The organism is Kitasatospora sp. NPDC042419 (assembly GCF_056437345.1).
Genome location: NZ_JBWKAW010000029.1, coordinates 1 through 57671, shown reverse-complemented (window position 1 = coordinate 57671; position 57671 = coordinate 1). Strand labels below are relative to the sequence as shown.

The window sequence follows — 57671 nt, the reverse complement described above, 5'->3', positions numbered from 1 at the left end:
GGCAGCCTCCGCAAGGCCGCGCTGCAGCTCGGCATGACCCAGCCGTCGCTCACCACCCAGCTGCACCGCATCGAACGGGCCGTCGGCGGAACGCTGTTCACCCGGGAGCAGACCGGCAGCCGGCCCACCGCGCTCGGCCACTCGGTGCTGTCCCGGGCCAGGCCGGTGATCGCCGAGATGGCCGCGCTGGTCGCCGCCGCCCGCCAGGAGGCCCGGGAGACGGCCGGCAGCGAGCGCGCCCGGCGGCTGCGGATCGGCAGCGTCGGCAGCCGGGCGGTGGCCGCCTGGCTGCGCCGGGTGCACGAACGGCTGCCGGAGACCGACACCACCATCCAGATCGACATCTCCGCCAACGCGCTGCTCCGGATGATCGCCGCCGACCAGCTGGACGTCGCCTTCGTGCACGAGAGCGAGGGCTTCCCGCTGCGGCTGCCGCCGGACGCCGAACACCGCGTGCTGATGGCCCGTGAGCCCCAGTTCGTCGCGCTCGCCGCCGGCCACCCGGCGGCAGCCCGGCCGGTGGTCCGGCTGGCCGACCTCGCCGAGGACACCTGGATGGTGGACCCGACGGCGGACCACGAGTACGCGGCGATGCGCCGGGTGTTCCGCGGCGCCGGACTCAACCCGCGGGTGGTCCAGGTCCGCGACAACACCACCGCCGCCGAGCTGGTCGCCTCCGGAGAGGCCGTCCGCCCCTGCCAGCCGACCTCCGTCCCCGGGCCCGGCACCGTCGTGCGACGGCTGCACGGCGACCCGCTGGCCGTCCGGCTGCTGCTCGTCTGGCGGCCGCGCGCACTCGGCGTGCCGGCCCGCGAGGCGCTGTTCGGGGAGCTGCGGGCGGTCTACCTCGACCTGGCGCAGGCCAGTCCGGCGTACCGGACCTGGCTCGCCGGGCACGACGGGATCCACCGCGGCCTGCTGGGCCTGCCCTCCGACCAGGTGCCCGCCGACCCGTCCTCCGCCGACCCGTCCTCCGCAGACCTGCCGACCGCCGACCCGTCTCCCGCCGACCTGCCGTCCACCGGCCCCCTTCCCGCCGCGGGGCGCGAGGTGCACCCCCGCGACGGGCGGCCGCGGGAGTCCCCCCGGGAGTCCCCCCGACCGCCCCGCGACCCGTCACCCCCGCCGACCGAGGCGCCTCCCCCGCGCCGTCCGGCAACCGCTCAGCCCTCCCGGGCGTGCATCGCCACCCCGACCGCCACGGTGGCCGCGCTCACCAGACCGGCCGCCAGGACCCCGGCCGAGCCCGCCGCCGTGCAGGCGAGCACCGCGACCGAGGCGACCGGCAGCAGCAACAGCTGAGCCGCCCCGGTCTTGACGTGCCGGGAGTGCAGCAGCCAGACGGTGAACAGGTAGACCGCGGTCGGCACGGTCACCGTCGCGGTGGCGGCCGTCTCGGAGATGTGCGCCTTGTGCACGGCCGATTCGACCGCCACCTCCAGACCGGCGCCGATCGCGGCCGCCGAGCCGAACACCAGGTAGTGGCCGTACCCCCAGAGGAAGGCCTGCCGGTTGCTGCGCAGGTGCTCGTGCACCGACCGGGCGAAGTAGATCCACCAGGCCGAGAAGCAGATCAGCAGTCCGCCGGCGGCGACCGGCAGCAGCCGGGCCAGCCCCTCGTGCTCGTCCACGGCGGACTGCACCGCGATGGTCGCCGCGGCCACCGTCTCGCCGAGCACGATCAGGGTGAACAGGCCGTACCGCTCGGCGATGTGGTGCGGGTGCCAGGTCGTCTGCATCCGCAGTTCGGCGACCACCGGCACGGACAGCTCGGCCACGATGCCGAGCGGGATCAGCACCGCGCGGGCCCCGTCCGGCAGCACCAGCATCACGACCCAGGCGACCTGGCAGAGCGTGATCCCGGCGGCGTACCGCAGCGCCACGCCGCGTGCCGGGCCCTCCTCGCTGGCCGCCGCACGCAGCCACTGGGTCACCATGGCCAGCCGCATCACCACGTACCCGATGACCGAGAGCGTCAGGTCCTGGTCGGCGAACATCCGGGGCACGCCGGCCGCGAGGATCAGCACGCCGGCGATCTGGACCAGCGTGGTGATCCGGTACGGGACGTCGTCGCAGTCGTAGGCGGAGGCGAACCAGGTGAAGTTCATCCAGGCCCACCAGATCGCGAAGAAGGCGAAGACGTAGCCGGTCAGGCCGTCGCCCCAGTGGCCCGCGGCGAGGTCGTGGGCGAGCTCCCGGCCGGCCTGGCCGACCGCGACCACGAAACAGAGGTCGAAGAAGAGCTCCAGCGGGGTGGCGACCCGGTGCGGTTCGTCCCGGCTGCGCGGGACCATCCGGCGCACCGGGTGCCGGTCGACGTGGTGCGGGCGGGGTGCTGCGGCGGAATCGCTGGTCATCGGCGGTCTCCGGGCTCCGGACGGGCGGGCGGGGCTGTACCCGCCGCATCCTGGCAGCGGCCCGGGCGGCACGCACGCACCGGCGCGGCCGCCGTACGGCGGTCGGCGGCACCGCCGTCCGTCCCGGGAGCCCGCTCCGGAACCCCGTCCGCCGGGGCCCGCGATTGCGCCGGATAGGTCCGATTTGCCGTGTCGTCAGCGAGAGTTGACGCTCCGGTGCGCGAACCGGGTGACAGCACGGCGGGTTTCCGGGCGCGCCCGCGCCGTACGGCACGGCGGCCCGGATCGCCCCGCTAGATTCTTCCCCGGTTGGAAGCGGGCGGGTCCGGGCGGACCCACGACAGGGGCGGCCTGCGGGCATCGCGGAAGGTCAAGGCCGGTGGCGGGACAGCGGGGGCGGCACAGCCGGTCCTCCCGTGTCCGCACCACCGGCCTCGTGATCACCGCGCTGCTCGCCAGTGCCCGCCGTGCGGTACGCGCCTTCCGGGCGGCACGCGCGCGCCGCGCCCTCCGCACCGCCTGCGCCGCCCGTGCCGACCGCGGCCGACCGACGGCGGCCCCGACCGCGGCCCCGGGGACTACTTCTCCCAGCCGACCTTGCTGTAGTCCAGGCTCGCCAGCCCGAAGGCGCCGTAGTTGGCCAGGCCCTTGCGGGTCGCCAGCACGGTCGGCCGCTGGTACAGCTCGACGGTGTGGCCGAGCTCCCAGATCCTGGCGTCCGCCTGGTTGTAGAGCTTCGCGGCCTCCACCGGGTCGATCGTGCCGGCCGCCTTCTTCAGCAGCCCGTCGATCTCCTCGGTGCCGAGCTTGGAGTAGTTCCCGAAGACGTTGTCCCCCTGCGGCAGCCGGAAGTTCAGCAGGCTGCTGGAGAGCGGGAACGAGTCGGTGTTGCGCCAGCTGGCGATGTCGAACTTGCCCGGGTTGACGTACTTGGTGAAGAAGTCGTTCGACGCGACCTTGTCCAGCTCCACCTTGACGCCGGCCGCCAGCCACATCGCCTGGGCGGCGGTGGCGAGGTCGAGCTGGGCCTGCGTGGTGGCCTCGTTGACCACCCAGTGGAGGGTCAGCGACTGGCCGTCCTTGGTGCGCGGCTGGCCGCTGCCGGCCTCCTTCCACCCCGCCTCGTCGAGCAGCTTCTTCGCCGCGGGCACGTCGAACTTGGCCCACTCGCCCGAGTTGTCCTGGTAGCCGGTCTGGTTGGGCATGAAGATGTGGTTGCCGAGCGGCTTGAACTCCACCGGGACGCCGTTGTTGGCGATCTTGATCAGCGAGCTGCGGTCCAGCGCCTTGCCGAGCGCCTGCCGGACCTTCACGTCCGCCAGCGGACCGCCGCCGCCGAAGGAGATGTGCACCTCGTCCCACGGGCTGGCCGCCCGGATCACCGTGTCCTTGGCGTCCTTGAGCTGCCCGTACGCGGTGGCGGTGCCGGCCGCGGCGCTGTCGATCTCGTTGTTGAGGAAGGACTGGGTGGTCGCCGACTGCGACATCACCCGGAAGGTGATCTTCTCCGCCTTGGGCTTGGCGCCCCACCAGGCCGGATCCGGGACCAGCGTGATGGTCTGCGCCGTCTTGTCCGCCGTGCCGATCTTCAACGCGCCGGCGGTGATCGGGATCTTGTCCACCCAGCCCTTGTTGAAGTCGTCCGCGGTGGCGATCCCGGCGGCCGGGATCAGCGGGCGGAAGAGGTTCTGCCAGTCCGCGTACGGCTCCGAGAAGGTCACCTTGACCTCGGACGGGTCCGCGCCCTGCTCGACGGCGGAGATCTGCTCGTAGCCCGAGGAGTCGGCGATGTTGTAGCCGTCCTTCTTGCCGTTGCTGGCCTCCCAGTCGGCCTTGAAGTCCAGGTGGCTCAGCGGCTTGCCGTCGGACCACTTCGCCTTCGGGTTGAGCTTGTAGGTGACCACCTGCGGGGAGGTCGAGGTGACCTTGGCGTCCAGCAGGTAGTCCGGCGAGGGCTTGAAGGTGCCGGACTCGTCCGTGGTGAACAGGTTCGGCTCCAGGGCCCGCATGATCTCGACCGCGTCGCCGTACCTGCCGTCCACCTGGAACGGGTTCCACTGGGTGATCCACTGGTAGAGCGGGAACCGGACCTCGCCGCCGTCGCGGACCTGGTCCACCGGCTTGGCGTTGATGTCGATGGAACCCTGTCCCGGCGCCTCGCTCTTGACCGCGGTGTCGGCCGAGCCGCCGCCCGAGCTGCACGCGGTGGCGGCGAGGGCGACGGCGAGGGCGAGTACGGCAACGCGGCCGAGTCGGCGTGCTGGCGTGGCGAGAGCGTCCATGAGGGTTCCCCCCGTGATGTCCGGCTAGTGGTGAGAGTTGAGCGTCGCGAGGTGTGGCGAGGCTTGAGCGTGGGCAGCCAAGTCGGTGCCGGCGGAGCGAACGTAACAGCCGATCAGAACCAGTACCAGGGGGCATCGTTCACACCTGACTCAAACGAAACACGACGCAACACCGCCGCAACACCCCGGCCGCGCGCCGGTGCAACACTCTGACCTGCGGTTTCCTGACCACCGTCAAGTCCCGCCCCGACGACCGCCCCCACCCCCACCCCCGGGCCGCACCCCGGCCCACCGACCGAAGGCCACCCACCGATGCCCACCAGACGCGTCGGCCCCGCCCCCACCCCGGGCGGCCGTTGATGCTCCGCTACCTGACGAAGCGGCTCGCCTACTACGCGCTCCTGCTGGCGGCCGCCGTCTTCCTGGCGTACGCGCTCTCCGCCACCGCGCTCCAGCCGCGCACCTACTTCGAGGCCCGGGTGCCGCGCCCGGCCGCCGCCTCGGTGGAACGCCAGCTCGACGACCTCAACCTGAACGACCACACCCCGGTCGTCGAGCGGTTCGGCCGGTGGGCCGGCGACCTGCTCCACGGCGACCTCGGGCGCACCATCCACGACACCCCGGTGATCGACGACTTCCGCCGCCGGGTCTGGGTCTCCCTGCGACTGCTGCTGATCGGCAGCCTGCTCGGCATGGTGCTCGGCGTCGCCGCCGGAGCCTGGAGCGCGGTCCGCCAGTACCGGATCTCCGACCGGCTGCTCACCCTCGTCTCCTTCGTGCTGCTCTCCACCCCGGTGTTCCTGGTCGCCCTCTTCCTCAAGAACGGGGCCATCGCCGCCAAGGACGCCGTCGGCCACGAGGTCGTCCCGTTCACCGGCTACGAGACCCCCGGACTCACCGGCGGGATCGGCGCCCACCTCGCCGACTGGGCGCTGCACCTGCTGCTGCCCACCCTCTCGCTGGCACTCGGCGGCCTCGCCACCTACAGCCGCTACCAGCGCGGCACCATGCTCGACGTGCTCGGCTCCGACTACCTGCGCACCGCCGAGGCCAAGGGCCTCACCCGCAACCGCGCGCTGCTCAGGCACGGGCTGCGGACCGCGGTCATCCCGATGTCGACGATGTTCGCCTACAGCTTCCTCGCCATCTTCACCGGCGCCGCCTTCACCGAGACCATCTTCGGCTGGCACGGCATGGGCGAGTGGTTCATCCAGTCCATCAACGAACAGGACGTCAACGCGGTCGTCGCGGTCAACCTGTTCGCCGCCGTCGTGGTGCTCGCCTCCGGCTTCCTCGCCGACACCCTGCACGCCGCCCTCGACCCGCGCGTGCGGTCCTGACCGGAGGAGAGCCCCTGTGACCGCCGCGACAGCCGAACCCGTCGAGCCCGCCCCGCCCGCCGGGCCCGTCCCACCCGCCACCGCCGCCGCACTCCCCGAGGTGACCGGCCGCGGCCGGCTCGTCCTCGCCCGCCTGCTCGCCGCCCGCTGGGCGGTGGCCGGCGCCGTCGTCGTCCTGCTGCTGTTCGCCCTCGCCTTCGGCGGCCAGTACCTCACCCCCTTTGACTACGCCGCCCCCGACTACACCGCGCTGCGCCAACCACCCTCCGGCACCCACTGGTTCGGCACCAACGGGGTCGGTCAGGACGTCTTCGCGCAGACCGTCCGCGGCCTGCAGAAGTCGCTCGTCATCGGCCTGCTGGTCGCGCTCTTCTCGACCGTGCTGGCCTCCCTGGTCGGTGCCTGCGCAGGCTACTTCGGGGGCTGGGCCGACCGGGTCCTGATGTTCCTGGTCGACCTGATGCTGGTCTTCCCGGCCTTCCTCGTCATCACGATCATCTCGCCCCGGCTGAAGGGCGCCGGCTGGCTCGCCTTCGTCCTGCTGCTCGCCCTGTTCAACTGGATGATCACCGCCCGGGTGATCCGCTCGATGACCATCTCCCTGCGCGAGCGGGAGTTCGTCCGCGCCGCGCAGTTCATGGGCGTCCAACCGCTGCGGATCATCACCCGGCACATCCTCCCGAACGTCGCCTCCTTCCTCATCATCGACGCCACCATCGCGGTCGGCGGCGCCGTGATGAGCGAGACGGCGCTCTCCTACTTCGGCTTCGGCGTCAAGGCGCCCGACGTCTCGCTCGGCACCCTGCTCGCCGCCGGCACCAGCGAGGCGCCCGTCTTCCCCTGGCTCTTCTACTTCGCGGCCGGGCTGCTGGTGCTCTTCGTCCTGGCCGTCAACCTGATCGGGGACGGACTGCGCGACGCCCTCGACCCGACCTCCGAGGCCGCCCGGCGCCCCCGGCGGCCCCGGCGCTCCGACCGCAGGAAGCAGGCCCGCACGTGACCACCACCGTCGAGACCCCGCCGTCCGGCGCGCCCGCGCCCGCGGCCGGCGAGCCGCTGCTGGCCGTCCGGGACCTCCACGTCGACTTCACCGGCCCGCGCGGCAGCGCCCCCGTCCCCGCCGTCCGCGGCGTCGACCTCACCCTGCGGCGCGGCGAGACCCTCGGCATCGTCGGCGAGTCCGGCTCCGGAAAGTCCGTCACCGCCCTGGCCGTGCTCGGCCTGCTGCCCGGCACCGCCCGCGTCCGGGGCTCGGTCCGGCTGGACGGACGCGAACTGGTCGGCCTGCCCGGACGGGAGCTCGCCGCCGTCCGCGGCCGGCGGATCGCCATGGTCTTCCAGGACCCGCTCTCCGCCTTCACCCCCGTCTACCGGATCGGCGACCAGATCGTCGAGGCGCTCCGCATCCACCAGCCCCTCGACCGGGCCGCCGCCCGCAGGCGGGCCGCCGAACTGCTCGACCTGGTCGGCATACCCGCGCCCGACCGCGCCCTCGACAGCTTCCCGCACGAGTTCTCCGGCGGCATGCGGCAGCGCGCGATGATCGCGATGGCCATCGCCAACGACCCCGACGTCCTGCTCGCCGACGAACCCACCACCGCCCTCGACGTCACCATCCAGGCCCAGGTCCTCGACGTGCTGCGCACCGCCCAGCGCGAGACCGGCGCCGCACTGGTCCTGGTCAGCCACGACCTCGGCGTGATCGCCGGGATGGCCGACCGGGTCGCGGTCATGTACGCGGGCCGGGTGGTCGAGACGGCCGGCGTCGACGAACTGTTCGCCGCACCCCGCCACCCGTACACGCTCGGCCTGATCGGTGCGGTGCCCCGGCTGGACGGGCGCGGCGGGCCGCTGGTGCCGATACCCGGCACGCCCGCGCCGATGGCCGAGCTGCCGGCCGGCTGCCCGTTCGCCGTGCGCTGCCCGCTGGCCGAGGACCGCTGCCGGACGGCGGAGCCGCCGCTGGCGGGGGCGGACGGGGCGGCGGGAGCGGACCGGGCGGCGGGGGTCGGCCGGGTCGCCTCGGCCGGGGGGACCGGCGGAGCCGACGGGGCCGGTGGTACCGAGGGGGCCATTGGTACCGAGGGGGCCAGTGGTGCTGAGGGGGCCGGTGGTGCTGAGGGGCACCTCGCCGCCTGTGTCCGCGCGGGCGAGCTGGCCGAGCGGCGACCCGCACCATCCGAGGTCTACCCGGTGCCCGCCTTCCCCCCGCCGGCGACCGGCGCGGAACCCCGGGAGGAACGCGCCCCGGTCCTCGACGTCGCCGGGCTCACCAAGATCTTCCCGCTGCTCAAGGGCTCCGTGTTCAAACGCCGGATCGGCTCGGTGCACGCGGTGGACGGCGTCGACCTGTCGATCCGGGAGGGCGAGACGCTCGGCCTGGTCGGCGAGTCCGGCTCGGGCAAGTCCACCACCCTGTTCGAGCTGCTGCGCCTCGCCGCCCCCGAGTCCGGCCGGATCGAGCTGCTCGGCCGCGACACCGCCGGGCTCTCCCGGGCCGAGGCCCAACGGATGCGCTCCCGGCTGCAGATCGTCTTCCAGGACCCGATGGCCAGCCTCGACCCGCGGATGCCGGTCGGCGACATCGTGGCCGAACCGCTGCGCGCCCAGCGGGCCGCCAAGGACGAGATCGCCCGCAGGGTCCCCGAACTGCTCCGCCAGGTGGGCCTCGACCCCGCCCACGCCGTCCGCTACCCGCACCAGTTCTCGGGCGGGCAGCGGCAGCGGATCTCGATCGCCCGCGCGCTGGCCGTCCGGCCGAAGCTGCTGGTGCTCGACGAGCCGGTCTCCGCCCTGGACGTCTCCATCCAGGCCGGCGTGCTCAACCTGCTCCAGGCGCTCAAGGCGGAGCTGGGCCTCTCCTACCTCTTCGTCTCGCACGACCTCTCGGTGATCCGGCACCTCGCCGACCGGGTCAGCGTCATGTACCTCGGGCGGACGGTCGAGGAGGGCGAGGTCACCGCCGTCTTCGACCGCCCGCGCCACCCCTACACCCGCGCACTGCTCTCCGCCGTACCGCTGCCGGACCCGGCCGCCGAACGGGCCCGGTCGCGCATCCTGCTCGCCGGCGACCCGCCCTCCCCCACCGCCCGGCGCACCGGCTGCCCGTTCCGCACCCGCTGCACCGTCCACGCCGCGCTCGGCGACGCGGCCGCGCGGGCCCGCTGCGAGACCGAGGCCCCTGCGCTGACCGGGCCCGCGCCGGGCGCCGACCACCGGGCGGCCTGCCACTTCCCGGAGGGGTAGGCCGGTTCGGCGGTCCGGGCCGGGGCGCCCCACCCCTCCCCGTCGATCACGGTGGGTGACAGGTCGGTGGCGATTCGGCGGATCGGGCCGACTGCGTGTAATGTCTTCCGGGTCAGCAGGCGCCGCTAGCTCAGTTGGTTAGAGCAGCTGACTCTTAATCAGCGGGTCCGGGGTTCGAGTCCCTGGCGGCGCACAGACAGCCGGAAGGCCCTTCGCGAGAGCGAAGGGCCTTCCGGCGTTTCCGGGCACCGCACCCCCCGGCTCCGGTGTCGTTCGGGCCGTGCCATTCGTCGTGTCGTTCGGTCGTGTCGTGTTCGGGCCGCGTTCGGATCACGGTGTCCGGATCCCGGTGTCCGAATTCCGGCACGCCCGCGCCGTCGCAGCGGATAGCTTGGGGACCGCTGTCCCCGCCGTGCGACACCCGTTCGCACGGCCCCACCGGAGGTGCTGTCGCCATGGCTCCGCTCGACTCCGGCCCGCGCGGCCTGCGCTCGACACCCGAGGAACTGGTGCTGCTCTGCACCGACCCGACGCAGGGCACGCTGCGGGTCTCGTCCGCCGCCTTCCACCGGGTCCTCGCGGGCGGCGTCCTCACCGACCTGCTGCTGGCCGGCGGGGTCACCGTCGAGGACCGGCGGATCACCGCCTTCCAGCCGCTGGGCGCGTCCGACGAGATCACCGCCGGAGTGCTGACCCGGCTGGGGGAGGCGGGCAAGCGGCGGCACCGGCTCGGGCTGGACCACGTCCTGCGCCAGGTGCCCCGCAAGGAGTCGGTCGAACACTTCCGCGCTCGGCTGGTCGCCGAGGGCGCGCTGACCGTCGAGCGCCGGAGGCTCCTCCTCGTCCCCTACCGCGCCCACCTGCCGGTGCCGGCCACCGCCGGGCAGGAGATCGCCGACCGGATCACCGCCGCCCTGGCCCGCCTGGAGACCGCTGGCGACAGCAGGGGCGGGGGCGGATCCGGCACAGGCACTGGCACCGGCGCGGCGGACGAACGGGACCGGCAGATCGCGGGGCTGATCGGGGCGGGCCGGCTGGACCGGCGGCTCTTCCCCGGGCCGGAGAACGCCCAGGTCCGCAAGACCGTGCGGCGGCTGGTCAAGGAGCTGCCGGTGGCCCGCGCCGTCCGTCGGCTCGTCGACGCGGACAACTCCAGCGGGGGCTGAGCACCCGCTGGAGCGGGGTTCGCGGCGCGGGCCGGGTCAGCGGGTCTCCAGGACGGCCGAGGCCACGGCGTCCGGGCGGTCGAACATCAGCAGGTGCCCGGCCGGGGCGGTGGTGCGGAAGTCGGCCCCGAGCAGCGCGGCCAGCTCGTGCTGGGCGGCCAGCCACTCCTCAGTCCGGCGGCTGCGGAGCCCGTCGTCGGCGGCGAGCACGGTGACCGGCAGACCGTCCGGCAGCGGTGCGGTGCGGCGCAGTCCGGCCAGCTCGGCGGCCATGTCCAGGTAGTGGGTGTTCTCCCGGAGCAGCGCGCGCAGGGAGCGTCCGGTCCGGTAGCAGTGCCGGACCAGTGACACCGGGGCGAGGTCCTCCCGGCGGACCGTCGAGGCCCTGGCCACCATCCGGCGCGCGGCCGGCCCGAACAGGTACGGCACCGCGACGGCGGTGGCCGCGCCGGCAGCCGTGCGCGCCGCCAGGTCCCGCAGCGCCGGAGCCGGACGCGGCCGCGGGTCCGGTTCGACGCTCGCGTCCAGCAGCACCAGCCCGGCGGTCCGTTCCGGGTACAGCCGGGCGAAGGCCTCGACGTGGAACCCGGCCAGCGAGTGGCCGGCCACCGTGCAGGGCCCGTCCAGCCCGAGCGCGTCCAGCACCGCACGGATCCGGCGCGCCTCCCGCCCGGCCGTCGGAAGCGGCCGGCTCGCGGGCTCGGGGGCGCTCAGGCCGTAGCCGGGGCGGTCGAAGCGGACCACGGTGCGGTACGGGGCGAGGAAGGGGACGACCAGGTCCCAGTCGAACCAGCTGCTGCCGAGCCCGCCGGTGAGCAGGCAGACCGGACCCCGGCCCTCGACGCGGACGTGCAGGGGGACGCCGTCGACGCGCAGGAAGGCCGCGGTGTCGCCGGCCCCCCGGGGTCGCCGGGCGCCGGGCCGCCCCTCGGGGTCGGTCATACCGGTTCCCTCCCCTCGCGCGGGGCCGGGCACCCGGCGTCGGCGCCCCGCCCGGACCGGGTACCGGTGCCGGTGGGGGCGGGGGTGGCGGTGCCGGTGGAGGCGGGGGTGGCGGTGGGGGCGGCGGACGGTGTGCCTGGCGGGGTCTCGGCCGGGGTCTCGGCCGGGGAGTCCGGCGGGCTGTCGGCCGGGGGGCCTGCCGGGAAGGCTGTCGGGGTGGGCTTGCGGGCGGCGAAGCTCGCGGCAGGCTCGCCGGCGGCGGGCCGGTCCGTGCGGAGCTCGCCGTCCGGGAGTGCGACCGAGACCGCGAGCAGCCCGAGCCAGACCGCGACCAGCAGCACCTGGAGCCGCTGGCCCGCACCCAGTGCCCAGGTGCCGTGGCCCGCCTCGAAGGCGGCGATCGCGGTCAGGCTCCAGCCGGTGGCGATCAGCTCGGCGCCCAGCACCCACAGCCCGAACCGGCGGACCGGCGGCCACCAGCGGTAGCGGTGGGCGGCGACGGTGAGGGCGGTCAGGCCGACGAGTGCGCCGACCATGGCCAGGCTGCTGGTCACGGCGTGCGCGGTGTGGGTGGCCGGGACCAGGCCGGCCGTCTCGCGGGCCGCGCACATCTCGTCGCTGGTCGGCGCGCAGCTGAGCGGCAGCCTGGAGTCGGCGGCGGTGGCGGCCCCGAAGAGGGCGAGCGCCGCCCAGCCGGTCGCCGCCCAGGGCCGGCGGGACGGCGCCGTACGGGCGGAGGGCTGCCGCGTGGACGGCGTCCGCCGGGAACGCGTCCCAGGGGACGGCGTCCGCGGGGAGCCGGTGCGGTGCGGCAACCCGTGGAAGGTGAACAGTGCGAGGACGGCGGCCGCCAGCACGGCGAGCCCGGCGACCAGGTCGGTGGCCCGGAACAGGCCGCCCAGCGGCTGGTCCTCGGCGGCGAGCTCGCTGATGTACGCCTGGACCGGGTCGAGGCCGGTGCTGACCACCACCTCCAGGACCCACGCGGTGTAGGCCACCGCGCTGAGCAGCAGCAGGGCCGCGACGGTGAGCCGAGCCTTCCGGCGGCCGGGGTGGGAGCTGGGCACGGTTCCACCCTAACCGGCGGCAAACTCCTCCCCAACCGGGCGGAAACGGACAGGTCCGGGCCGGCCGCCGCGCACGCGGTTCGAGACACCCCCCGGGACCGTGTATTGTTTTCTCCGTCAGCAGGCGCCGCTAGCTCAGTTGGTTAGAGCAGCTGACTCTTAATCAGCGGGTCCGGGGTTCGAGTCCCTGGCGGCGCACAGACACCGGGGAGCCTCTCGCCATCGCGAGGGGCTCTCCGGCTTTTCGCTGCCCATCGACGTCCGATTTGCGTGTGATGTCGGTCTCGCTTGCCGCCACAACGGATCCAACCGGCACGTTGGACGCGTTTTGGGCTGTACAACCGGAAAAGGGACAAAGGTCCCCGACCGCCGACGATCCCGTCTGAGCCGGCCGGCACGCGCCGCCCGCCCAGCCGCCCGCCCGCAGGAAAGGCCGCCGCTTTGTCCCGAAACGCCCAGAGCGGCACGCAGAGCACCATGAAACGGAACGCCGGGCCGGGCACCGGACGGAGCGGTCGCAAGGCCCGCCGCCCCAAGCGCACCGGCTGGCGCCGGCTGCTCCCCACCTGGCGGATGACGCTGGCGGGCCTCGCCACCGCCCTGCTGCTCGGCGTCGGCCTGTTCGCCCTCGGCATCACCCTGGTGAAGGTGCCGGACGCGCACGCCGCCGCGACCCTCCAGAGCAACACCTGGCTCTACCAGGACGGCTCGGTGATCGCCCGGACCGGCCAGACCAACCGGCAGAACGTCGGCCTCGACAAGGTCTCCCCCGCCGCGCAGCACGCCACCCTGGCCGCCGAGGACCGGAACTTCTACCACGAGGGCGCCGTCAACATACCCGGCCTGGTCCGCGCCGCCGTCAACACCGCCAAGGGCGAGGGCACCCAGGGCGGGTCCACCATCACCCAGCAGTACGTGAAGAACACGTACCTGAGCCAGAAGCAGTCGGTCACCCGCAAGGTGAAGGAACTCTTCATCGCGATCAAGGTGGACGCCACCGAGAGCAAGGACGAGATCCTCTCCAGCTACCTCAACACCTCGTACTACGGGCGCGGCGCGTACGGCATCCAGGCGGCCGCCCAGCAGTACTTCGGCGTCGACGCCTCCGCACTCGACGCGGCCCAGGGCGCCTACCTGGCCGCCCTGCTGAACGCCCCGAGCGCCTACGACGTCGCCACCGCCACCCCGGCGGGCAAGCAGAACGCCGTCAACCGCTGGAACTACGTGCTGGACGGCATGGTGAAGGAGGGCTGGCTCTCCCCCGAGGAGCGGGCCGCCACGACCTTCCCCGAGGTCAGGGACCCGCAGGCGCAGCTCGGCCTCTCCGGCCAGGCCGGCTACCTGGTCAACGCCGCGACCGAGTACCTCACCGCCAACCAGATCATCACCGAGTCCGAACTGGCCAGGGGCGGCTACACCGTCAAGCTGACCGTCGACCCGGCGCGCCAGCAGGCCCTCCAGGACGCGGTCCAGGCCCAGCTGCACGACACCCTCGACCCGGAGAAGCGGAAGAAGGACGCCGCCGTCCAGCCCGGCGCCGTCTCCGTCGACCCGAAGACCGGCGCCGTGGTCGCCCTGTACGGCGGCGTCGACTACACCAAGCACTACATCGACAACGCGACCCGGCGGGACTACCAGGCGGGCTCCACCTTCAAGGCCATCGCACTGGCCGCGGCGCTGGAGAACGACGCCAAGACGCAGTCCGGCCAGACCGTCACCCCGCGCACCGTCTACGACGGCACCAGCGGCCGAAAGGTCCGCGGCGGGAAGGGCACCGCGTACGCACCGCCGAACGAGGGCGACAAGAGCTACGGCCAGATCACCCTCCAGCAGGCCACCGACTGGTCGGTGAACTCGGCGTTCGCCCAGCTCGCCCAGGACACCGGGCTGTCGAAGGTCCGGGAGACCGCGATCGCGCTCGGCCTGCCCGCCAACACCCCGGAGCTCGACCCGGTGCCGTCCATCCCGCTCGGCACCGCCACCCCGAGCGTGCTCGACCTGGCCGGCGTGTACGCCACGCTGGACAACGACGGCAGGCAGATCACCCCCTGGCTGGTGCAGTCGGTCGACCACGAGGGCGAGGCGCTCCCGCTGCCGGCCCACAAGGCGACCCAGGCGGTCAGCGAGCAGACCGCGCGCGAGGTCACCTCGATGCTGGAGGGCGTCGTCAGCGACCAGGGCGGCACCGGCTGGCGGGCGAAGGCGCTCGGCCGGCCCGCCGCGGGCAAGACCGGCACCACCGACGAACACAAGTCGGTCTGGTTCGTCGGCTACACCCCGGAGCTGGTGACCTCGGTGGCGCTGTTCGGCCAGGACCCGGCCACCGGCGCGCAGGTCAGCCTCAACGGCACCGGCGGGATCGACGGCGCGGCGGGCGGCCAGTACCCCGCGCAGATCTGGACCAACTACATGAAGGCCGCGCTGAAGGGTCAGCCGGTCACCGACTTCGCGGCTCCGGCGGGCGCCGACGACTCCTCCTCGCGCAGCGGCTCCGCGGGCTCCCCCGCTCCCTCCGCCTCGCCGTCGGGCGGGCCGGACGGGTCGGCCAAGCCGTCCGGCACGCCGTCCCCGGCAGCGACCCCCAACGGCGGGTCGGGGACCTCGGGTGGCACCGGCTCGACGCCGAGCACCGAGCCCACCGGCGGGCCGACCACCGCGCCGCAGCCCTCGGGCGGCACCGGCGGGGCCGGGTCCGGCGGCGCGACCACGGCCCCCAGCCAGCCCGCGACTCCCCAGCCGACCGGCCGTCCGACCAGGACCCCGGCGCCGACCACCGCGCCGACGACGGGGCCGACCACCGCACCGACGCCCGCGCCGCAGCCCACGGGCGGCACCGGCGGGTCCGGGTCCGGGTCCGGCGGCGGCACGGGCAGCTCGGGCGGCTCGGGCAGCGGGGCGGGTGCGGACGCCGGCGCGAACGCCCTGGCGGGCGCCGGCGCGACGCAGTAGCCGTCCGAAGCCGTCCGAAGCCGTCCGAGCGGCCGCTCGGACGGTGCAGCGGCGGGTCCACCGTGCGTGCCGGTGGGCTCTCGGTGGACTCTCGGTGGACCTGCGTCGGCTTGCGGCGGGCCTGCGGCCACGTACGGTTCCGGCAGGACCGAATAACGGAATGACCCCTTACCGAATCGCCGGTACAACTGTCACAATTCGTCGGTGCACAGCTCAAAGCCCCGGCTCGGCGGCTCCCCCGCCAGGACCCTCGGCCTCACCCTCGCCCTCGTCTCCGCCATCGCCTTCGGCGGCTCCGGCACCGCTGCCAAGCCGCTGATCGAAGCCGGGCTATCACCGCTGCACGTGGTCTGGCTCCGGGCCACCGGCGCCGCCGTCGTCCTCCTGCCGCTCGCCTACCGCCACCGCGACGCCGTCCTCCGCCGGCCCGCCCTGCTCCTCGGCTTCGGCCTGCTCGCCGTCGCCGGCGTCCAGGCCTGCTACTTCGCGGCGATCTCCCGGATCCCGGTCGGCGTGGCGCTGCTGATCGAGTACCTCGGCCCGCCGCTGCTCATCGGCTACGTGCGGTTCGTCCAGCGCCGGCCGATCAGCCGGGGCGCGGCGATCGGCGCCGGCGTGGCCGTCGCCGGGCTGGCCTGCGTGGTCGAGGTGTGGAACGGCCTGAGCTTCGACGCGCTCGGCGTCCTGTTCGCCCTCGGGGCGGCCTGCTGCCAGGTGGGCTACTTCGTGCTGGCCGACGCCGGCAGCCGTGGCGACCGCCCGGTCGACCCGATCGCGGTCAGCGCGTACGGACTGCTCATCGGCTCGATCGTGCTCACCGCCCTCACCCGCCCCTGGGAGGCCGACTGGGGCCTGCTCGGCGGGGACGTGGTCATGAACGGGCACACCCTTCCCGCGCTGGTGCCGGCCGCCTGGATGGTCCTGGTCGCGACCGTGCTCGCGTACCTGACCGGGGTGATCGCCGTCCGGCACCTGTCGCCCCCGATCGCCGGGGTGGTGGCCAACCTGGAGGCCGTCGTCGCCACCGTGCTGGCCTGGATCCTGCTCGGCGAGCACCTCGGACTGCCGCAGGTGGCCGGCGGTCTGCTGGTGCTGGCCGGCGCCTTCGCCGCCCAGGCGAGCAAGCCGGCCGCCGCGCCGGAGACGGCTCCGGCCGCGGTCGCGGTCGCAGCCGCGAAGGGACCGGGTCCGGGTGGTGGTGATCCGGGGACGGGTGTTCCGGCGGGGGCGGGCGCGGTTCCGGCGGGGGCGACGGCACTCGGCGAGCGGCTGGCCAGGGCGGCCGGGGCCGAAAGGGCCGACGCGGGCGCGGACCCCGACCGGCCCGGGGTCAGCGACCGACCCAGCCGAACCAGTCGAGGTGGTTGAGCGGCCACACGACGGCCGACACCGGACCGACCACGTTCTCCACCGGCACGGCCCCTCCACCGGGGCCGCGCTGGTGGTAGCGCGAGTCGGCGGAGTCGCTGCGGTGGTCGCCCTCGACCCAGACGTAGCCCTGGGGCACCGTCACCGGGCCGAAGTCCAGTCCGGCGCAGGAGTCGTCCCCGGGGTGGAGGTACGGCTCGTCCACCTTCGCGCCGTTGACGGTCAGCGTGGTGCCCGAGCACTGGACGGTCTGCCCGCCCGTCGCGATGACCCGCTTGACCAGGTAGTTGTCGTCCTTGGGCGGGATCAGCCCGACGAAGCCGAGCGCGGAGCCCAGCGCGTTGCCGATCGGGTTCCCGCCGGTCGGCTGCGGCGGCAGCCAGTCGCCCGGGTCCTTGAACACCACCGGCTGGCCCGGCTCGGGCTCCCAGCCGGTCAGCGGGGCGAGCTTGTTCACCCCGACCCGGTCGCCGATCCGCAGCGTGTTCTCCATCGACCCGGAGGGGATGGTGAACACCTGGAACAGGCAGGTCTTGATCAGCAGCGCGACCACCAGGCCCACCGCCGCCATCGCCGGGATCTCGACCCACCACGGACGCTGCCGCCGGGCCTTCCGGGTCCTGCGCCCCTCGGCCGCCCGCCGTGCCCGGCGGGCCTCGGCCCGGCCGCCGACCGGGGCACCGGCAGCCTCGGGGGTGCCGGGCGTGCCGTGGGCTCCGTGCGTGCCGTCGCCGGAACCGACGGCCCCGGAGGGAGCGGCCCCGGCGTCGCCGTGCGTACCGGGCAGGTTCACCGCCATCGTCGCTGCTCCACTCTCCGGCTGCGGGGGAACCTGCACGCTACGCCACCCGCTGAGCGAGGCGAAATCGGGCGTTTACCCCCGCCCGACATCGATCGGGGCGGGATCGAGGCGGATCCGGGGCGGGATCGGGGCGGGCGCCCGCCCCGGGAACGGCATCCGCCGACACGCCGCGAAGTCTTCTGCGCGTCCCGTCCACGTCCGCTGCGCGTCCCCCGTGTGTCCCCTGTACGGTCCGCTGCCGGGCCGGGCCGGGCCTCAGTCGGAGTCGTTCCCGCTGGTCACGGTGTCGCTGGCGATGGCCTCGTGGTGGCGGATGACCTCGGCGATGATGAAGTTGAGGAACTTCTCCGCGAACACCGGGTCCAGGTGCGCGCCGGCGGCGAGCTCGCGCAGGCGCTTGATCTGGGTCCGCTCACGCGCCGGATCGGCCGGCGGGAGCTTGTGCTCGGCCTTGAGCCGGCCGACCCGCTGGGTCGCCTTGAAACGCTCGGCCAGCATGTGGACCACCGCGGCGTCGATGTTGTCGATGCTCTCGCGCAGGCTGGTCAGCTCGGCCCGCACGGCGTCGTCGATCCCCTCGTGCAGTCCGGCGTCGGGGGTCGTGAGGTGGTCCGTCATCGGGGCGGCTCCGCGGCTCTCTCGGAATGGCACCCGACCTTGCAGCGGCCGGGCTCGGGCCCGGGCAAATCTAACAGGGAGCCCAGCACGGGCCCGCACCATTTGGCCTATCCGTCCACGATATGGACGGCACACGGAACGATCGCCCGGCGGCGCTCCGAGCTGGCGGGGCACGCTCCCGCGTCGGCCCCGTCACCCGGACGGCCGAGGCATTTTCGGACGCGAGTGCCCGATGCGCCACTTGTGGCAAGCCCCCGACCAGCACGTAGGCTGGGGCGCGGCATGACCGGACGTGACGGATCAGCAGTTCCTCATTACTGGAGGTACCGATCGTGGCAACCACCCGCACCGCCCGCACCGCGTGGGAAGGCAACCTGCTCGACGGCAAGGGCCAGGTGACCTTCGCGTCGTCGGGCATCGGCGAGTACCCGGTGTCCTGGCCGGCCCGGGCCGAGGCGGCGAACGGCAAGACCAGCCCGGAGGAGCTCATCGCGGCCGCGCACTCCGCGTGCTTCTCGATGGCGCTCTCGCACGGCCTGGCCGGCGCGGGCAACCCGCCCGCCAAGCTCGACACCCAGGCCGATGTCACCTTCCAGCCGGGCACCGGCATCACGGGCATCCACCTCACCGTCGTCGGCGAGGTGCCCGGCCTGGACGAGGCCGGCTTCGTGAAGGCCGCCGAGGACGCCAAGGCGAACTGCCCGGTGAGCCAGGCCCTGACCGGCACCACCATCACCCTCACCGCCACGCTGGCGGGCTGACACACTCCGGTCGTCCCCGCCCCGGGGCCCGGCAGGGCGCGCGTGCCGCGCCCGACCGGCGCCCGAGGGCGCACCTTCGGAGCACACGCCCCCGGTGCACATCATGTGATGTGTACCGGGGGCGTCCGCATGTATCACCGCACTTGACCCCAAAGGCGACGAATCACCCTGCCGGCGGTCACCGCGCGTTGCCGACGCGTCCTATGATCGGCCGCAGCGCCCTGTTCCTCACGGTTCCTCACGCGGGCTTCCGCACGGCCGCTCCACCACGAGCGTTCCGCACCGGGGCCCGACTCCCGAGGACCCCGGCAGAGTGCGGAGTCGGCCGCCGCAGTCGGGTGACCGGCCGGACCAGCGTCAAGCGTCAAGCTGCAGCAGCGGACGGGAGCATGCCGTGCCGGGCCAGAACGAGGGGGCCGACGCACACCACCCAGGAGTGCGGCACGAGGAGCCACGACACCGACGCCGTCTCCCCCCACCCCCCGACCTCCGCCCCGCCGACGGCAGCACCCTCCACGGTCCCGCGATCAACGGCACCGCGATGAACGGGAGCGCGTCCGGCGGGAGCCCGGTCGACGGGCGCACGGCCGGCGGGCGCGCGGCCGGCGGGCGCGCGAACGACGGCACCGCCCGCGCGGTTCTGACCGATCCCCGTGTCCCTGCCGCCGACGGCACCCTCCTCTGTCCGACCTGTTCGGCACCGCTGGGCGACGGGACCCACCGGCCGGCAGACGACGGGGGCACCGGACCGGACACCCGGGAGGCGGACCGGCTCCCGGCCGCACTCCTGGCGAGCGAGTCCCGCTTCCGGGCGGCCTTCTGCGACGCCGGCATCGGCATGGCCCTGATCGACCCCGAGGACCGGATCATCGAGGTCAACCCCGCCTTCGCCGCCCTGACCGGCCGCACGGTCGGGGAACTGGCCGGGACCCACATCCACGAGATCGTCGACCCGGAGGGCATGCCGCACCGCCTGTTCCCCGCACTCGTCCACGGCGAACGCGACCGGCTCCGGGTGGAGAAGCAGCTCAAGCACCGCGAGGGCCGCACGGTCTGGAGCAAGGTGACCATCTCGCTGATCCGCGACGGCGCGGGCAGCCCCCTCTACACGCTCGCCCTGGTCGAGGACATCACCGAGCAACGCCGGCTCGGAGACCGCCTGGAGTACCAGGCCCTGCACGACCCGCTCACCCGGCTGCCCAACCGGACCTTCTTCTTCGAACGCCTCGACGCCGCCTGCCTCACCACCGGACGGGGAGCGGACCGCCCGGCCGGAGCGCCGGCACGCCCGGCGGCCGCGGCGGTGGCGGTGGCCGCTGCCGCCACCGTGACCGCCACCGCCACCGCCACCGCCACCGCCACGGACGGACGGCGGGTGGGCGTCTGCTACCTGGACCTCGACGGGTTCGCAGCGATCAACGAGACGCTCGGCCACCACATCGGCGACCAGCTGCTGATCGCCGTCGCGACCCGGCTGCGGCGCGGCTTCTCCGCCCGCGAGACCCAGCTGGTGGCGCGGATGGGCGGCGACGAGTTCGCCGTCCTGGTCACCGACAGCACGGGCAGCGACCAGCTGACCGACCTCGCAGCCCGGATCCTCGAAGCCCTGGAACGCCCCTTCGACGTGGCCGGCCACCGGCTGGCGGTGACCGCGAGCGTCGGCGTCGTCGAACGCTCCGTCCACGAGACCACGCCCACCGACCTGGTCAAGGACGCCGACGCGACGCTCTACTGGTCCAAGGCGGACGGCCGGGCCCGCTGGACCCTCTACGACCCCGACCGGGGTGCCCACCAGCTGACCCGCCAGCTGCTCTCCACCGCGCTGCGCCCGGCTCTGGAACGCGGCGAGTTCACCATCGAGTACCAGCCACTGGTCGGCCTGGCCGACGGCACGGTGCACGGGGCCGAGGCACTGGTCCGGTGGCGCCACCCCCGCTACGGGACGCTCTCGCCGGACCGCTTCATCCCGCTCGCCGAGGAGTCCGGCGCGATCGTGCCGCTCGGCAAGTGGGTCCTGGAGGAATCGTGCCGCCAGGCTCAGCGCTGGCTCACCGAGTTCCCCGGGACCGAGACCTTCGTGAGCGTCAACCTCGCCGCCCGCCAGATCTGGGACTCCGACGTGGTCGCGGACGTCGCCCAGGTACTCGAACGCACCGGCCTGCCCGCCCGGCTGCTACAGCTGGAGATCACCGAGAGCGCCCTGCTCGGCCCCGGCGGACGCCCGCTGCAGGCGCTCCAGGCGCTCGCCGACATGGGTGTCCGGATCGCGATCGACGACTTCGGAACCGGCTACTCGAACCTGGCGTACCTCTCCCGACTCCCGGTGCACGTGCTGAAGCTGGATGGCACGTTCATCGAGGGGTTCCGCGACCCGGCCCCGGCCGGCGGCCGGCCCGGGCTCCCCGACCGCGGCTCACGCCGGAGCGACGCCGACGAGCAGATCGTCGGCGCGATGGTGCAGCTGGCCCACACCCTCGGCCTGACCGTCACCGCCGAGGGCATCGAGAGCGCGGCCCAGGCCGAACGGCTGCGGCTGACCGGCTGCGACACCGCCCAGGGCTGGTACTTCGCCCGCCCCGGCGACGCGGAACTCGTCGCGGCGATACTTCGCGACGGCCAGAGCGGTCAGGGCGGCCAGGGTGGTCAGGGCGGCCGGAGCGGTCAAGGGAACCGGGGTGGCCAAGGGAGCCGGGAGGGCCAGGAAAGCCAGGAGGACGTTCGGGGGGACGACCGGGGGGACGACCGTCCCGGAGCCGGGGAGCGGTAGGCCCGGACAGCATCCCGGTGCCGGGCCCTTCCCCCCGGCCTCGCCGCGCCACGCCCCGCCGGGACCAGGGCGCGCGCGGCGGCAGTGCCCTCAGACCGCCGCGGCCCGCGGCCCGGTCAGGCCGTACGCCTCCGCGATCAGCCCGTAGGAGCGGTACCGCGCCTCGTGGCCGTGGATGTGCGAGGTGACCATCAGCTCGTCCACCCCGGTCCGCTTGCGGAGCGCCTCCAGCCCGTCGGCCACCTCGCCCGGCGAGCCCAGGACGACGTTGCCGAGCCAGTCGTCGATGAAGTCCGCCTCCACCGGGCTGTACGGGTAGGACTCCGCCTCCTCCGGGGTCGGGATCGGGCCCGGGTTCCCCCGCCGCAGCCGGAGCATGCCGAGCGCCGCCGAGCGTGCGAGACGGCGGGCGGTGGCCTCGTCGTCGGCCGCGACCGCGCTCACCCCGATCAACGCGTACGGCTCGTCGAGGACCGCCGACGGGCGGAACGCGGAGCGGTACAGGTCGAGGGCCGGAACGGTGTTCACGCTGCTGAAGTGGTGCGCGAAGGCGAACGGCAGGCCGAGGCTCCCGGCCAGCTGGGCGCTGAAGCCCGAGGAGCCGAGCAGCCAGACCGGCGGCCGCCCCTCCCCCTTCGGAACGGCGGTGAGCCGCGCGTACGGGTGGCCGGCCGGGAAGGTGCCGTCCAGGAAGTGGGTCAGCTCGGTCAGCTGCCGGGGGAAGTCGTCGGCCCCCTCGGCCAGGCCGCGACGCAGCGCCCGGGCGGTGGCGGGGTCGGTACCGGGGGCCCGTCCGAGACCGAGGTCGATCCGGCCGGGGTGCAGCGCCTCCAGCAGGCCGAACTGCTCGGCGATCGCCAGCGGGGCGTGGTTGGGCAGCATGACGCCGCCCGAGCCGAGCCGCAGGGTGCTGGTGTGGGCGCCGAGGTGGGCCAGCAGGACGGCGGGCGTGGAGCTGGCGACGCCGGGCATGCCGTGGTGCTCGGCCACCCAGAAGCGGTGGTAGCCCCATTCCTCGGCGCTGCGGGCCAGGGTGGTGGTCGCGGAGAGCGCCTGCGCGGGCGTGTATCCGACGCCGACGGTGGCCAGGTCGAGGATCGACAGCGGCGCCGGCGCCGTGCCCCGGGCGGTGCCGCGGATCGCCTCGTCGGCGCACGGAGCCGTCCGGTCGTCCCGCTGGTTCTCGTGCCGGTCCTCGGTGGTCATGCCGTCCGTCCTCCTGGCCGTGTTCGGTGCCGTCCGCCGGTGCCGCGCACCGGTGTCGCTCACCGGTCGCGGCGGTCAGTGCCGTCGCCGGTGCCGAGGATGGCCAACCACGCGGCGGGGCCCGCTGTTCCCGCCCGTGCCGTCCGGCCACCGTCCGGGCAGGCGTCCGGGCAGGCGTCCGGCCGGTGGTCGCCGGGCTGACGCTGAGCCAGCAGGCGGACACCCGTGGCGACTTCACGCCAGCGCGGGAAGTCGCCAGCCCCAGGGCTCGCGGTCGGCGGTCGGCGTCCGGCAGGCTAAGGCCCAGGAGCGGATCACCCAACCGGATCCGCACTCACCAGCAAGATCGTCGGGCTGGACCAGCGCCGATCGATCCCCGTGAGCCCCCGGAGCGGCACCCCGCACCGGGGGCTCGCGCCATGTGAGCCACAGCACCCCGGGGTGCTTCATGGCATGAAAAGTCGAGGCGCTAGCGTTGTCCCCTGCAGCCATCTGCTCCCTCCCGGGCAGCCTGGAGGGAGTTCGGACATGGACATAGCAACGCTGGTGGGATCCTCATGGATCTGTGCCCTGGCGCTCTGCGCCGTCCTCGGCGACGCCTTCCTCCCCTTCATCCCCAGCGGGACCCTCGTCATCCTGGCCGTGCTCAAGACGGCACAGATAGACGGCGCCCCGCTGCTGCTCGGGCTCGGGGTGGCGGTGGCCTCCTTCCTCGGCGACCTCCTGCTGCTCCGCCTCGCCCGGCGCGGCGCGCCCATGGTCAGCCGGCGACTCGAACACCGGCCGAAGCTGGCCGCCAGCGTGGAACGGGTCCAGCAGGCACTGGACGGGCGGACCACCCGGGCCGCCGCCGCCATGGTGGTGATCGCCCGGTTCGTACCGGCCGGCCGGACCGTACTCGACCTCGCCATCGGCCACTCCCCCGGCCATCCCCACCGCTTCCTCCGGTGGTCGGCACTGGCCGCCATGATCTGGGCGGCCTACATCGTGACCCTGGGCTGGCTCAACAGCCACTGGTTCGACACCGCCTGGCTGAGCCTCGCGGTCTCCTGCGCGGCCGCCACCGCGGTGAGCACCGCGATCGCGCGGGTCGTCCGGCGCAACCGCCGCCTCTCCCTCGGCTGACGGTCCGGTGCCGCGGCGTCGCACCGCGCACCGCACGGCGGGTGACAGATGACCTGCCACAGGTGACCGGCCGCAGGTGACGGGCCCGGGGTGACGCGCGACGCGCGCCAGGCGACCAACCCTGTCGAAACGGGCGAACCGTCACGGAACGGCAACAGAAGGCACCTCCGCGCAGCCCGCACGCATGTGCCATGCGTGTTCAGTGCCGACGGACCTCGACACCCTTGGTGACCCTGCGTCCGCGTGCCATGCTAACGACGGAAATCAATCAATTGTCCGATTTGGCCGGCGCGGCCACGGCCGCCACCACCCCCGGCCTGCGGCAGCCAGGGGAGACCATGGGCAGCATCTCTCGTAGGACCGTGCTCACCGCCACCGCCGCCACCGCGGCTCTCGGCGCGGTGGCGGCCTGTTCCGGCGGCGGATCGGGCTCGGCCTCCGGCTCGGGCTCGACTTCGGCCTCGGCATCGGGTTCCGCCCCGGCCACCACCGGGAACAGCACGAGCGGCGGACCGACGAGCGGCGGCACCCCCACCGGAAGGAAGGGCACCCCCATCGGGGACGGCTCCACGTCCGACACCGGCCCGCAGCCGAACCAACCCAAGGCCGAGAAGCTCAAGCCGGGCGAGCGCCCGCCGCAGTTCGTGGTCCTCTCCTGGGACGGCGCCGGCGCCACCGAGGACGGCCAGTTCCCCCGGTTCCTCAAGCTCGCCGAGGAGCACAAGGCCTCGATGACCCTCTTCCTCTCCGGCATATACACCCTGCCGAAGGGCAAGGCGGACCTGTACCACCCGCCGAAGCACTCGGTCGGGGCCTCCGACATCCCGTACCTCTCGGACGCCGGGGTGAAGAGCACGATCCAGCTCATCAGCCAGGCCTGGCTGGCCGGCCATGAGATAGGCACCCACTTCAACGGCCACTTCTGCGCGAGCCGCCCGGACGGCAACGGAGTCAACAAGTGGGCCCCCGAGGACTGGGAGAGCGAGATAGAGCAGGCCGTCGGCTTCGTGACCCAGTGGCGGACCAACACCGGCTTCACCGACGTCGAGCCGCTGCCCTTCGACTACCGCAAGGAGCTCATCGGCGGCCGCACCCCGTGCCTGGAGGGGCAGAAGACCCTGCTGCCGACCGCCGCCAAGCTGGGCTGGAAGTACGACGCCAGCTCCCCGGGCGGGCAGCAGATCTGGCCGCAGAAGGTCCAGGACGGCAAGGTCTGGGACTTCCCGCTGCAGAGCATCCCGTTCCCCGGCCACACCTTCCAGGTGCTCTCCATGGACTACAACATCCTGGCCAACCAGTCGTCCGGCAGCACCAAGGGCGATCCGGCGAAGTACGACGAGTGGCGCACGCAGGCCCGAGACTCCTACCTGGCCGGGTTCGACCGCGCCTACAACGGCAACCGCGCACCGTTCTTCATCGGCAACCACTTCGAGCAGTGGAACGGCGGGATATACATGGACGCCGTGGAGCAGACGCTCAAGGCCGTCGCGGGCAAGCCCGAGGTCAGGCTGGTCTCCTTCCGGCAACTGGTCGAGTGGCTGGAGGCGCAGGACCAGTCCGCCCTCCGCAAGCTGCGCACGCTGGGCGTCGGGCAGGCACCGGCCGGTGGCTGGGAGACCTTCCTCGGCACGGCCGGCTGAGGGCCCGGCGGGCTGAGGACACCGCGGGCTGACGGCACGGACGACGGGTGGCCCGGGCGACGGGCGCAGGGACGGCACGCGGCCGACGGGCGGTGGCCTCCCCGCCGGCCGGCCGCGTCCGGGGCAGCTACCCGACGCTCGGGGCGGTCCCCAGGAGTCCCCGCACCACTGCCTCGGCCCCGGCCGGGCCCCAGAGGATCGAGTAGTGGTTGGTGCCCGGCACGAGCGAGGCCGACACCGGATGGGCACCGTCCAGCCCGACGGCGGCGAGCCGCTTCTCGTCGTAGAGGGCCTGCGGCTCGTCGAACAGGCCGCGTTCCGCCCAGAGCAGTTCGCCGGGGCAGGGCAGCCGGTGGACGGCGGCGGCCGCGTCCTCGTCCAGCAGCACCTGCGCACCGTCGGTCCTGACCGCCTCCAGCACGCAGGAGGAGCGCAGTTCGGGCTCACTGCCGACGAGGTCGTGCTGGGTGTAGGCGTCGATCTCCTCCGACCAGTCGGCCGCGAAGGCCGGGTGCCGCTGCCAGAACGCCCGGTACGCCTGGCGGTCGGGGAAGGTCATCGACAGCCGGGTCAGGGCCGGGCCGAGCACGGCGGCCAGGACCTCGTCCTCGCTCACCCCGGCGGGCGGCGGGAAGCTGACCGCGCCGTCGACCAGCAGCACCCGGCTGACCAGCTCCGGGTGCCGCACCGCCGTCAGGGCCGTGACCCAGGCACCCATGGAGTGGCCGACGATCACGACCGGCCCCAGGTCGAGCGCGGTGACCAGGGCCGCCACGTCGTCGGCGTGGCGGGCCAGTCCGTACGGCCCGCCCGCGCCCCGGCTGGCACCGCGTCCGCGCAGGTCGGGCGCGAGCAGGGTGGCCCGCCCGGCGAGCCGGCGGGCGACCTCGAACCAGGCGAGGCCGGTGGCGGTGATGCCGTGCACCGCCACGAAGGTCGGGGCCCCGGGCACGGTGGCGGGCCAGCGGAGCACCGCCAGCTCTCCCCCGGGGACGGGGACGGTCAGCTGCTCGGGTATCGGCCGCCCGGAGGCGGCCGTCCGCTCCGGGGACGTCGACTGCTCGGAGCCGGGCTGTGACTCACTCACGCGGAACTACCTCCTGTTGGGCCTGAGCCGGGAGCGGCGGCCCGGCCCGCGGCCCGGGCCGAACCGGTGGAACGGAGCGGGGCGGCGGAGCGGACGCGAGCGGGAAGTCCGGCCAGGCCGCCCGGCAGCAGGTAGACCACGGCGACGAAGAGGCCGCCGAGCAGGAACAGCGGCTGGGAGAGCGGGACCCGCAGGATCGGGGGCAGGTCGGCGACGGCCGAGGAGTTGGCGAGGTCGCCGAGGCGGTGGCCGGCCCACGTGTAGATCACGCCGCCGAGCAACGGACCCCAGCGCGTACCGGACCCCCCAAGGACGACCATCACCAGCAGCGAGAGGGTCGCGTCGGACGTCGCGGCCTGCGGGGTGGCCCCGCCGGTCAGCAGCAGGTAGACCACCCCGCCCGCCCCGGCGAGGCCGCCGGCGAGCACGAAGGCGACCAACTTGTAGCCGTAGGGGCGGAGTCCGAGCACCTCGACCCGGCGCTCGTTCTCCTTGATGCCCTCCCAGACCCGGCCGGCCGGGGAAGCGACCGCCCAGTGGACGGCGGCGAGCGTCAGCACCAGGTAGGCGAGTGCGATCCAGTAGAGGTTGGCGGTGTTCTCGATGCCGAGCACCGCGGCGGGCAGCCGCTCGGCCGGGGCGGACCGGCCCTCCTCACCGCCGGTGAGGCCGCCGGGGTTTCGCTGGACCAGGATCGAACCGGCCTGCGCGAAGGCCAGGGTGACCATGGAGAAGCCGATACCGGTGACGCGGAGGCTGACCGAGCCGAGGAGGAGGGCCAGCACGACGGCACAGGCGACGCCGAAGAGGGCGGCCGCGGCGAACGGCAGCCGGAGTTCCAGCATGGCGAGGTTGGTGGCGTAGAGGCCGGTCGCGAAGTAGAGCGCGTGGCCGAAGGAGAGCAGTCCGGTACGGCCGAGCAGGAGGTCGTAGCCGGTGGCGAGGGCCCCGTAGAGCAGGCAGAGGGCGATGAGTTGGAGGCTCCCGGGGCTGCCGAGCGGTCCGTCGAGCAGCCACGGGACGGGAAGCGCACTGTATGGGGCGACAAGGAGCAGGATCAGCAGGGCGATCGGCCACCAGCGTAGCCATCGGCGCGTTGTTGTCGAGTGCTCGGCGATTGATTCACCTGTTCGAGGGACAGTTGCCCGTCCGGAGTGCTTCTCGGCGGGTCCGTTGTCAGTCCCCCCTGCTCTAGTGGCGGCAGTGCGGTCGGCCGTGGTGCCACCGGTGCTCGTGATCGGGGTGTCAGTGCTCACGCGAGCCTCCCGGTGAGTCCGCGGGGCCGCACCAGGAGCAGGACGGCCAGCAGGGCGACCACCGACAGGTCGCCCAGGCCGGCGGCGGTGTAGTAGTTGGCGAACTGCTGGACCAGGCCCACGCACGCCGAGGCCACGGCGGCCCCGGTGAGCGAGCCCATGCCGCCCATCACGACGACGACGAAGGCGAAGATGAGCAGCCCGGTCCCCTGGCCGGGGTTGACCGAACCGAAGTAGAGGCCGCCGAGGGCGCCGCCGAGCGAGGCGGCCGCGCCCCCGATGGCGAAGACGAGGGTGAACGCCCGGCGGACGTCGATGCCGAGCGCGGTGACCATCGCCCGGTCCTCGACGCCGGCCCGGACGATCAGCCCGTAGCGGGTCCGGGCGAGGAACAACTTCAGAGCGAGCAGGAGCAGCGCGGCCGCGGCCACGAGCACGAAGCGGTTGACCGGGACGGTCGCACCGAGCACGTGCCAGGTGCCGGAGAGCACGTCCGGCTGCGGGAAGGGGCGTGCGTCCGCGCCCCACACGCCCATCAGGAGGGCGGGCACGGCGAGCCCGACCCCGACGGTGGCGAGGATCTGGTCGCGCGGGCGGCTGTAGAGCGGCCGGATCAGGGAGAGCTCCAGCAGGACGGCCGCGGCCGTGCCGACCAGCGTGCCGAAGGGCACCGCGAGCCAGAAGGAGAGACCGGCCTCGGCGCCCGCCCACCAGGTGGCGTACGCGCCGACGGAGAGCAGGGCGCCGTGCGCGAAGTTGAGCACGTCCATCAGTCCGAAGATCAACGACAGCCCGGAGGCGACCAGGAAGTACAGCGCACCCAGACCGAGCCCGGTGCAGGAGAGGAGGACGACGGTGTCCATCAGGGGTTCACCTCCGTGGTGACGGCGGGGGCGGCCGGTGCGGCCGCCGCAGGACGCGCGGTCGGCGGGCGGGTCGTCGCCGAACGGGTCGTCGCGGGAGCGGCGCCCGGCCGGTGGCTGCCGACGCCGAGGAGTCTGCGGGCCGCCTCCTCGTCGGCCAGCAGCTCGGCGGTGTCGCCCTGGTGGGCGGTGCGGCCGTCCGCCAGGACGGCGCAGGTTCCGGCCAGGCGGCGGACCAGGGCGAGGTTCTGCTCGACCAGCAGGACGGGCACGGCCTCCGCCGCGCGGGCCAGCACCCCCGCCACCTCGGCCACGATCTTCGGCGCGAGGCCCTTGGTGGGCTCGTCGGCGATGATCAGCCGGTTCCGGTTGAGCAGGGTCCGGCCGATGGCCACCATCTGCTGCTGCCCACCCGACAGCGTTCCGGCCAACTGGCCCGCACGCTGCTTCAGTTCGGGGAACAGCTCATGGACGAGACGGTAGTCGGGCCCGGCGTCCCGGTCCCGCTCGGCGAGGCGGAGGTTCTCGGCGACCGTGAGGCCGGCGAAGATCCCGCGGTCCTCCGGGGCGTATCCGATGCCCTGGCGAACCACCAGATGCGTAGGGAGGGAGGAGAGTTCGACACCCGAGAAGAGGATTCCACCGCTGCGCGGCACGAGGCCCATGACGGCCTTGACGGTGGTGGTCTTGCCGGCGCCGTTGCGGCCCAGCAGGGCGGTCACCCCGGTCGGCGCCACGTCGAAGTCGACGCCGTGCAGGATGTGCAGCCCGTCGATGACCACCCGGAGGTCGCGCACGGAGAGGAGGGCGCCGCCCGAGGGTGCCGCGACCGGGCCCGGAGCCCCGGCGGCAGGAACAGCAGGGACGGAGGGAACAGAGGGAACAGAGGGAACGGCAGGGTCGGAGGGCTGGGCGGAAGGGAGCGGGGCAGCAGGGCGGTCGGTCACAACGCCTCCCCCAGGTAGGCCTGTTGCACGGTGGAGTCGGCCATCACGGCTTCGGGCGTGTCCAGGGCGAGCAGCGTCCCGTGGTGCATCACGGCGAGGCGGTCTGCCAGGCCGAGCAGGACGTCCATGTGGTGCTCGATCATGAGGACGGTGCGGCCGAGGTCGCGGTGGACGGAACGGATGAGGGCGGTGAGGGCCGGCACCTCCTCCGCGCTGACGCCGGCCATCGGCTCGTCCAGCAGGATGACCCGGGGATCGGAGACCAGTAGGACGGCGAGTTCGAGCTTGCGCTTCTCACCGTGGGAGAGGGAGCTCGCCGAGGTGTCGGACCGGTGGGTGAGTTCGGTGCGCTCCAGGGTCTCGGCCACCTGCTCCGGGTAGCGGTCGGCCCGGCGCCAGAGCCGGTACGAGGCCCGGGGGCCGGCAGCGGCCTGCGCGGCCAGGCGGACGTGGTCGGCCACCGTCATCCCCGGCCAGAGGGAGGAGGTCTGGAAGGTACGGCCGAGACCGCGGCGTGCACGGGCGTGGACGGGCTCGGTGGTGATGTCGGCGCCGTCGAGTTCGAGCCGCCCGCGGCCTGCCGGGTGGATCCCGGAGACCAGGTTGAAGAGGGAGGTCTTTCCGGCGCCGTTGGGCCCGATGAAGGCGATGAACTCGCCTTCCGTCACCGAGAAGGAGACGTCCTCAACGATCGGGACACCGCCCACGGACCAGCCGAGGCCGGTCGACCGCAGTACCGGGGTGGCCTCGGACACGGCGGCAGCGGAGGAGGCGGCGGAGGAAGAGAGGGAGGAGGAGCCGGTGCGCGCGGCAGCGGGGCCGGGCACGGCGGTCAGCCCGCCATCGGGGTGGCCGGGGGCGCGGCCTCGTCGGCGGTCAGCGTCTTCTCCACCGAGGGCTTGGCGGCCGCGCCGGTGCCGGTCAGCCTGGCCTGGAACATCGGCTGGAGCAGGGCGTGGTCCTCGGCCCGGACCGTGGTCCGGCCCTTCACCCCGTCGAAGCTCCAGCCCTCCAGCGCCTTCACCAGGGCGTCCGTGTCGTCGGCGGAGCCGTGGCCGGCTTCGACGGCGTGCACGATCATCTGGGCGGCGGTGAAGCCGTCCGGGGTGAAGATGTCGGACTTGCCGCCGGCGGCGGTGACGGCCTCGTCCATGGCCTTCTCCACCGGGGTGCCGGCGGCGCCGCCGAAGTAGTGGTTCAGAAAGGAGATCTTCTCTCCGGCCGCCCCGAACAGCGGGTAGGAAGCGGCGAGGTCGAGGCCGGTGACGACCTTGGTCTCGGCGAACACGTCCTGCTGGTTGAGCGCAGTCCACAGGGCCGCGGAGGTGTCGCCCGCCCAGGCCACGAACAGCAGGTCGGGCCGGGCGGTCCTGGCCTGGGTGGCGAACGGGGTCAGGTCGGTCGCGCTCGGCGGGGCGAGCACCGAGTCGACCGTGGCCCCCTGGGCGCCGAGCACGGCCTTCACCGCGGCCACGTTGGCCTGGCCGAAGGCGTTGTCCTGCGCGAGCACGCTGACCTTCCGGCCCTTGGCGTCGCCGATGAACGAGGCCGCCGTCCGGATGTCCTGGTAGGACTGGCGGCCGGAGCGGAAGGTGTACCTGTTGAGTCCGGTGACCTTGTCGGCGGCGGCCGGTCCGCTGATGAAGAGCACCTTGTTCTGGGCGGCGATCGGGCCGACCTGGAGGGCGACACCGGAGGCGGTGGAGCCGGCCAGGATCTTGTGGCCCTTGCCGATCAGGTCCTTGGCGGCCGACACCGCCTTGGCCGGGTCACCCGCGTCGTCCTGCTCCTCGAACTCGATCCTGTGCCCGTCGACCGCGCCGGTGCCCTTGGTCGCGTAGGCCAGACCCGCCTTGAAGCCCTCCAGGTACTGCTTGCCGTAGGCGGCGAGCGGTCCCGTCCTGGAGTACACCAGCCCGACCTTGACCGGGCTCTTGGCACCGGCGCCGTCCGCCGGACCGGTGCCCGCCGTACCGGCCTTGGCACAGCCGGCCGCGAGGAGGACGCAGGCCGCTGCGGCGACGAGCCTGCGCGCGGGGCGTCCGGGCGGGGCCGTGTCCGCGCGGGCGCCGGACGCGGTCCTGGTGGGGGCTGTAGAGCTGCGCATGTGACCGGCTCCTGAGGGTGCTGCGGGGGTGGATGCCGGAACCGTAGGTGGGGCGTGCGGGCCGCGACATGTGCCCGTACGACGCATCGGCCCGCCCGGATGTGGCGCCCTCCCCCATACCGCCGGGCCGGAGCCCCACCGGTGACGGCCGGGTGTGGCCGCACGACATGGACCCGCGCACGGGCGTGGGGACGGCCGCCATGGCCCCGTCGGCCCGCGCGACGTGACGGTGGAGGGGGCGGGGTCGAGGGCGCGAGCCGCCCACGTCCGGTGCCGCCGGCCGGTGCCCGGCGGACCGCGTGTCCGACCACCCGGCCCGGCGTCCCGACCCGAGGGCCCGACCCGACGGCCCGACCCGAGGGCCTTGCCCGACGGCATCGTGCCCGACGGCGTCGTGCCCGGGGCGGGCCGACGGTCCTGTGCCCCAGGGCGCCGCACCGGCGGCCCCGCCGCTCCCGTTCGTCCGTTCTCCCCTCACGAGGTGACCCCTTGGACAAGGTCCTGGACTCCGCTGCCGAAGCCGTCGGAGACATCCCCGACGGCGCGTTGCTGGCCGTCGGCGGCTTCGGCCTCTGCGGCATCCCGAGCACCCTGATCGGTGCGCTCGCGGCCACGGACACCACCGGCCTGCGGGTGGTGTCCAACAACTGCGGCGTGGACGACTGGGGGCTGGGGCTGCTCCTGCGGGCCGGACGGATCGCCCGGATGACCTCCTCGTACGTCGGCGAGAACAAGGAGTTCGCGCGGCAGTACCTCTCCGGCGAGCTGGAGGTGGAGCTGACCCCGCAGGGCACGCTCGCCGAACGGCTGCGGGCCGGGGGCGCGGGCATCCCCGCCTTCTTCACCCCGGCCGGGGTGGGCACCCAGGTCGAGGAGGGCGGGCTGCCCTGGCGGTACGCGGCGGACGGTTCGGTCGTGCTGGCCTCGCCGCCGAAGGAGGTCCGGGAGTTCGGCGGCCGCCGGTACCTGTTGGAGGAGGCCATCTCGGCCGACTTCGCGCTGGTCCGCGCCGAGGTCGCGGACCGGCACGGCAACTGCGTCTTCCACGCCGCCGCCCGGAACTTCAACCCGCTCTGCGCGACGGCCGGCCGGATCACCCTGGTCGAGGCGGACCGGATCGTCGAGGCGGGCGAGCTGGCCCCGGACGCCGTCCACCTCCCCGGGGTGTTCGTCGACCGGGTGGTCCCCGCCGACCCCGGGGACCGCCGGATCGAGCGCCGGACCGTCCGCGCCGAATCCACCGCCCGCACCACTCACACCACTCACACCGCTCACACCGCTCACACCGCTCACACCGCCAGCACCACCCGCACCGCACGAACCGCATTCCAGGAGGCCTGAGCCCCGATGACCGCAGTCACCCAGCACGCAGCCACCCCGGCCGCCCTCGGCCCCCGCAGTGCCCTCGACGCCCGGAACGCCTTGGCGGCACGGGCGGCGCGTGAGCTGCGCGACGGCCAGTACGTCAACCTGGGCATCGGCCTGCCCACACTGATCCCCGGTCACCTCCCGCCGGACGTCCACGTGGTGCTGCATTCGGAGAACGGCATCCTGGGCGTCGGACCGTACCCGGCGGCGGGCGACGAGCACCCCGACCTGGTCAATGCCGGGAAGGAGACCGTGACCGTGGCCGCCGGGGCCGCGTACTTCGATTCCGCGCTCTCCTTCGGCATGATCCGGTCCGGCCGGATCGACGTCTCGGTGCTCGGTGCGATGCAGGTATCGGCCGCCGGGGACCTCGCCAACTGGATGATCCCCGGCAGGACGGTCAAGGGCATGGGCGGTGCGATGGATCTGGTGCACGGCGCGCGGCGGCTGGTGGTCGTGATGGAGCACACCGCGAAGGACGGCTCGCCGAAGATCGTCGAACAGCTCTCACTTCCCGCCACGGGTCGCGGGGTCGTCGACCGCATCGTCACCGACCTCGCGGTCGTCGACGTCACCCCGGAGGGGCTGCGACTGGTGGAGACGGCGCCGGGCGTGACCTTCGACGAGGTGCGGGCCGCGACGGGGGCCGCCCTGCTTCCGCCCTCCTAGCCTCCGGGACGCCGCTGCGCGGAGACCGGCCCACCCGCTTCCGACCCGGCCTCCGCGCACCGCCCCGCCTCCGCTCGCGCATTCATTTCGAGTGCGGGAGATCGGAACCGGAACCGGCCCGATAGCACCGACCGGGGCACAGTTGGCCTGGAATCGCCAGGTCTTCACCGTCGCGCAATGATCGTTCTTCAGATCGGTTGCGATCTCTCCAGTGCTCCGGGAGAGTTGAGGACGCCAGGATCCCGGAGCCCGGAGGGGAGTCCGGGGATCGAGAACCGGGATCCCGCATTCGAAGTCGCCATTCCGACGCGCACCACAATCGATCGTATACGTTTTAGTGATTGACGGCCCGGAGCCAGCCGGAACGACTGCGGCGGACCGGGCGGTGTTCTGCTTCGAGAGCAAGGCCCAGGGGGAACAGCCGGTCAGCGGGTTCGCAGCGCCGCGAACCGCCCGGCGCCGCGCGTCGGTCCGGATCGCATACCCCCGGTCGGAGCACGCACGGACGGGCCGGCCCGCGCGGCCGGCCACGGGGGGAGCCACATATGGTCAAACCGTTCTCGCGACGGCGACGGACGGACCCGCGGACGGACCCGCGGACGACGGAGGGGGCCACCGGGATCGCCGTCCCGGACCTGATCGCCGTACCCGAAGCCCCTTACGACTACGCCCATTTCAGCCGTCTCGCCGGACCCGCCACCCAGCCCGGCGAACACGGTGCGCGTGACACTCACCGCACCCACCACGCGCACGACGAACCGGAGCCGTACCGCGTCCGGTACCGCAGCCTGCTGGGCCGCGAGCCGCACCGGATCCGGGCGGCCCTGCTCCTGCTGGCGGCTCCGCTGGTCGAGACGGTGCTCCTGGTCTGGCTGCTGCTGCCGGAGCACTGGCCGGCCCGGCCGGGCGAGACGGACACCTGGCTGCTGGTCGGCGACAAGGTGATGATCGGGATCATCGCGGTGGTCGAGGTGTTCCGCCTGGTCAACGTGGTCTCCAACACCCATGCGACGCTCGCCGCCCGCGACCCCGTCCCGGTGACGCCCGAGTCCGGTACCCGGGTCGCGTTCCTCACCACCTGCGTCCCCGGCAAGGAACCCCCGGAGATGGTGCGCGCCACGCTCGCCGCCGCGCTCGCCGTCCGGCATGACGGCCCGTACCACGTCTGGCTGTTGGACGAGGGAAACGATCCTGCGATGCGCGCGCTCTGCACCGAGCTGGGCGCCCGGCACTTCAGCAGGCACGGCGTCGAGGAGTGGAACACCCCCAAGGGACGGTTCCGTGCCAGGACCAAGCACGGCAACTACAACAGCTGGCTCCAGGCACACGGCACCGGCTACGACTTCTGGGTCTCGGTCGACACCGACCACGTGCCGCTGCCCGAATTCTGCGAGCGGATGCTCGGCTACTTCCGCGACCCGGACGTCGCGTTCGTGGTCGGCCCGCAGGTGTACGGCAACTACCGCAGCTCGGGATCGGCGGTCACGCGGTTCTCGGAGAGCCAGCAGTTCCTCTTCCACGCGCTGATCCAGCGGGCCGGCAACCGGTACGGCGCGCCCATGTTCGTCGGCACCAACAACGCGGTCCGGCTCGACGCACTGCGGTCGATCGGCGGACTGTACGACTCGATCACCGAGGACATGGCGACCGGCCTGGAGTTCCACCGGCGCCGCAACCCGGCCACCGGCGAACGCTGGCGGTCGGTCTACACCCCGGACGTGCTGGCGGTGGGCGAGGGACCGTCGTCCTGGACGGACTTCTTCTCGCAGCAGCTGCGCTGGAGCCGCGGCACGTACGAGACCCTCCTCACCCAGTACTGGCGCGCGGTGTGGGGGCTGTCGCCGGGGCGGCTGCTCAACTACACGCTGATGGTCTGCTTCTACCCGATGGCGGCGCTGACCTGGCTGCTCGGCGGGGTGTCCAGCGTGCTCTACCTGGGGTTCGGGGCGTCAGGCGTCCACGTGTCGTCCGAGATCTGGATGGCCCTCTACAGCGACGCGGCCGCGCTTCAGGTGCTGCTCTACACCTGGAACCGCAAGCACAACGTCAGCCCGCACGAGCCGGCCGGGTCGTCGGGGGTGGCGGGCATGGTGATGTCGGCGCTCTGCGGACCGATCTACGCAGCATCGTTCCTGCAGGCGCTGCTTCGCCTCCGCAGCCGGTTCGTGGTGACGCCCAAGGGGGCGTCGGCCAGCCCCGACCGGGTGGCGACCTTCCGCCTCCACCTGTTCTGGGCGCTGGTGTTCGGCGGCGCCGTCGCCCTCTCCTTCCGCACCGGGAACGACCACGTCGCCATGCGGACCTGGGCCGGGCTGGCCCTCCTCCTCAGCCTGCTGCCGGTGCTGGTCCTGGCGGCGGACGCCGTCCGCCGCCGCTGGGCCCGGCCGACCTCCACCCTGTCCATGACCGGGACCGCCCCGGCCGCCCGCACGGAGCCCGCCGGTGCCGCCGGTGCCGCCGGTGCCGCCGGTGCCACCGTCACGGTCACGGTCACGGCCACAGTCACGACCGCGGCACCGGCCGCGGCACCGGCCTCGGCCTCGGCCGGACACCGCAGCACCACCGGCTGAACCCCACCCGCGCCACCCGCACCCGCACCCGCACCCGCACCCGCACCCGAGGGGACGATCCACCGTGAAGATCCGCAACGCCGGCCGCACCCGGCGCTTCGCCCTCGGCAGCACCGTCGCGCTGACCGTGGCCGGGATGAACGCACCGGCCGTACTCGGCTTCGCCAACGACCGCTACCACCGGTACGCCGTCAACCGCCCCGCCTACAAGGCCGAGTACGGCCACTGGCAGACCCTCGTCCTCCCCGCCGAGTTCCGGATCAACGCCATCCACGCGGCGCTGCTCCGGACGGGCAAGGTCCTGATCATCGCCGGTTCCGGCAACAACCAGCGGAACTTCGACGCCGGCACCTTCAAGAGCCTGCTCTGGGACCCGGCGAGGAACACCTACAAGCCGGTCCCGACCCCCGCGGACATGTTCTGCGGCGGTCACACCGCGCTGCCCGACGGCCGGATGCTGGTGGCCGGCGGCACCCGCCGCTACGAGGCGCTGGACGGCGCCGTGAAGAAGGCCGCCGGCACCATGCGGGTCCGCAACGAGAACCCGGACGCCGCCCGCTCCTTCCCCCGGGGCACCGTCTTCCGGGCGCCGAACGGCCGCGCGTACGTGTCCACCGCCGAGGTGACCGTCCCCGCCGCGGCGAAGACCGGCGCCGGCACCGCGACCGTCGTCACGGCCGGCGAGACGCGCGTGTTCGTGGAGGCCGTCGACGGCGGCCCCGGCTCCGTGCTCGACTCCCCCGCCCAGTACGCGATCGAGGGCCTGACCGGCGTCGACGCCCGGAACCTCTACGGCATGGCGGACCGGATGACGCTGGAGAAGCAGGACTTCCAGGGCATCCGCGACGCCTTCGAGTTCAACCCGGACACCGAGATGTACGAGCAGGTCACCGACATGGCCTACGCCCGCTGGTACCCGACGCTGACCGGGCTGGGCGACGGCCGGGTGGTCACCGTCTCCGGGCTCGACGACACCGGGCAGATCCTCAGCGGCAACGACAACGAGATCTACGACCCGGCGAGCAAGACCTGGTCCAAGGCCCCCGACCGGTACTTCCCGACCTACCCGTCGATCTTCCTGACGGCCACCGGAAAGCTCTTCTACTCCGGCTCCAACGCCGGCTACGGGCCGGCCGACAAGGGGCGCGAGCCAGGGCTCTGGGACCTCCGCGACAACAGCTTCCACCCCGTCCCCGGCCTTCGCGACCCGCACCTGACCGAGACCTCCTCGTCCGTGCTGCTGCCGCCCGCGCAGGCCCAGAAGGTGATGGTGCTCGGCGGCGGGGGCGTCGGCGAGTCCCCGCTCTCCACCGCCCGCACCGACATCGCCGACCTCGCCGCCGCGACGCCCGCGTTCACGCCCGGCCCGGACCTGCCGGCCGGCGGCACCCGGTACCTCAACAGCGTGATCCTGCCGGACGACACCGTCTTCACCACCGGCGGCTCCCGCGACTACCGGGGGAAGCACCGGAGCGACCTGCTCAAGGCGCAGACCTACCACCCGGACACCAACACCTTCAGCACCGCCGCCGAGCCGACCGTCGGCCGCAACTACCACTCGGAGGCGCTGCTGCTGCCGGACGGCCGGGTCGCCGTGCTCGGCTCCGACCCGCTGTTCAACGACAAGGCCGGCACCGAGCCGGGCACCTTCGAGCAGCGGATCGAGATCTACACCCCGCCGTACCTCTTCCACGGCGAACGGCCGCAGCTGACCGGTGCCCCGGCGTCCGCCAGGCTCGGCAGCACCGTCCGGGTGACCGCCCCGGACCCGGGCGGCGTCGCCACCGCCAAGCTGATCCGGCCGAGTTCGGTCACCCACGCCACCGACGTCGAGCAGCGCTCGGTGGCCCTGGACGTCACGGCGCGCACGGCGGACGGACTCTCGCTCACCCTGCCCGCCAACCCCGACCTGCTGCCGCCCGGTTGGTACATGCTCTTCGTGACGGACGGCTCGGGCACGCCCTCGGTGGCGCGCTGGATCCAGGTCGTCCGCTGAGCCGTGCCGCGCCGGCCGCGTCGAGCCGCGGCGAACCGTCCGGTGCTGTGACCGACAACGTTCTCCGGGCCCGGAAGAGCAGAAGCCCGGACGGATGCCTCCGCCGACGGGTAGCGTCACATGCGCCGTTCGAGGAGAGAGTGCCGTGGACACAGCAGAACGTGCGGTTCCGCCGCGTGTGGCAATCGCCGAGCGGGCCGCCGCCGAAGCCGCGTTCAAGAAGAGCTGCATCCCTCAAGTGGGCCGGCTGCTCAGCCTGGCCGCGGCCGCGAAGCCCGGTGGAACCATCGCCGAGAGCGGCACCGGAGCGGGAGTCGGAACGGCATGGCTGCACAGCGGCCTCGGCGCCGATGCGCGCCTGGTCACTGTGGAGCGTGACGAGGACCTGGCCCGTCGGGCGGCCGGGATCTTCGCCGACGACGAGCGTGTGTGCGTCCTCTCCGGGGACTGGCGACTGCTTGAGCAGCACGCCCCGTTCGACGTCTTCTTCTGCGACGGCGGAGGCAAGCGTGACGATCCCCAGCGGGTCGTCGAACTGCTCGCCCCCGGTGGCCTACTGATCCTGGACGACTTCACACCCTCGTCCCACTGGCCGCCGCGCTACGGCGGCGAGGTGGACGAGCTCCGGCTCTTCTACCTCACCCATCCCGCCCTCCACGGCACCGAGGTACTCACGACACCCTCCAGCTCGGCGGTCGTCGCGACGCGACGCCCCTGACCGAGGACGTTCGCGGCGTCGCCACCGCCGACCCGGTGGACCTTCACGGCGAGAGCTCTAGCCGGCCGCCTGGGCCAGCCCCAGCGCGTACGGGAGCCAGAACTCGCCCGCCCGGGGCTCACCGCGCCCGCACTCGCCGTCGGACTCGCCGGGGTTCTTGATCCAGAGGTAGGCGTCGACCCCCGCCCGCCCGGTGTCGGCGGTGGGCGGCGCCCCGAGCGCACGGCCGGGCGGGTTGCACCAGGCCTCGCCGCTCAGCGGGCCGTTGCCGTTGCGGCTGGTGTCGATGACGAAGTGCTTGCCGTCCAGCAGGGCGGAGAGCTGCGCACCGTACGTGGCGTTCCGGTCGGTGGTGTAGAAGTTGGAGACGTTCACCGCGAAGCCGTCCGCGGCCGCGACCCCGGACTTGCGCAGCGCCTCGGCCAGCGCGGAGGGGTCCTGCGCCCAGCCGGGGTTGCCCGCGTCCAGGTAGACCCGCACCTGCGGACGCTTCTTCAACTCCTGCACGGCGAAGGCGAGCAGGCCGTACCGCTCGGCGGCCGCGTCTCCCTTGACCCCGCAGGTGTCCAGGGTGTGGGCGACGGCGTCGGGCTCCAGGATCACCCATGCCCGGCGGTCGCCCAGCGCCTCGGCCAGGCCGGTGATCCAGGACCGGTACGCGGCGGCGTCGCTCGCGCCGCCCGCCGAGTACAGGCCGCAGTCCCGGTGCGGGATGTTGTAGGCGACGAGGACCGGGGTGCGGTCCGCCTCGGCCGCGCGGCGGCTCACCTGTTCGGCGATGCCCCGGGCCGCCTGGTCGCCGAGCCACTGCGAGGAGGGCTGGGCGGCGATCCGGAGCAGGGTGTCGGCCTCCGCCGTGCGGCCCTGGCCGCGCAGGGCGGCCAGTTGGCGGGCCGCAGAGGTCTGGTCGGAGACGTAGAAGGCCTGCCCGGGGAGCTGCGGCAGCGCACCGGCACCCCCGGCGGGCGCGCCCCCGGACGGTACGGGAGCCGCCCCGCCGCCCGTCGCCCCCGACGCGGTTCCGTTCGAACTCCCGGCCCCCGCCGTGCCCTTGCCCGCGCCGGTGCTCCCCCCGGCGCACCCCGCGACGCCCGCCACCAGCCCCAGCACCGCCGCTCCCACGGCCAGCCGGAATCCCACTCTTCGCCCTGCTCGGCGCACGTACCGCCCCTCCCAGACCCGGTCAGGCGACCGGCCGGCCCCCAGCTTCGCATACCGGGCACCGCCCGCTGCCCACCAGGCGGTGAACAGCGGGCGGCCGACAGCGAGTGGACGGCGCGTCAGCCGTCGGAGCGGGGCCGCCCAGACGGAATCCGGCACGGAATCCGGCACGGAACCCCGGACGGGAATCCCGCACGGAGCCCCCGAGCGGCCCCGGCGGGTCAGCCCTGCTTGAGGTCCGGCACCCGCCAGTCGATCGGGTCGACGCCGAAGCCCTCCAGCGCCGTGTTGATCTGGGAGAACGGCCGGCTGCCGAAGAACAGCTTGGCGGAGAGCGGCGACGGGTGGGCACCCTGGACCACCACGTGCTTCTCCGTGTCGATCAGCGGCAGCTTCTTCTTGGCGTAGTTGCCCCAGAGCACGAAGACCACCGGCTCCTCGCGCGCGCTCACCGCCTTGATCACCGCGTCGGTGAACTTCTCCCAGCCCTTGGCCTTGTGCGAGTTGGCCTCGTGCGCGCGGACCGTGAGGACCGCGTTGAGCAGCAGCACGCCCTGCTCGGCCCAGTGCATCAGGTAGCCGTTGTCCGGTGCCGGGATGCCGAGGTCGGCGTCCAGCTCCTTGAAGATGTTGCGCAGCGACGGCGGCGTCCTGGTGCCCGGCAGCACGGAGAAGCTCATGCCGTGGGCCTGGCCGTCGTCGTGGTACGGGTCCTGGCCGAGGACGAGCACCCGGACCTTGTCGTACGGCGTGGCCTCCAGCGCGGAGAACTCCTGCCCGCTCGGCGGGAAGACCTGGTGCTGCGCGCGCTCGGCCGCCACGAAGGCCGCCAGCTCGGCGAAGTACGGCTTCTCCGTCTCGGTGCCCAGCACCGTGTGCCAGGACTCGGGCAGTTCCAGCCCGGTGCCCGCGCCCGCCTCCGGCGTACCCGGCTCCGTCACGCCCGTCTCGACCGTGTCCGTCACGACATCAACCTCCCACCGGACGGCCGCTCACCGCCGCACCGCCCCGACCTCGGGCGCCCTGCGGCCCTTGCACCGCACGCCCTCTTTCCACACCGAACGCTACACAGGCCCACTGACAGTTCACTCCGCCGGAGCCGCCGGGGCACCCGGAACACCCCCGGCAGCCGCGGCACCGGCAGCAGCCCCAGCCCCGGCGCCCGCACCGGCAGCGGCCCCCGCAGCGCCGACGACCACCGACACCTCCCGCGCCGCCCCACCCGCCCCACCAGCCCTGCCGCCCCCACCGGCCCCATCGGCCTCGTCTGCCCCACCGAGGCCGATGGGGCTCCCGGAGCCGCCCGCGTCCGCCGCCCGCCCCACCCGGAGGTGCTCGACGACGTTCAGCACCACCAGCACCGCCGCCAGCACCACCAGCGCCGTGATCGCCGGCCACCGCACCATCGCCGGGGCCAGCGCCAGCACCACGGCCGCGGCCACGATCCGGGTGGTCGCCACCGCGCGGAACATCATCCACCGGGTGTACCCGAAGGTCAGCAGGTACAGCCCGCAGCCCCCGTAGAGCAGGGCCACCGTGCCCGCGCCGAGCGCCTGCCGCGGGTCGGCCACCGTCTCCCCGAAGCCGACCGCGACCGCGATCACCCCGGCGACCAGCGCCAGGTGCCCGTACTGGAAGACCCGGCGGATGACGTCCCGGCGCGACTCGGCGATCGTGACCGCGTGCCGCATGGCGTCGGCCGCGTGGACGAAGTACTGCCACCAGAGCCCGGCCGAGATGGTGAACGCCGCGGTGACGGCGACGAGTTCGGCCGCGTCGAGGGGCACCCCCGCCGCGGTGGCGCCGATCCCGACGATGGACTCGCCGAGCGCGACCAGCAGGAAGAGCGCGAACCGCTCCGGCATGTGCGCGGGGTGGTAGGCCACCGCGGCCAGCCGGCGGCGGAGGATCACGGGTGCGGACAGGTCGCAGAGCGCCGCCAGCGCCCAGAGCACCGTCCGCGGCCCCTCCGGCAGCAGCCCGCCCGCGAACAGCAGCGGTCCGCTGACCAGCACACCGACCCCGTACGGGCCGCGCCACACGCCCGGGACGCGGATCACCAGGAGCAGCAGGACGGCCCGGGCGGCCCAGTACCCGGCGCCGAGCAGCACGCCCCGGCCCCCGTACGCGCCGGGCACGGCCAGTGCCATGACCAGGCCGGTCAGGCCGACGGCGAGGATGCCGAGCCGGTCGCGCGGATTGTCCACGTCCCTGATGTTGGCCTGGACCGTGGTGCCGACCCAGCACCAGTAGACCGGCACGAAGACCACCAGGGCCCGGCCGACGCCGGCCCAGTCGTGGTGGTGGTGCAGCAGGCCGGAGACCTGCGTGATGGCGAAGACGAAGACCAGGTCGAAGTAGAGCTCCGCCCAGGTGACCCGTTTCTCCTCCGTCGCCACCGGCGGTTCCCCCGTGGTGCTCATCCCGACCCCTCCTCGGCACATGGCGAGCGGGCCCCGCCGTCCGACCGTCGGCCGGGGCGGCGGGGCCCGCAACAGCAGTGCCGAGGCTAGACCAGCTCGACGAGGTCCGCGATGGAGTTGAACACACGGGTCGGCCGGTACGGGAAACGCTCCACGTCGGCGGCGGCGGTGAGGCCGGTGAGCACCAGGATGGTCTCCATGCCCGCCTCCATGCCGGCCACGATGTCGGTGTCCATCCGGTCGCCGATCATGACGGCGGTCTCCGAGTGGGCGCCGGCCGTGTTGAGCGCCTCGCGCATCATCAGCGGGTTGGGCTTGCCGACGAAGTACGGCTCGACCCCGGTCGCCTTGGTGATCAGTGCGGCGACCGAGCCGGTGGCCGGGAGCACGCCCTCGGTGGACGGGCCGGTCTCGTCCGGGTTGGTGCAGATGAACCGGGCGCCCTGGTTGATCAGGCGGATCGCCTTGGTGAGCGCCTCGAAGCTGTAGGTGCGGGTCTCGCCGAGGACGACGTAGTCCGGGTTGTTGTCGGTCAGCACGTAGCCGGCCTGGTAGAGCGCGGTGGTGAGGCCGGCCTCACCGATCACGTAGGCGGTGCCGTTCGGACGCTGGCCCTTCAGGAAACTGGCGGTGGCCAGGGCCGAGGTCCAGATGCACTCCTCCGGCACCTCCAGGCCCATGCCGGCCAGGCGGGCGCTGAGGTCGCGCGGGGTGTAGATGGAGTTGTTGGTGAGGACCAGGAACGGCTTGCCGGACTCCCGCAGCCGGCGCAGGAACTCCTCCGCGCCGGGGATCGGCGTGCCCTCGTGGATGAGGACGCCGTCCATGTCGGTCAGCCAGGACTCGATGGGCTTGCGGTCTGCCACGTGCGTGTCTCCCGAAGTCTTGCCATGTAGTGCGATGGTCGTACGAAACTGCGGCGCACCGCCGTCACCGTTGCGCCTCCCACCGGCCGGACCCTCCTCGGGACACCGGACCGCCGGGGGTACTGCTGGCTGCCCCAACGGGGCACAGCCTAATCCGCACACCAGGCCGACGGCAGCACGTCCCGTCCAGCGGACGGACGGCGGGAGGGCGGCACACCGTCCGGCACGCGCCTCCCGCCCCGCCTCAACGAGTCCTTAACCCACCCCTAACCGCAGTGATGCCCCCTCAGCACGGCCGCCCGACAGGGCTAGCGTGAACGGCACGCCGAACAGGGGCGGGCCCGGACGGGCCTCCCTCGGCGCCCCGGTAGCTGCTGCCGCCGCCGCGCCCCCCACCGCGGCGGCGGCAGCAGCCGTCGCAGACAGCCCTCCCGGGCGCCCTCCCTCCCCGGGCGCCCAGGAGGGTCCCTCCGGCGCCGAAACCGGGGCCAACCGGGCACCCCGTGGTTGAGTAGGGCGCATGACCCCCTCCGCGCGCGCCCGCTCCCAGAACGCCGACCCCGCCCGCCCGTTCCGCGTGGGCCTGATCGGCTACGGCCTGGCCGGGTCCGCCTTCCACGCCCCGCTGATCGCCACCACCCCCGGGCTCCGGCTGGACGCGGTGGTCACCGCCAACCCCGACCGCCGCGCCCAGCTGCAGCGCGAGCACCCCGAAGCCCGCGCCGTCGACACACCCGAGCAGCTGCTCGCCGACCCGGACGCGCTCGACCTGGTCGTCATCGCCTCCCCCAACCGCACCCACGTCCCGATCGCCCGGGCCGCCCTGGCCGCCGGGCTGGCCACCGTGGTCGACAAGCCGCTCGCCGCCACCGCCGCCGAGGCGCTGGAACTCTGCGAGCTGGCGGAGTCGCGCGGCACCCTGCTCACCGTCTTCCAGAACCGCCGCTGGGACGGCGACTTCCTCACCGCCGCCCGCCTGGTCCGCGAGGGCGCGCTCGGCCGGGTCCACCGGTTCGAGTCCCGCTTCGAGCGGTTCCGCCCCAAGCCCAAGGCGGGATGGCGCGAGCTGGCCGACCCGGCCGAGGCCGGCGGCACCCTGTACGACCTGGGCAGCCACCTCGTCGACCAGGCACTCGCCCTGTTCGGACCGGTCGAGACGGTGTACGCGGAGATCGACGTCCGCCGGGACGGCGCGGTCGTCGACGACGACGCCTTCCTCGCCCTCACCCACGCCGACGGCACCCGCTCGCACCTGTGGACCAGCGCGATCACCCCGCTCGCCGGCCCCCGCCTGCGGGTGCTCGGCGACGCGGCGGGCTACGTCAAGTCGGGCATGGACCCGCAGGAGGCCGACCTCCGCGCCGGCCGCCGCCCCGACGGCAGCACCCCCTGGGGCGCCGACGACCAGACCCGGTACGGCACCCTCGGCACCGACGAGTCCGCCGCGCCGCTGCCCACCGACCCGGGCGACTACCCCGCCTTCTACGCGGGAGTCGCCGCCTCCCTGGCCGACCCCGGCACCCCGCCGCCGGTCGACCCGCGCGACGCCGTCGCCGTCCTCGCCGTCCTGGAGGCCGCCCGCACCTCCGCCGCCACCGGTACCACCGTCCGGCTGGACTGAACTCCCTGAAGTCCCCCCGTGCGGGCGGCAGTTCCTCCCCACCCCCTCCCCCGGATTCCTACGATGAACGGATGACAGCGACGGGGTGGGGAGAGGAACCGGAGGCCCGCGCGGAACGGCTGCGGCGGGAACGGGCCTGGACGGCGGAGTTCGAGAGGCGCGCCCGCGAGGCGACCGAGGAGCAGGAGCGCCGTGCCCGCGCCGCGGCGACGGCGTCCGCGCGGGCCGCCTGGGCGGACGGGAGACCGAGCGGCGGCGACGCCTTCGCGGAGGTCACGGGGCCGGACGCGGTACCCGTCCGGGTCGCGGTCGTCCGGCTCGGCCGGTTCCGGGCGACCGCCAGGGCCTTCCGGCCGCACCCGGGGCCGCATTTCAGCTCGGGCGGGGAGGGGTTCCTCCTGATCATCCCCTACATCGTCCTGGTGGGGCTGAGCCTGGCGGTCCGCCTGCTGTTCCTCAAACTGACCGGCCGCCCGCGCTGGGCCGTCGTCGTCTCCGTGGGCGCCGCACCGGACGCCGGCCCGAAAACCGGCCCTGGCGCCGGGCGAGCCGCCGAGAAGATCATCGCCGTACGGCGCACCCGGCACCGGCGGCCGGCCCTGCTCGACGCCGCCGCCCTGGCCGACCGCGTCGAGCGGTCCGGAGCCGCCGCCGTGCCGGAGCCCGAACTCAGATCCCGATGACCTCGACCGCCGAGCCCAGCCCCTTGAAGTCCGCCAGATTGCGCGTGTACAGCGGCAGGCCGTGGGCGGAGGCGATCGCGGCGATCATCAGGTCGATCCGGCGCGGGCGCGGCTGCCGCCCGGCGGCGATGGTCAGGGTGACCAGCGTCCCGTACCGGGCGGCGGCGGCCGCGTCGAACGGCAGCGGATCGAAGTCCGCCATCGCCGCACCCAGCACCTCCAGCCGTCCCGCCCGGCTGACCGGGTCGCGGGCCATCGAGACACCCTGCTGCAGCTCGGCGAAGGTGATCGCGGTCAGCTCCGGGACGGCGGGCAGGTCGGCCGGGCTGAGCAGCGCCAGGTCGATGTAGACGCAGGTGTCCAGCACCCCGGCCGGCCGCCGCCGGGGCGCCCGCCGACGCTCAGCCACGCCGCCGCTCGAACGGGTCGCCGTCCTCGTCGCCCACCAGTTCCTCGGGCCCGAAGTACTCCTCGGCCTCCTTGCGCATCTGCTGGTAGTCCACCCGCGGCAACTTCACGTGCCGCGCCACCAGCTCCTCCGCCGTGAGCCGCCGCCGGCCCGACACCGGCCGCAGCTCCGCGACCTCGACCCCGTTCCTGGTGATGTGGAAGGTCTCCCCCGCCTCCACCGCGTCCATCACCGCGGCGGAGTTGTTCCGGAACTCCCGCTGGGTAATCGTCTTCATGCTCTCCAAGGTAGCCCCGTGTAGCACCGACGGCTACACCCCTGCACGACCCTCCCGAACCCTCTCGAACGCCCCGCGCCCGGGCCGTCGGTGCGCTAACGTCCGATCGTCGACGCACCGCGCAGCGGACAGAGGGGGGCTCTGGCCATGACCGACACCACCGAGGCCCGGCAGAATCCCTGGCTCCACGGCCAGGACGGTCCACCGGCCGGCATCCCCGCCCAGGCCACCGGCCCGGGCCCGTGGGCCACCGGACCCGCCGGGAACTCCCCGGTCCACGTCGAACCGGCCGCCCTCCGGCAGGCCGCCGGGGTGGCCCGACGGCTCCAGGGCGAGCTGCGGTACGCGGTCGGCCACGTCGAACCGGACACCGGCGCGGCCGCCCGGGCGCTCTCCGCCGACTGCTGGAGCACGGGGGCCGCGCTCTCCCAGGTCCTCACCTGGTGGAAGGCCCGCTGGACCAGCATGGACAACCGCCTCGGCATGACCGCCGACCGGCTGGAGGCCACCGCCGGCGCCTACCGGTCGACGGACGGGTCCGCCGCCTCCGCGTTCAAGGCACAGTGAGCCGTGGTGACCTTCGCGCAACTCCGCCACCTCTCCTTCGAGCCGCTGGACAAGGCCGGGGACACCTGGAACAGCGCCTCCGGACACGCCGAACAGATCGCCGCCCAGGTGCGGTCCGGCGTCCTGCACCCCCTGACCGGAGCCGGACCGCACGCGTTCTCCGCCCCGGGGAGCCGCGCGTGGACCGGACCCGCGGCCGACGAGGCCTCCCGGGAGATCGGCCTGCTGGCCGACGAGCTGACCGCCTTCCACTACGAGGCACTCGCCGTCACGGCCGCCCTCCGCCGGGCCAGGAGCGCGTTCACCCGCGCCCAGCAGGACCTGCTGCGCGCCATCGGCGACGCCGAGGCGCTCGGCGCGACCGTCTCCGAGGACGGCACGGTCACCCTGCCGCCGCTCCCCGCCGACGAGCGCAACGACCCCGATTCGATCGCCTACCGGAAGCGGCAGTGGGACGAGCTCCAGCAGCACGTCGAGGCCATGCGCAAGGCGGTGACCGCGGCCACCGAGGCCGACACCACGGCCACCGCCGCCCTCCGCGCCCTCGACCCCGCCGACGTCGACCCGGCAACCCGCCCGGGAGGCGCGCAGGACGCTCGTGACGATCTCGCGCGGGCGGCAGGGATGCCGAGCGACCCGAAGGCCCTCACCGCATGGTGGACCGCGCTCGACCCCGCTGTCCGGGCCGGTCTCCTCACCTCCGACCGGGCGAGGCTGATGAGTGCCGGCATCCTCGGCCCGACGGTCTACGAGTGGAAGCAGCCCGACGATGGAGCCGGCCCGTTCGACGTCCGGAGTCCGAGCGCGGAGGAGCTGACGAACTGGTGGAAGGCGGAGGGCATGGTCGGGCTCGGCAGTCTCAAGAGCAACACGGACGCCGCCCGTCACATGCAACACTTCCTGGACGGCTCGGGTGAACCCCTCGCCGTCGACGTCGACCGGTTGCTCCGCGACGACCCCACGTTCCGCGACGACGTCGCGAGCGCAGTGGCCGCGAGCCAGGAGCAGTGGCGGCAGACGGCGCTGGACGCCTACCAGAAGTCGGGTGGGGCGCCCGTGGCCGTCCCGATCGAAACCGCCGGCCTCCACCGGACGGTCGACCGGCCGAGTACCGAGAACTGGTACCTGGCCGTCGGGAGCCACGCCTATGCGGCATCAGGCGTGGCGACGGTGAAGCCCGGCCCGGACGGACGGCCCGTGGTCGCCGTCGAGTACCAGGTCAACCTCTGGGACCGCTACAACTGGGACCTCGACAAGTCGACGCCGATAGCCGGCACGTCGGTCCGCGACAACGATCTGGCCAAGCTGCACCAGACGGGCCTGGCGCAGGAGTTCGACATCACAGGCAAGAGCGCTCCCATCTCGCTCGTCCTCGGTGAGAACGCTTCCGCCCCGCTTCCCGGCACCGGCGGGAAGGCAGGAGACCGCGAGGGCGGGCCCGGCGACACGGGCCGGGAGACACGGTAGTGGCGGCGGACAGACAACGGACCCCCTCCACCCGGCGTCGACGCCGATGGCTGATCGCGGCGCTGGTCGTCCTCCTGGTGGTCCTCCCCGCAACAGCCGCCGGCGGGCTCTACTGGCTGGTCGAGCAGGACCAGAACCCGGCACCGGACAGCGGACGGCCGGGTTCCTGGGTCACGACGATGACGCGCGCCGAGATCTCCGACTTCACCCAGGTACCGATCCCGTCCGACGCGGCCGACGTCCGGTGGGGGTATGTCGAGGGCTTCCAGGACGACACGGCCGTCATGGCGTTCCGGCTTCCGGCCGGCGAGGTGGACGGATTCACCGCCGGACTCGGCAGCACGCCCTGGAAGGACGCCGCACCCGCACCCAAGAACAGCGCCCTACGAGACCTCCGGCACATCGGAGCGCCCGATCCCATCGCCGCGCTCCCCCTGCGCCGCGGCGTCTTCGTCTCGCACCTGCCGGGGCACAAGAAACGGGTCGAGAGCCAGGTCTGGCTGGGACAACCGGGCGAGGACGGCCTCACCCAGGTGTGGGTGTACGCGATGAACGTCCCCTGAGGCAGTGCCGGGAACCACTTCGGGGGCCCGGTCGTATGCTTGGCCGGAGCACTTGTCCGGAGCACAGAGGGGAGCACGCCGTGGCGCTGGTCGCGATGCTGCTCGGGGTGTTCCGGGTGCTGAACGGGGAGTGGCTCGTCGAGGGTGGCGGGTCGCTGGCCTCGGTGGCGGCCGCGGCGGCCGTGGTGCTGGTGACCGGGGCGGTCGCGGGGGCGCTGGTCGTCGCGCGGCTGCTCGGGGCGAGGGCGCCCGCCGCCGTCAGGGACGGGACGCTGCGCAGGCGCGCGTTCCGTACGGCCTTCCTTCCGCAGCGTGATCCGGATGCCCGGGGCCGGCGACGCCCGAGGGCACCGGGTGCGGCCCCGGCGGCCGCGTAACCCCAGCTCCACAGCAGGGCCGTCGACGCGGCCGTCCTCCGCCGACCACTCTTTCCGCGCGCCCGCATGCCTTCTGCCGCATGCCTCGTACGCCATGCCGTACGCACCGCATGCCGCATGCCGCAGCGCGCCGAGACCCCCGGAGGGCTCGCTCCACCATGTCCGTTTTCGCAATCCTCGACCCGGCCGTCGGCCTGGCCCACGATGTCGTCGCCGCGCTGGCCCAGGTCATGCCGACGGCGCTGGCGATCGTCCTGTTCACCGTCTGCGTCCGGCTGGCGCTGCACCCGCTGGCGCGGGCGGCCGCGCGGGGCGAGAAGACCCGGACCCGGCTGGCGCCGCAGGTCGCCGAGCTGAACCGGAAGCACAAGGACCGGCCGGAGAAGCTCCGGGAGGCGCTCGCCGAGCTGTACGCCCAGGAGAAGTCCTCGCCGTTCGCGGGCTGCCTGCCGATGCTGGTGCAGATCCCGTTCTTCTCGGTGATGTACCGGCTGTTCACGACGCCGAACGACCTGCTCGGCCACACGTTCTTCGGCGTTCCGCTCGGGCTGCACGTGGGGAGCGCGCAGGGTGTGGCGCAGTGGGCGGTGTTCGGCACGCTGTACGCGGGGCTGGCGGCGGTGGCGTACGTCGGGTTCCGGCGGGCCCGCCGGGCGCAGGCCGCGCAGAAGGCGGAGCAGGCGCAGCGGGCGGAGCAGGACCGGCGGGCGAAGCAGTCGCGGGGCGGCCGGGCGAAGGCCGGCCAGGCACAGGCCGCACCGCCGCAGGCGCCGGTGCTGGGGTTCCTGCCGTACCTGTCCTTCGGCACGGTGCTGTTCGCCGCGCTGGTGCCGCTGGCGGCCGGGCTGTACCTGCTGACCACCACTGCCTGGTCGGCCGCCGAGCGGGGGTGGCTGCACCGGAACTCGCCGGCGTCGGCCGGTGCGGGGGCCGGGGTGGCGGCGGTGCTCTGACGGCGTGGTGGGGAGGGCGCCCGCCCGCACCGGCGCGCGTCCTCCCCAGCCACCGCCCCACCTCCCCACCTCCCCACCGCCCCACCGCCACCGCGGGGCCGAGCGGTCCACGGCGCTGCTCTAGCCTGAGCTGATCGTTTTCGCCGGCCGCCGACCGTTCGGGTCCCCGGCCGACCGGACAGGTGGAGGGAAGTCGTCATGGTGGTCGCTGCTCCGGCGTTGGCCGAGTTGCGGGAGGTCTGCCAGCCGCAGGCGAAGCTGGCGAGCCGCAACGGTGAGCATTGGGCGGGCCGGCTCTACATGCGGCGGATCTCCCTGCGGACCACCCGGCACCTGGTGCGGACGTCGGTCTCGCCGAACACCCTCACCTGGCTGATGGTGGTGTGCGGGGTCGGGGCCGGCGCAGCCCTGCTGATCCCGGGGCTGACGGGCGCCGTGCTGGCGGCGGTGCTGTTCCAGGGCTTCCTGCTCTTCGACTGCGTGGACGGCGAGGTGGCGCGCTGGACGCGCCGGTTCAGCACGGCCGGGGTGTACGTGGACCGGCTCGGCGCCTATCTGGCGGACGCGGCGCTGATGGTCGGCGCGGGTGTCCGGGCGGCCCGGGGCGGGTCGGAGCTGTGGGTGTCGGTGGGGCTGGCGGCCGCGCTGGGCGTGGTGCTGCTGAAGGCGTCGACGGACCTGGTGGACGTGGCGCGGGCGCGCAGCGGGCTGCTGCCGGCGGACGAGGAGTCGACGCAGCCGCGGTCGCAGGGCATCGCGACGGCGCGGCGGCTGGCTTCGATCCTCAAGATCCACCGGGTGACCAACGGCATCGAGGCGTCGCTGGTGCTGCTGGCGGCGGCGGTCGTGGACGCGGCGGTGGGTTCCACCGATCCGACCCAGGCGACGGTCGCGGCGATCGCGGTGATCACCTGGGGGATGGTGGTCGCGCACCTGGCGTCGATCCTCTCGTCGTCCCGCCTGCGCTGACCGGGGGCGCGCCACCGCACGGGGTCCACGACGTCCGGCGCGCCCACCCTCCACGCCTCAAGTCAAGCTACTCGCAGGGGATTTGACGCACCGTCTCCCCCGCCGTTCGGCTCCGGCGGGGGACCCGCAGGGCGCAGCCCGTCACCCTCCGCAGGACGACGCGGGCGGCGCGGTGCGGATGCGAACGTGGCGGTGGGGCCCGGGGGTCGGGCCCGGGAGGGACCACCATGAACGCCAACCACTTCGCCCGGCCGGGCCGCCGCGGCCGGCTCGCCCTGCGGCTCGCCGCGGCGACGCTGGCCGGGGCCACCGTCGTCTCGCTCGCCCCGGCGGCGGTCGCGGCGGACGCGCCGGCGGCCGGACCGTCCGCGACGGCCACGGCCACGGCCACGACCGACCAGCGCCGCCCGTCCGTGGACCTCAGCCCGGAGTTGCGGGACATCGTCGAGCTGGGCGCTTCGACGGCCGCGCTCGGCGAGGCGCGCGAGAACGGTCGCCGGACGTGGCGCGACGCCGCGGGCGTCGTCGACCTGGACTCCCGGCGGCCGGCGCGCGCCGACGGGCGGTTCCGGATCGGCAGCGTCACCAAGACCTTCGTCTCCACCGTGGTGCTCCAGCTGGCCGAGGAGGGGCGGCTCCGGCTGGACGACCCGGTCGAGCGGTACCTGCCGGGCGTCGTCCCGAACGGCGGCGCGATCACCCTGCGGCAGCTGCTGAACCACACCAGCGGCCTGTTCGACTACCTGGAGGACCCGCAGTTCCTCTTCCACGACGAGGCGAGCCTGCGCGCCTTCCTCGCCCGGGGCCGCTGGGTGGACTACCGCCCGGAGCAGCTGGTCGCGGTCGGGGTGCAGCACGCGCCGTACTTCGCGCCCGGCCAGGACTGGCACTACTCCAACACCAACTACATCCTCACCGGGATGATCATCAAGAAGGTCACCGGTCGCACCTGGCAGCGTGAGGTGGAGCAGCGGATCGTCAAGCCGCTGCACCTCGACGACACCTCCTTCCCGGGCTCGTGGCCCGGGATCCCCGGGCCGCACGCGCACGGGTACGTCAAGCTGCCGGAGGGCCCTGCAGACGTCACCCTGATCAACCCGACCGTCGGGGACGCGGCCGGCAACGGGCTCTCCACCACGGCCGACCTCAACCGCTTCCACGCCGCGCTGTTCGGCGGCAAGCTGCTGTCGCCCGCCCGGCTGGCCGAGATGACGACGGCCGTCCCGGCGCCGGCGATCGGCGCGCACTACGGGCTGGGCCTGATCCGCTACGACCTGCCGTGCGGCGAGGCCTGGGGTCACACCGGCGGCATCCCGGGGTTCAACACGGTGCTGCTCGGGGCGCGGGACGGCTCGCGGCAGTTCGCCCTCTCGTTCAACCTGTTGGAGGGCGGCGAGACCGATGAGACCGCCTACACGCTGGAGTCGTTCCTCCTGAAGGCGGCGTGCGGCACGGACGCGCCGACCCAGACGAACGCGCCGACCCCGGCGACGAAGGGTGCGAAGGGGACGGACGCCGGATCGCCGCTGAAGCTGCTCCGCTGAGACACTAAGATCCCGCCAAGTCAAGCCCCTTGACGATGATTTGACCGTCCTTCATATCTGCCCATCGGCCGGGCGGCCCGGTCCTCGGGAAGCACGGCCGATGACCTCCAGAGGACGACGCGGCGAGGGTGCGGCCGGTGCGAAGGTGGTGGGGACGGCCCGGGGCCGGGCCGGAAGGGGCGGGGCACCATGACCATCGTTCAGGCTCGATCTCCGTACCGGCGCGGCAGGTTGGGGCTGCGGCTCGCCGCCGTCGCCCTGGCCGGGGCGACCGTCGTCACGCTCGCCCCGGCGGCGGTGGCGGCGGGGGCGTCCGGAATCGGCTCCGGCACCGGAGCCGGCACCGGAGCCGCAGAAGAACGTCGACCCCGCGTCGACGGACAGCAGGAACTGCGGTACCTCGTGGAGCACGGCGGGATGACCGCCGCACTCGCGGAGATCCGCGTCGCCGGCCGCCCCGCGTGGCGGGGCGCCGCCGGGACCGCCGACCTGGCCGACGGGCAGCCGGCCAGGTCGGACGGCCGGTTCCGGATCGGCAGCGTCACCAAGACCTTCGTCTCCACCGTGGTGCTCCAGCTGGTCGGCGAGGGCCGGCTCCGACTGGACGACCCGGTCGAGCGGCACCTGCCCGGCGTCGTCCCGAACGGCGGCGCGATCACCGTCCGGCAGCTGCTGAACCACACCAGCGGGCTGTTCAACTTCACCACGGACGCGCGGTTCCTGGTCACGACCGAGGCCGAGCTCCAGGAGTACGTGTACGGGACCACCAGGTTCAAGAGCTACCGGCCGGAGCAGCTGGCCGCGATCTCCGCCGAGCACGCGCCGTACTTCGCCCCCGGCCAGGGCTGGAAGTACTCGAACACCAACTACGTCCTCGCCGGGATGATCATCCGCAAGGTCACCGGGCACACCTGGCAGCGCGAGGTCGAACGGCGGATCGTCCGGCCCCTGCACCTGGACGACACGACGTTCCCGGGGAACGAGACGGGCCTCGGCGGCCGGCACGCCCACGCCTACGTCGACATGCCGTCCGGGCCCGCCGACATCACCCGGTTCAACCCGTCCGTCGTGGACGCCGCCGGCAACGGCATCTCCACCACCGCGGACCTCAACCGCTTCCACGCCGCCCTGTTCGGCGGCAAGCTCCTGCGGCCGGCCCAGATGGCCGCGCTGACCGACACGGTGCCGACCGACACGCCGAACGGCTTCTACGGGCTCGGTGTGCTCAAGGTCGACCTGGGCCCCGGCTGCGAGGCGGCCTGGGGACACGACGGCGGCCTCCCCGGGTGGAGCACCCTGCTGCTCGGCACCCGGGACGGGCGGCGGCAGTTGGCGCTGTCGCACAACCCGTTCATAGGCAAGGACTCCTCGGCGAGCGGGGAGGCGATCGGCTCACTGCTGGGCAAGACACTGTGCCGCCCGGACACGGGCGCGGGCGCCGGCATCGCGGCCGGCCCGGACGCGGCCCCTGCCGTGGGAGCGATCCCGCACACCGGTCCGGACCTTCGGGTGGAGGTCGGCCCGGCCGCCCACTGAACCGCGCCGCGAGGGCGGCAGGCGGCGGCGGGCAACAGGCGACAGGCGGCGGGCGACGCCGGGCGGCGGGCGGGGTGAAAAACGTTTGACGCCCCTCGCCGCCCGGCGATCGGATGGTGCCCCATGAACACAGGGCAGTTGCACCCCGGTCAGCACCCCATCGACGAGGAGCTCGTACGGCGGCTGGTCGCCGGGCAGTTCCCCCAGTGGGCGGGGCTGCCAGTGACGGGCTTCCCGTCGGGCGGCACGGTCAACGCGATGTACCGGCTGGGCGACACCATGGTCGTCCGGCTGCCGCTGGTCGACTGGGGCGAGGCGGACGTCTCGATGGAGCAGGAGTGGCTGCCCCGCCTCGCGCCGCTCCTGCCGACGGCCATCCCCGCGGCGATCGGCGCCGGCCGGCCCGCCGAGGGCTACCCGTGGGCGTGGTCGGTGTACCGCTGGCTGGACGGGGCGAACCCGGAGGCCGGCGCGCTGCACCAGCCCGTGCCGCTGGCCGAGGACCTGGCCGGGTTCGTGTCGTCGATGCGGCGCATCGCCCTCCCGGGCGGGCCGGCCGCCTACCGGGGCGGGCCGGCCCGGCTGCTCGACGAGGCCACCCGGGCCGCGATCGAGGAACTGCGCGGCCTCCCCGAGGAGGGCGTCGACTGCGACGCCGCGGCGGCCGTCTGGGAGGACGCGCTGCGGGCCCCGGTCTGGGACGGGCCGCCGGTGTGGGTCCACTCGGACCTGATGCCGGGAAACCTGCTGGTGGACGGCGACGGCCGGCTGACGGCGGTGATCGACTTCGGGTGCGCGGGCGTCGGCGACCCGGCCTGCGACATGTTCCCCGCGTGGAACCTGCTGCCCGCCGAGGGGCGCGAGGTCTTCCGGAAGGCCCTCGACGTGGACGAGGCGACCTGGCGGCGCGGGCGCGGCCGGACGCTCGCGCAGGCCCTGGCGGCGCTGCCGTACTACCGGGAGACCAACCCGCTGATGGCGGCCAACGCCAGGCACGTGATCCGGGCGGTCCTGGAGGAGCTCTGAGCCCGGCGGAGGCGCCGCACAGCACCAGGGCCCGCGCCGGACGGGACTGCGGCGGGGCGACGGGGACGGACGGGCCGGCGAGGGCGGGGGCGGCGGCGCGGCGGCGAGGCGGGGAAGCGAGGACGCGCCGCCAGTAGGCCGGCCGAGCGTCGGTGTTCCTCCGCGCGGGGTAGCCGGTCGCCGCGTCCGGCGGCGGCGGAGGGAGTGGTTCGGGTACTGATCGCAGTCGGAGCGGACGTCCCCCGGACGTCCCCCGCCCTCGTCGGCATCGATCGAAGCCCACACACCAGGAGTCCCGAATGGCCCGCACGACCCCGCTCGCCCTGACCGCGCTCGCCACCATCGGAGTCCTGGTCGGGGGCGCCGCGATCGCCACCGCCGACGACCGAGGGGCCGCCAGGCCCAAGGAGAAGTCGCCGGTCATCGTCCCCGGCAACCAGGCCGCCGCCGACGCCTCGCTCCTGGCCGCGCACACGCAGGTCTTCGGCGACTCCGTCACCCTGCGGCCGGGGGAGAACCTGCCGGCCGTCGTGCTCTGTCCGTCCGGTCAGGTGCCCACCGGTGGCGGCGCCACGACCAGCGCCTTCAGGATCTTCCTCACCGACTCCTACCCGAGCGGCAGCGCCTGGGTCGTGCGCGGCACCAACACCAACAACGTGGACGAGTCCATCAGGGCGTACGTCGTCTGCACGACCCCCTGATCCGAGGACCGGGCCCACTCGGGCCCACTCGGGCCCACTCGGGCCCACCTACAACTCCCCTGCGGGGGAACGGATACGGCCCTCGGAACCCGCACCACGGGCGTCCGCCTGGGCCGGACTCCACTCGCGCCGCACGACCCGGGCACCGGGCGTGCGGCGCGGCCGTTCGCGGGCAGCGGGGGTTCGACGATCGGGCGGGAAGCGGCCGGCTGCCGCGGCATCCCGGCCCGGAGGACGGCGGGGGCCTGCGCGACCCGGCCGGCACTGTTCAGCCGGCCTGGCGGTCGAGGGCGGTGGCGAGCTCCTGGTCGCGGGTGGCGGCGATCTCGCGGACCGCGTCGGCGACGGCACGGAAGTCCTTGCGCAGGATCTTGGAGTGGTTGCTCGCGACCTTCGCGCCGATCCGGATGTTCGGGTTGCGGGCGAGTACCGGGTCGAGGTTGGCGCGGATCTGCTCCATCAGCTTCGGGTCGCCGCCGAGGTTGCCACCACTGGCGAGCACGTACCGGACCGGCACGGTCAGGCGGTCGAGGACCGGGTGGAGGGCGGCGGGTGCGCAGAGCTCGTTGGCCTCGATGTTGATCTCGGCGTGCTGTGCGGCGCTCATGCGGGCGGCCAGGCCGAGCGGGCGGGCGACCGGGAAGAGCGGGCTCATCCGGCGGAACAGCTTGCGGATCTGCTCGCAGGCGGCGTCGTCGAGCCACTCGTGCGGCAGCGCGCCGTCCACGGACACCGCGCCCAGGGCGCGGTCGGGATTGCGGGAGGCCCAGTGCACGGCGAGCATGGCGCCGTAGGACCAGCCCACCAGGATCGGCCGCTCCACGCCCCGCGCTTCGAGGACGGCGTCGAGGTCGCGCAGGCACGCCTCGAACGAGTAGTCCGCCGAGCGCTTCGACCGGCCGCGGGCGCGCTCGTCGTAGGTGATGTGGCGGTAGTCGCCGCCGAGGTCGGCGATGACGCGCTGCCAGTGCGCCTGGTCGGCGTAGGAGCCGTTGAGGTAGACGACGGGGCGGCCGGGCCCGCCGGTGTCGGTCACGGCCAGTGCGGTGTCGTCGATCGGGAGCATGCCGGTCCAGGTGGACTTCTTGACGGTCATGGCGGGTGTTCCTTCGGCATCAGTGGCGGTTCGGAAGTGGTGGAGGGGGTGTCGCCACCGGGGTGCTGTCGCGCACCCCGGCGATCTCGTCGGCCCTTGCGGACGGTGCGGGGTCGGCGGCGGTGGGGTCAGATGCTGCGGGCGGTGATGTCGCCGTGGGTGGTGGTGGCGTGGATGGTGAGGGTGGGGGTGCCGTCGTTGTTCTTGAGGGCGTT

46 protein-coding genes, 2 tRNA genes and 3 pseudogenes (1 of these 51 running past the window's edge) are annotated in these 57671 nt (G+C 73.8%); 30 read left to right on the top strand and 21 right to left on the bottom strand.

Annotated elements, in window-relative coordinates:
• Positions 1–900, top strand: a pseudogene (locus AC067J_RS35570) (LysR family transcriptional regulator) (its annotated part extends 93 nt beyond the left edge of the window); the annotation flags it as partial.
• Between the two features lie 263 nt (positions 901–1163).
• Here AC067J_RS35570 and AC067J_RS35565 read toward each other — a convergent pair.
• Together AC067J_RS35565 and AC067J_RS35560 are read right to left on the bottom strand one after the other, a co-directional pair.
• Positions 1164–2357 carry a low temperature requirement protein A gene (locus AC067J_RS35565; RefSeq protein WP_478306385.1) on the bottom strand — a complete coding sequence of 398 codons (1194 nt, stop codon included), beginning with the start codon at positions 2355–2357 and terminating at the stop codon, positions 1164–1166.
• A 578-nt stretch (positions 2358–2935) separates the two neighbouring features.
• Complete coding sequence (locus AC067J_RS35560) at positions 2936–4639, bottom strand: ABC transporter family substrate-binding protein (protein ID WP_478306383.1); 1704 nt, start codon at positions 4637–4639, stop codon at positions 2936–2938.
• 359 nt (positions 4640–4998) lie between these two features.
• Between AC067J_RS35560 and AC067J_RS35555 the strand changes: the two genes are divergently transcribed.
• The 5 genes from AC067J_RS35555 (at position 4999) to AC067J_RS35535 (ending at position 10391) form a co-directional block, all read left to right on the top strand.
• Positions 4999–5979 carry an ABC transporter permease gene (locus tag AC067J_RS35555; protein WP_478306381.1) on the top strand — a complete coding sequence of 327 codons (981 nt, stop codon included), beginning with the start codon at positions 4999–5001 and terminating at the stop codon, positions 5977–5979.
• Between the two features lie 16 nt (positions 5980–5995).
• Entirely contained in the window at positions 5996–6979 is a 984-nt protein-coding gene (locus AC067J_RS35550) for an ABC transporter permease (protein WP_478306379.1), read from the top strand.
• Positions 6976–9225, top strand: coding sequence for a dipeptide ABC transporter ATP-binding protein (locus AC067J_RS35545; protein ID WP_478306378.1), 2250 nt, complete (start codon positions 6976–6978; stop codon positions 9223–9225). The genes AC067J_RS35550 and AC067J_RS35545 overlap by 4 nt, the downstream gene beginning before the upstream one ends.
• Positions 9226–9344: 119 nt before the next feature.
• A tRNA-Lys gene (locus AC067J_RS35540) sits at positions 9345–9418 on the top strand.
• Positions 9419–9680: 262 nt separating this feature from the next.
• Positions 9681–10391 (top strand): GOLPH3/VPS74 family protein, encoded by a 711-nt coding sequence (locus AC067J_RS35535; RefSeq protein WP_478306376.1) that lies wholly within the window; start codon positions 9681–9683, stop codon positions 10389–10391.
• A 36-nt stretch (positions 10392–10427) separates the two neighbouring features.
• Here AC067J_RS35535 and AC067J_RS35530 read toward each other — a convergent pair whose 3' ends face one another.
• Complete coding sequence (locus AC067J_RS35530) at positions 10428–11333, bottom strand: alpha/beta fold hydrolase (protein WP_478306374.1); 906 nt, start codon at positions 11331–11333, stop codon at positions 10428–10430.
• 293 nt (positions 11334–11626) lie between these two features.
• Positions 11627–12349, bottom strand: a pseudogene (locus AC067J_RS35525) (DUF998 domain-containing protein); the annotation flags it as partial.
• Between the two features lie 175 nt (positions 12350–12524).
• Between AC067J_RS35525 and AC067J_RS35520 the strand changes: the two are divergent.
• The 3 genes from AC067J_RS35520 to AC067J_RS35510 all read left to right on the top strand — a co-directional run bounded on the left by AC067J_RS35520 (position 12525) and on the right by AC067J_RS35510 (position 16717).
• Positions 12525–12598: transfer RNA gene (locus tag AC067J_RS35520), tRNA-Lys, on the top strand.
• Positions 12599–12877: 279 nt separating this feature from the next.
• Entirely contained in the window at positions 12878–15349 is a 2472-nt protein-coding gene (locus AC067J_RS35515; RefSeq protein WP_478306372.1) for a transglycosylase domain-containing protein, read from the top strand.
• Between the two features lie 204 nt (positions 15350–15553).
• Complete coding sequence (locus tag AC067J_RS35510) at positions 15554–16717, top strand: EamA family transporter (RefSeq protein WP_478306370.1); 1164 nt, start codon at positions 15554–15556, stop codon at positions 16715–16717.
• Here AC067J_RS35510 and lepB read toward each other — a convergent pair.
• Positions 16680–17516, bottom strand: a complete 837-nt coding sequence (lepB, locus tag AC067J_RS35505) for a signal peptidase I (RefSeq protein ID WP_478306368.1) — start codon at positions 17514–17516, stop codon at positions 16680–16682. The two genes, AC067J_RS35510 and lepB, sit on opposite strands and share 38 nt — an antisense overlap.
• Before the next feature lie 258 nt (positions 17517–17774).
• The gene (locus AC067J_RS35500; protein WP_478306367.1) at positions 17775–18137 is read right to left on the bottom strand and encodes a chorismate mutase; all 363 of its coding nucleotides are present in this window, start codon (positions 18135–18137) and stop codon (positions 17775–17777) included.
• Positions 18138–18469: 332 nt separating this feature from the next.
• Here AC067J_RS35500 and AC067J_RS35495 point away from each other — a divergent pair, with 332 nt between their 5' ends.
• Both AC067J_RS35495 and AC067J_RS35490 read left to right on the top strand, forming a co-directional pair.
• Positions 18470–18898: an OsmC family protein gene (locus tag AC067J_RS35495; protein WP_478306365.1), complete on the top strand. Its 429-nt coding sequence runs from the start codon at positions 18470–18472 to the stop codon at positions 18896–18898.
• A gap of 541 nt (positions 18899–19439) precedes the next feature.
• A complete protein-coding gene (locus AC067J_RS35490; RefSeq protein ID WP_478306363.1) occupies positions 19440–21665 on the top strand; it encodes a putative bifunctional diguanylate cyclase/phosphodiesterase in 2226 nt (741 codons plus the stop codon).
• A gap of 90 nt (positions 21666–21755) precedes the next feature.
• Here the strand turns inward: AC067J_RS35490 and AC067J_RS35485 are convergent, their stop codons facing one another.
• Positions 21756–22871 (bottom strand): LLM class flavin-dependent oxidoreductase, encoded by a 1116-nt coding sequence (locus tag AC067J_RS35485; protein ID WP_478306361.1) that lies wholly within the window; start codon positions 22869–22871, stop codon positions 21756–21758.
• A gap of 528 nt (positions 22872–23399) precedes the next feature.
• On the opposite strand from AC067J_RS35485, the gene AC067J_RS35480 reads away from it, so the two are divergent.
• Positions 23400–23996, top strand: a complete 597-nt coding sequence (locus tag AC067J_RS35480) for a DedA family protein (RefSeq protein WP_478306359.1) — start codon at positions 23400–23402, stop codon at positions 23994–23996.
• A gap of 338 nt (positions 23997–24334) precedes the next feature.
• The gene (locus AC067J_RS35475) at positions 24335–25636 is read left to right on the top strand and encodes a polysaccharide deacetylase family protein (protein ID WP_478306484.1); all 1302 of its coding nucleotides are present in this window, start codon (positions 24335–24337) and stop codon (positions 25634–25636) included.
• Between the two features lie 127 nt (positions 25637–25763).
• On the opposite strand, the gene AC067J_RS35470 is transcribed toward AC067J_RS35475, so the two are convergent.
• From AC067J_RS35470 to AC067J_RS35445, 6 genes are all read right to left on the bottom strand, one after another.
• Positions 25764–26654 carry an alpha/beta hydrolase gene (locus tag AC067J_RS35470; protein WP_478306482.1) on the bottom strand — a complete coding sequence of 297 codons (891 nt, stop codon included), beginning with the start codon at positions 26652–26654 and terminating at the stop codon, positions 25764–25766.
• 65 nt (positions 26655–26719) lie between these two features.
• Positions 26720–27841, bottom strand: a complete 1122-nt coding sequence (locus AC067J_RS35465; protein ID WP_478306481.1) for a branched-chain amino acid ABC transporter permease — start codon at positions 27839–27841, stop codon at positions 26720–26722.
• Between the two features lie 134 nt (positions 27842–27975).
• Complete coding sequence (locus AC067J_RS35460; protein WP_478306357.1) at positions 27976–28842, bottom strand: branched-chain amino acid ABC transporter permease; 867 nt, start codon at positions 28840–28842, stop codon at positions 27976–27978.
• On the bottom strand, positions 28842–29639 hold the full coding sequence (locus tag AC067J_RS35455) for an ABC transporter ATP-binding protein (RefSeq protein WP_478306355.1): 798 nt from the start codon (positions 29637–29639) through the stop codon (positions 28842–28844). Before AC067J_RS35455 ends, AC067J_RS35460 begins: the two co-directional genes overlap by 1 nt.
• A gap of 146 nt (positions 29640–29785) precedes the next feature.
• Entirely contained in the window at positions 29786–30544 is a 759-nt protein-coding gene (locus AC067J_RS35450; RefSeq protein ID WP_478306353.1) for an ABC transporter ATP-binding protein, read from the bottom strand.
• 77 nt (positions 30545–30621) lie between these two features.
• Positions 30622–31896, bottom strand: a complete 1275-nt coding sequence (locus AC067J_RS35445; RefSeq protein ID WP_478306351.1) for a substrate-binding domain-containing protein — start codon at positions 31894–31896, stop codon at positions 30622–30624.
• Positions 31897–32385: 489 nt separating this feature from the next.
• On the opposite strand from AC067J_RS35445, the gene AC067J_RS35440 reads away from it, so the two are divergent.
• The 5 genes from AC067J_RS35440 to AC067J_RS35420 all read left to right on the top strand — a co-directional run bounded on the left by AC067J_RS35440 (position 32386) and on the right by AC067J_RS35420 (position 39217).
• On the top strand, positions 32386–33237 hold the full coding sequence (locus tag AC067J_RS35440; protein ID WP_478306350.1) for a CoA transferase subunit A: 852 nt from the start codon (positions 32386–32388) through the stop codon (positions 33235–33237).
• A gap of 6 nt (positions 33238–33243) precedes the next feature.
• Positions 33244–33933: a 3-oxoacid CoA-transferase subunit B gene (locus tag AC067J_RS35435; RefSeq protein ID WP_478306348.1), complete on the top strand. Its 690-nt coding sequence runs from the start codon at positions 33244–33246 to the stop codon at positions 33931–33933.
• A 545-nt stretch (positions 33934–34478) separates the two neighbouring features.
• On the top strand, positions 34479–36503 hold the full coding sequence (locus AC067J_RS35430) for a glycosyltransferase family 2 protein (protein ID WP_478306346.1): 2025 nt from the start codon (positions 34479–34481) through the stop codon (positions 36501–36503).
• A 64-nt stretch (positions 36504–36567) separates the two neighbouring features.
• Positions 36568–38499 carry a radical copper oxidase GlxA gene (gene glxA / locus AC067J_RS35425; RefSeq protein ID WP_478306344.1) on the top strand — a complete coding sequence of 644 codons (1932 nt, stop codon included), beginning with the start codon at positions 36568–36570 and terminating at the stop codon, positions 38497–38499.
• A gap of 145 nt (positions 38500–38644) precedes the next feature.
• Positions 38645–39217 carry an O-methyltransferase gene (locus AC067J_RS35420; RefSeq protein ID WP_478306342.1) on the top strand — a complete coding sequence of 191 codons (573 nt, stop codon included), beginning with the start codon at positions 38645–38647 and terminating at the stop codon, positions 39215–39217.
• A 57-nt stretch (positions 39218–39274) separates the two neighbouring features.
• Here the strand turns inward: AC067J_RS35420 and AC067J_RS35415 are convergent, their stop codons facing one another.
• The 4 genes from AC067J_RS35415 to AC067J_RS35400 all read right to left on the bottom strand — a co-directional run bounded on the left by AC067J_RS35415 (position 39275) and on the right by AC067J_RS35400 (position 43667).
• On the bottom strand, positions 39275–40357 hold the full coding sequence (locus tag AC067J_RS35415) for a glycoside hydrolase family 6 protein (RefSeq protein WP_478306340.1): 1083 nt from the start codon (positions 40355–40357) through the stop codon (positions 39275–39277).
• A 242-nt stretch (positions 40358–40599) separates the two neighbouring features.
• On the bottom strand, positions 40600–41277 hold the full coding sequence (locus AC067J_RS35410; protein WP_478306479.1) for a uracil-DNA glycosylase: 678 nt from the start codon (positions 41275–41277) through the stop codon (positions 40600–40602).
• A 186-nt stretch (positions 41278–41463) separates the two neighbouring features.
• Entirely contained in the window at positions 41464–42801 is a 1338-nt protein-coding gene (locus AC067J_RS35405) for a low temperature requirement protein A (RefSeq protein ID WP_478306338.1), read from the bottom strand.
• An 86-nt stretch (positions 42802–42887) separates the two neighbouring features.
• Positions 42888–43667 (bottom strand): HAD-IIA family hydrolase, encoded by a 780-nt coding sequence (locus AC067J_RS35400; protein ID WP_327677203.1) that lies wholly within the window; start codon positions 43665–43667, stop codon positions 42888–42890.
• Between the two features lie 520 nt (positions 43668–44187).
• On the opposite strand from AC067J_RS35400, the gene AC067J_RS35395 reads away from it, so the two are divergent.
• Both AC067J_RS35395 and AC067J_RS35390 read left to right on the top strand, forming a co-directional pair.
• Positions 44188–45288 carry a Gfo/Idh/MocA family oxidoreductase gene (locus AC067J_RS35395; RefSeq protein WP_478306336.1) on the top strand — a complete coding sequence of 367 codons (1101 nt, stop codon included), beginning with the start codon at positions 44188–44190 and terminating at the stop codon, positions 45286–45288.
• A gap of 71 nt (positions 45289–45359) precedes the next feature.
• On the top strand, positions 45360–45971 hold the full coding sequence (locus AC067J_RS35390; RefSeq protein ID WP_478306334.1) for a hypothetical protein: 612 nt from the start codon (positions 45360–45362) through the stop codon (positions 45969–45971).
• Here AC067J_RS35390 and AC067J_RS35385 read toward each other — a convergent pair.
• Both AC067J_RS35385 and AC067J_RS35380 read right to left on the bottom strand, forming a co-directional pair.
• On the bottom strand, positions 45958–46380 hold the full coding sequence (locus AC067J_RS35385; protein WP_478306332.1) for a type II toxin-antitoxin system VapC family toxin: 423 nt from the start codon (positions 46378–46380) through the stop codon (positions 45958–45960). The two genes, AC067J_RS35390 and AC067J_RS35385, sit on opposite strands and share 14 nt — an antisense overlap.
• Positions 46373–46657 (bottom strand): type II toxin-antitoxin system Phd/YefM family antitoxin, encoded by a 285-nt coding sequence (locus AC067J_RS35380; RefSeq protein WP_188295332.1) that lies wholly within the window; start codon positions 46655–46657, stop codon positions 46373–46375. The genes AC067J_RS35385 and AC067J_RS35380 overlap by 8 nt, the downstream gene beginning before the upstream one ends.
• A 147-nt stretch (positions 46658–46804) precedes the next feature.
• Between AC067J_RS35380 and AC067J_RS35375 the strand changes: the two genes are divergently transcribed.
• The 10 genes from AC067J_RS35375 (at position 46805) to AC067J_RS35330 (ending at position 56360) form a co-directional block, all read left to right on the top strand.
• Entirely contained in the window at positions 46805–47224 is a 420-nt protein-coding gene (locus AC067J_RS35375) for a type VII secretion target (protein ID WP_478306330.1), read from the top strand.
• Positions 47225–47230: 6 nt separating this feature from the next.
• Complete coding sequence (locus tag AC067J_RS35370) at positions 47231–48691, top strand: hypothetical protein (RefSeq protein WP_478306328.1); 1461 nt, start codon at positions 47231–47233, stop codon at positions 48689–48691.
• Complete coding sequence (locus AC067J_RS35365) at positions 48691–49254, top strand: hypothetical protein (RefSeq protein WP_478306326.1); 564 nt, start codon at positions 48691–48693, stop codon at positions 49252–49254. The genes AC067J_RS35370 and AC067J_RS35365 overlap by 1 nt, the downstream gene beginning before the upstream one ends.
• An 80-nt stretch (positions 49255–49334) precedes the next feature.
• Complete coding sequence (locus AC067J_RS35360; protein WP_478306324.1) at positions 49335–49631, top strand: DUF6412 domain-containing protein; 297 nt, start codon at positions 49335–49337, stop codon at positions 49629–49631.
• Positions 49632–49789: 158 nt separating this feature from the next.
• Positions 49790–50584 carry a YidC/Oxa1 family membrane protein insertase gene (locus tag AC067J_RS35355; protein ID WP_478306322.1) on the top strand — a complete coding sequence of 265 codons (795 nt, stop codon included), beginning with the start codon at positions 49790–49792 and terminating at the stop codon, positions 50582–50584.
• 198 nt (positions 50585–50782) lie between these two features.
• On the top strand, positions 50783–51553 hold the full coding sequence (locus tag AC067J_RS35350; RefSeq protein WP_478306320.1) for a CDP-alcohol phosphatidyltransferase family protein: 771 nt from the start codon (positions 50783–50785) through the stop codon (positions 51551–51553).
• Positions 51554–51780: 227 nt separating this feature from the next.
• Positions 51781–53097 carry a serine hydrolase domain-containing protein gene (locus AC067J_RS35345; protein WP_478306318.1) on the top strand — a complete coding sequence of 439 codons (1317 nt, stop codon included), beginning with the start codon at positions 51781–51783 and terminating at the stop codon, positions 53095–53097.
• A 189-nt stretch (positions 53098–53286) separates the two neighbouring features.
• On the top strand, positions 53287–54633 hold the full coding sequence (locus tag AC067J_RS35340; RefSeq protein ID WP_478306316.1) for a serine hydrolase domain-containing protein: 1347 nt from the start codon (positions 53287–53289) through the stop codon (positions 54631–54633).
• Between the two features lie 123 nt (positions 54634–54756).
• On the top strand, positions 54757–55659 hold the full coding sequence (locus AC067J_RS35335) for an aminoglycoside phosphotransferase family protein (RefSeq protein WP_478306315.1): 903 nt from the start codon (positions 54757–54759) through the stop codon (positions 55657–55659).
• Between the two features lie 299 nt (positions 55660–55958).
• Positions 55959–56360, top strand: coding sequence for a hypothetical protein (locus tag AC067J_RS35330; protein ID WP_478306313.1), 402 nt, complete (start codon positions 55959–55961; stop codon positions 56358–56360).
• A gap of 268 nt (positions 56361–56628) precedes the next feature.
• Here AC067J_RS35330 and AC067J_RS35325 read toward each other — a convergent pair whose 3' ends face one another.
• The gene (locus tag AC067J_RS35325) at positions 56629–57456 is read right to left on the bottom strand and encodes an alpha/beta fold hydrolase (protein ID WP_478306311.1); all 828 of its coding nucleotides are present in this window, start codon (positions 57454–57456) and stop codon (positions 56629–56631) included.
• A gap of 128 nt (positions 57457–57584) precedes the next feature.
• A pseudogene (locus AC067J_RS35320) lies at positions 57585–57671 on the bottom strand (DUF4097 family beta strand repeat-containing protein); the annotation flags it as partial.

What these genes read in the sequence shown, in the direction of transcription:
- AC067J_RS35330 (WP_478306313.1), top strand. Translation starts at nt 55,959, where the DNA reads ATGGCCCGCACGACCCCGCTCGCCCTGACCGCGCTCGCCACCATCGGA.
- AC067J_RS35560 (WP_478306383.1), bottom strand. Translation starts at nt 4,639, where the DNA reads ATGGACGCTCTCGCCACGCCAGCACGCCGACTCGGCCGCGTTGCCGTA.
- AC067J_RS35555 (WP_478306381.1), top strand. Translation starts at nt 4,999, where the DNA reads ATGCTCCGCTACCTGACGAAGCGGCTCGCCTACTACGCGCTCCTGCTG.
- AC067J_RS35530 (WP_478306374.1), bottom strand. Translation starts at nt 11,333, where the DNA reads ATGACCGACCCCGAGGGGCGGCCCGGCGCCCGGCGACCCCGGGGGGCC.
- AC067J_RS35345 (WP_478306318.1), top strand. Translation starts at nt 51,781, where the DNA reads ATGAACGCCAACCACTTCGCCCGGCCGGGCCGCCGCGGCCGGCTCGCC.
- AC067J_RS35460 (WP_478306357.1), bottom strand. Translation starts at nt 28,842, where the DNA reads ATGGACACCGTCGTCCTCCTCTCCTGCACCGGGCTCGGTCTGGGTGCG.
- AC067J_RS35475 (WP_478306484.1), top strand. Translation starts at nt 24,335, where the DNA reads ATGGGCAGCATCTCTCGTAGGACCGTGCTCACCGCCACCGCCGCCACC.
- AC067J_RS35340 (WP_478306316.1), top strand. Translation starts at nt 53,287, where the DNA reads ATGACCATCGTTCAGGCTCGATCTCCGTACCGGCGCGGCAGGTTGGGG.
- AC067J_RS35480 (WP_478306359.1), top strand. Translation starts at nt 23,400, where the DNA reads ATGGACATAGCAACGCTGGTGGGATCCTCATGGATCTGTGCCCTGGCG.
- AC067J_RS35375 (WP_478306330.1), top strand. Translation starts at nt 46,805, where the DNA reads ATGACCGACACCACCGAGGCCCGGCAGAATCCCTGGCTCCACGGCCAG.
- AC067J_RS35535 (WP_478306376.1), top strand. Translation starts at nt 9,681, where the DNA reads ATGGCTCCGCTCGACTCCGGCCCGCGCGGCCTGCGCTCGACACCCGAG.
- AC067J_RS35395 (WP_478306336.1), top strand. Translation starts at nt 44,188, where the DNA reads ATGACCCCCTCCGCGCGCGCCCGCTCCCAGAACGCCGACCCCGCCCGC.
- AC067J_RS35500 (WP_478306367.1), bottom strand. Translation starts at nt 18,137, where the DNA reads ATGACGGACCACCTCACGACCCCCGACGCCGGACTGCACGAGGGGATC.
- AC067J_RS35325 (WP_478306311.1), bottom strand. Translation starts at nt 57,456, where the DNA reads ATGACCGTCAAGAAGTCCACCTGGACCGGCATGCTCCCGATCGACGAC.
- AC067J_RS35405 (WP_478306338.1), bottom strand. Translation starts at nt 42,801, where the DNA reads ATGAGCACCACGGGGGAACCGCCGGTGGCGACGGAGGAGAAACGGGTC.
- AC067J_RS35350 (WP_478306320.1), top strand. Translation starts at nt 50,783, where the DNA reads ATGGTGGTCGCTGCTCCGGCGTTGGCCGAGTTGCGGGAGGTCTGCCAG.
- AC067J_RS35435 (WP_478306348.1), top strand. Translation starts at nt 33,244, where the DNA reads ATGACCGCAGTCACCCAGCACGCAGCCACCCCGGCCGCCCTCGGCCCC.
- AC067J_RS35390 (WP_478306334.1), top strand. Translation starts at nt 45,360, where the DNA reads ATGACAGCGACGGGGTGGGGAGAGGAACCGGAGGCCCGCGCGGAACGG.
- AC067J_RS35430 (WP_478306346.1), top strand. Translation starts at nt 34,479, where the DNA reads ATGGTCAAACCGTTCTCGCGACGGCGACGGACGGACCCGCGGACGGAC.
- AC067J_RS35355 (WP_478306322.1), top strand. Translation starts at nt 49,790, where the DNA reads ATGTCCGTTTTCGCAATCCTCGACCCGGCCGTCGGCCTGGCCCACGAT.
- AC067J_RS35485 (WP_478306361.1), bottom strand. Translation starts at nt 22,871, where the DNA reads ATGACCACCGAGGACCGGCACGAGAACCAGCGGGACGACCGGACGGCT.
- AC067J_RS35335 (WP_478306315.1), top strand. Translation starts at nt 54,757, where the DNA reads ATGAACACAGGGCAGTTGCACCCCGGTCAGCACCCCATCGACGAGGAG.
- AC067J_RS35380 (WP_188295332.1), bottom strand. Translation starts at nt 46,657, where the DNA reads ATGAAGACGATTACCCAGCGGGAGTTCCGGAACAACTCCGCCGCGGTG.
- AC067J_RS35565 (WP_478306385.1), bottom strand. Translation starts at nt 2,357, where the DNA reads ATGACCAGCGATTCCGCCGCAGCACCCCGCCCGCACCACGTCGACCGG.
- AC067J_RS35445 (WP_478306351.1), bottom strand. Translation starts at nt 31,896, where the DNA reads ATGCGCAGCTCTACAGCCCCCACCAGGACCGCGTCCGGCGCCCGCGCG.
- AC067J_RS35490 (WP_478306363.1), top strand. Translation starts at nt 19,440, where the DNA reads ATGAACGGGAGCGCGTCCGGCGGGAGCCCGGTCGACGGGCGCACGGCC.
- lepB (WP_478306368.1), bottom strand. Translation starts at nt 17,516, where the DNA reads ATGGCGGTGAACCTGCCCGGTACGCACGGCGACGCCGGGGCCGCTCCC.
- AC067J_RS35515 (WP_478306372.1), top strand. Translation starts at nt 12,878, where the DNA reads ATGAAACGGAACGCCGGGCCGGGCACCGGACGGAGCGGTCGCAAGGCC.